Annotated in this window: 47 protein-coding genes (1 of these 47 only partly in view); 12 read left to right on the top strand and 35 right to left on the bottom strand. The window is 67.7% G+C overall.

The features are described from left to right. Positions 1-254 precede the first annotated feature (254 nt). From tyrS to GD627_RS14475, 3 genes are all read right to left on the bottom strand, one after another. Positions 255-1580, bottom strand: a complete 1326-nt coding sequence (gene tyrS, locus GD627_RS14485) for a tyrosine--tRNA ligase (RefSeq protein ID WP_246165521.1) — start codon at positions 1578-1580, stop codon at positions 255-257. Between the two features lie 13 nt (positions 1581-1593). Then, entirely contained in the window at positions 1594-3855 is a 2262-nt protein-coding gene (locus GD627_RS14480) for a HelD family protein (protein WP_152273055.1), read from the bottom strand. Between the two features lie 161 nt (positions 3856-4016). Beyond that, a complete protein-coding gene (locus GD627_RS14475) occupies positions 4017-4571 on the bottom strand; it encodes an adenine phosphoribosyltransferase (RefSeq protein ID WP_152273054.1) in 555 nt (184 codons plus the stop codon). A 171-nt stretch (positions 4572-4742) separates the two neighbouring features. On the opposite strand from GD627_RS14475, the gene GD627_RS14470 reads away from it, so the two are divergent. Next, positions 4743-5735: an aldo/keto reductase gene (locus tag GD627_RS14470; protein ID WP_146363184.1), complete on the top strand. Its 993-nt coding sequence runs from the start codon at positions 4743-4745 to the stop codon at positions 5733-5735. A 56-nt stretch (positions 5736-5791) separates the two neighbouring features. Here the strand turns inward: GD627_RS14470 and GD627_RS14465 are convergent, their stop codons facing one another. From GD627_RS14465 to argC, 11 genes are all read right to left on the bottom strand, one after another. Beyond that, on the bottom strand, positions 5792-6463 hold the full coding sequence (locus tag GD627_RS14465) for a DNA-3-methyladenine glycosylase (protein WP_152273053.1): 672 nt from the start codon (positions 6461-6463) through the stop codon (positions 5792-5794). Positions 6464-6508: 45 nt separating this feature from the next. After that, positions 6509-7360 carry an SRPBCC domain-containing protein gene (locus GD627_RS14460; RefSeq protein ID WP_152273052.1) on the bottom strand — a complete coding sequence of 284 codons (852 nt, stop codon included), beginning with the start codon at positions 7358-7360 and terminating at the stop codon, positions 6509-6511. A 129-nt stretch (positions 7361-7489) separates the two neighbouring features. Beyond that, the gene (locus GD627_RS14455; RefSeq protein WP_152273051.1) at positions 7490-8008 is read right to left on the bottom strand and encodes a pyridoxine/pyridoxamine 5'-phosphate oxidase; all 519 of its coding nucleotides are present in this window, start codon (positions 8006-8008) and stop codon (positions 7490-7492) included. A 147-nt stretch (positions 8009-8155) separates the two neighbouring features. Further along, a complete protein-coding gene (argH, locus tag GD627_RS14450; RefSeq protein WP_152273050.1) occupies positions 8156-9613 on the bottom strand; it encodes an argininosuccinate lyase in 1458 nt (485 codons plus the stop codon). Between the two features lie 4 nt (positions 9614-9617). After that, complete coding sequence (locus GD627_RS14445; RefSeq protein WP_146363194.1) at positions 9618-10826, bottom strand: argininosuccinate synthase; 1209 nt, start codon at positions 10824-10826, stop codon at positions 9618-9620. 85 nt (positions 10827-10911) lie between these two features. After that, positions 10912-11448, bottom strand: coding sequence for an arginine repressor (locus tag GD627_RS14440; protein ID WP_146363196.1), 537 nt, complete (start codon positions 11446-11448; stop codon positions 10912-10914). After that, positions 11445-12410: an ornithine carbamoyltransferase gene (gene argF / locus GD627_RS14435; protein ID WP_152273049.1), complete on the bottom strand. Its 966-nt coding sequence runs from the start codon at positions 12408-12410 to the stop codon at positions 11445-11447. The genes GD627_RS14440 and argF overlap by 4 nt, the downstream gene beginning before the upstream one ends. After that, entirely contained in the window at positions 12407-13699 is a 1293-nt protein-coding gene (locus GD627_RS14430; protein WP_152273048.1) for an acetylornithine transaminase, read from the bottom strand. Before GD627_RS14430 ends, argF begins: the two co-directional genes overlap by 4 nt. Then, the gene (gene argB / locus GD627_RS14425) at positions 13692-14618 is read right to left on the bottom strand and encodes an acetylglutamate kinase (RefSeq protein ID WP_152273047.1); all 927 of its coding nucleotides are present in this window, start codon (positions 14616-14618) and stop codon (positions 13692-13694) included. Before argB ends, GD627_RS14430 begins: the two co-directional genes overlap by 8 nt. Before the next feature lie 18 nt (positions 14619-14636). Continuing rightward, positions 14637-15815 carry a bifunctional glutamate N-acetyltransferase/amino-acid acetyltransferase ArgJ gene (argJ, locus tag GD627_RS14420; protein WP_152273046.1) on the bottom strand — a complete coding sequence of 393 codons (1179 nt, stop codon included), beginning with the start codon at positions 15813-15815 and terminating at the stop codon, positions 14637-14639. A 53-nt stretch (positions 15816-15868) separates the two neighbouring features. Continuing rightward, a complete protein-coding gene (gene argC / locus GD627_RS14415; protein ID WP_152273045.1) occupies positions 15869-16900 on the bottom strand; it encodes an N-acetyl-gamma-glutamyl-phosphate reductase in 1032 nt (343 codons plus the stop codon). 121 nt (positions 16901-17021) lie between these two features. Between argC and GD627_RS14410 the strand changes: the two genes are divergently transcribed. From GD627_RS14410 to GD627_RS14390, 5 genes are all read left to right on the top strand, one after another. Next, a complete protein-coding gene (locus GD627_RS14410; protein WP_152273044.1) occupies positions 17022-17984 on the top strand; it encodes a quinone oxidoreductase family protein in 963 nt (320 codons plus the stop codon). 229 nt (positions 17985-18213) lie between these two features. Next, the gene (gene pelF, locus GD627_RS14405) at positions 18214-19743 is read left to right on the top strand and encodes a GT4 family glycosyltransferase PelF (RefSeq protein ID WP_152273043.1); all 1530 of its coding nucleotides are present in this window, start codon (positions 18214-18216) and stop codon (positions 19741-19743) included. Continuing rightward, positions 19740-21071 (top strand): hypothetical protein, encoded by a 1332-nt coding sequence (locus GD627_RS14400; RefSeq protein ID WP_152273042.1) that lies wholly within the window; start codon positions 19740-19742, stop codon positions 21069-21071. Before pelF ends, GD627_RS14400 begins: the two co-directional genes overlap by 4 nt. Next, positions 21068-21751, top strand: coding sequence for a spherulation-specific family 4 protein (locus tag GD627_RS14395; protein WP_152273041.1), 684 nt, complete (start codon positions 21068-21070; stop codon positions 21749-21751). The genes GD627_RS14400 and GD627_RS14395 overlap by 4 nt, the downstream gene beginning before the upstream one ends. After that, complete coding sequence (locus GD627_RS14390; protein ID WP_152273040.1) at positions 21748-22620, top strand: endo alpha-1,4 polygalactosaminidase; 873 nt, start codon at positions 21748-21750, stop codon at positions 22618-22620. Before GD627_RS14395 ends, GD627_RS14390 begins: the two co-directional genes overlap by 4 nt. A gap of 62 nt (positions 22621-22682) precedes the next feature. On the opposite strand, the gene pheT is transcribed toward GD627_RS14390, so the two are convergent. Beyond that, positions 22683-25220 carry a phenylalanine--tRNA ligase subunit beta gene (gene pheT, locus GD627_RS14385; RefSeq protein ID WP_152273039.1) on the bottom strand — a complete coding sequence of 846 codons (2538 nt, stop codon included), beginning with the start codon at positions 25218-25220 and terminating at the stop codon, positions 22683-22685. Beyond that, complete coding sequence (pheS, locus tag GD627_RS14380) at positions 25221-26318, bottom strand: phenylalanine--tRNA ligase subunit alpha (RefSeq protein ID WP_152273038.1); 1098 nt, start codon at positions 26316-26318, stop codon at positions 25221-25223. A gap of 103 nt (positions 26319-26421) precedes the next feature. On the opposite strand from pheS, the gene GD627_RS14375 reads away from it, so the two are divergent. Next, a complete protein-coding gene (locus GD627_RS14375; protein ID WP_152273037.1) occupies positions 26422-26934 on the top strand; it encodes a hypothetical protein in 513 nt (170 codons plus the stop codon). 38 nt (positions 26935-26972) lie between these two features. Then, positions 26973-28157 carry an Rv2578c family radical SAM protein gene (locus tag GD627_RS14370; protein ID WP_152273036.1) on the top strand — a complete coding sequence of 395 codons (1185 nt, stop codon included), beginning with the start codon at positions 26973-26975 and terminating at the stop codon, positions 28155-28157. Here GD627_RS14370 and GD627_RS14365 read toward each other — a convergent pair. Together GD627_RS14365 and GD627_RS14360 are read right to left on the bottom strand one after the other, a co-directional pair. Beyond that, a complete protein-coding gene (locus GD627_RS14365; protein ID WP_152273035.1) occupies positions 28154-28630 on the bottom strand; it encodes a (deoxy)nucleoside triphosphate pyrophosphohydrolase in 477 nt (158 codons plus the stop codon). The genes GD627_RS14370 and GD627_RS14365 overlap by 4 nt on opposite strands. A gap of 18 nt (positions 28631-28648) precedes the next feature. Continuing rightward, the gene (locus GD627_RS14360) at positions 28649-29452 is read right to left on the bottom strand and encodes a putative protein N(5)-glutamine methyltransferase (protein ID WP_152273034.1); all 804 of its coding nucleotides are present in this window, start codon (positions 29450-29452) and stop codon (positions 28649-28651) included. 209 nt (positions 29453-29661) lie between these two features. Between GD627_RS14360 and GD627_RS14355 the strand changes: the two genes are divergently transcribed. Further along, positions 29662-30915 carry an MFS transporter gene (locus tag GD627_RS14355; protein ID WP_152273033.1) on the top strand — a complete coding sequence of 418 codons (1254 nt, stop codon included), beginning with the start codon at positions 29662-29664 and terminating at the stop codon, positions 30913-30915. Here the strand turns inward: GD627_RS14355 and GD627_RS14350 are convergent. From GD627_RS14350 to infC, 5 genes are all read right to left on the bottom strand, one after another. Then, positions 30848-31795: a cation diffusion facilitator family transporter gene (locus GD627_RS14350; protein WP_152273032.1), complete on the bottom strand. Its 948-nt coding sequence runs from the start codon at positions 31793-31795 to the stop codon at positions 30848-30850. The two genes, GD627_RS14355 and GD627_RS14350, sit on opposite strands and share 68 nt — an antisense overlap. 152 nt (positions 31796-31947) lie before the next feature. Further along, positions 31948-32859, bottom strand: coding sequence for a TrmH family RNA methyltransferase (locus GD627_RS14345; RefSeq protein ID WP_152273031.1), 912 nt, complete (start codon positions 32857-32859; stop codon positions 31948-31950). A gap of 15 nt (positions 32860-32874) precedes the next feature. Continuing rightward, a complete protein-coding gene (gene rplT, locus GD627_RS14340; protein WP_152273030.1) occupies positions 32875-33534 on the bottom strand; it encodes a 50S ribosomal protein L20, sunset domain variant in 660 nt (219 codons plus the stop codon). 119 nt (positions 33535-33653) lie between these two features. Next, positions 33654-33848, bottom strand: coding sequence for a 50S ribosomal protein L35 (rpmI, locus tag GD627_RS14335; protein ID WP_146363238.1), 195 nt, complete (start codon positions 33846-33848; stop codon positions 33654-33656). A gap of 110 nt (positions 33849-33958) precedes the next feature. Next, complete coding sequence (gene infC, locus GD627_RS14330) at positions 33959-34975, bottom strand: translation initiation factor IF-3 (RefSeq protein WP_246165520.1); 1017 nt, start codon at positions 34973-34975, stop codon at positions 33959-33961. A 392-nt stretch (positions 34976-35367) separates the two neighbouring features. Between infC and GD627_RS14325 the strand changes: the two genes are divergently transcribed. Then, positions 35368-35796, top strand: a complete 429-nt coding sequence (locus tag GD627_RS14325; protein ID WP_146363242.1) for a DUF1844 domain-containing protein — start codon at positions 35368-35370, stop codon at positions 35794-35796. 118 nt (positions 35797-35914) lie between these two features. Here GD627_RS14325 and GD627_RS14320 read toward each other — a convergent pair whose 3' ends face one another. The 8 genes from GD627_RS14320 to GD627_RS16910 form a co-directional block, all read right to left on the bottom strand. Beyond that, entirely contained in the window at positions 35915-37225 is a 1311-nt protein-coding gene (locus GD627_RS14320; RefSeq protein WP_146363244.1) for an MFS transporter, read from the bottom strand. A 34-nt stretch (positions 37226-37259) separates the two neighbouring features. Beyond that, positions 37260-38108, bottom strand: coding sequence for an SseB family protein (locus GD627_RS14315; protein WP_146363246.1), 849 nt, complete (start codon positions 38106-38108; stop codon positions 37260-37262). Between the two features lie 2 nt (positions 38109-38110). Then, a complete protein-coding gene (gene priA, locus GD627_RS14310; RefSeq protein WP_146363248.1) occupies positions 38111-38860 on the bottom strand; it encodes a bifunctional 1-(5-phosphoribosyl)-5-((5-phosphoribosylamino)methylideneamino)imidazole-4-carboxamide isomerase/phosphoribosylanthranilate isomerase PriA in 750 nt (249 codons plus the stop codon). 23 nt (positions 38861-38883) lie between these two features. After that, complete coding sequence (locus GD627_RS16605; RefSeq protein ID WP_186764318.1) at positions 38884-39042, bottom strand: hypothetical protein; 159 nt, start codon at positions 39040-39042, stop codon at positions 38884-38886. A 5-nt stretch (positions 39043-39047) separates the two neighbouring features. Beyond that, positions 39048-39686, bottom strand: coding sequence for an imidazole glycerol phosphate synthase subunit HisH (gene hisH / locus GD627_RS14305; RefSeq protein ID WP_152273028.1), 639 nt, complete (start codon positions 39684-39686; stop codon positions 39048-39050). Then, a complete protein-coding gene (gene hisB, locus GD627_RS14300; protein WP_152273027.1) occupies positions 39683-40300 on the bottom strand; it encodes an imidazoleglycerol-phosphate dehydratase HisB in 618 nt (205 codons plus the stop codon). The genes hisH and hisB overlap by 4 nt, the downstream gene beginning before the upstream one ends. A 162-nt stretch (positions 40301-40462) precedes the next feature. After that, positions 40463-41563, bottom strand: a complete 1101-nt coding sequence (locus GD627_RS14295; RefSeq protein ID WP_152273026.1) for a histidinol-phosphate transaminase — start codon at positions 41561-41563, stop codon at positions 40463-40465. Positions 41564-41602: 39 nt separating this feature from the next. Then, positions 41603-42085 carry a LysM peptidoglycan-binding domain-containing protein gene (locus GD627_RS16910; protein ID WP_246165519.1) on the bottom strand — a complete coding sequence of 161 codons (483 nt, stop codon included), beginning with the start codon at positions 42083-42085 and terminating at the stop codon, positions 41603-41605. Between the two features lie 501 nt (positions 42086-42586). Between GD627_RS16910 and lexA the strand changes: the two genes are divergently transcribed. Then, complete coding sequence (lexA, locus tag GD627_RS14285) at positions 42587-43297, top strand: transcriptional repressor LexA (protein ID WP_425481933.1); 711 nt, start codon at positions 42587-42589, stop codon at positions 43295-43297. A 126-nt stretch (positions 43298-43423) separates the two neighbouring features. Here the strand turns inward: lexA and GD627_RS14280 are convergent, their stop codons facing one another. Both GD627_RS14280 and hflX read right to left on the bottom strand, forming a co-directional pair. Next, a complete protein-coding gene (locus GD627_RS14280; protein ID WP_152273024.1) occupies positions 43424-45469 on the bottom strand; it encodes an ATP-dependent DNA helicase in 2046 nt (681 codons plus the stop codon). Continuing rightward, entirely contained in the window at positions 45462-47033 is a 1572-nt protein-coding gene (hflX, locus tag GD627_RS14275) for a GTPase HflX (protein WP_152273023.1), read from the bottom strand. The genes GD627_RS14280 and hflX overlap by 8 nt, the downstream gene beginning before the upstream one ends. 166 nt (positions 47034-47199) lie before the next feature. On the opposite strand from hflX, the gene GD627_RS14270 reads away from it, so the two are divergent. Next, positions 47200-47811 (top strand): class I SAM-dependent methyltransferase, encoded by a 612-nt coding sequence (locus GD627_RS14270; RefSeq protein ID WP_152273022.1) that lies wholly within the window; start codon positions 47200-47202, stop codon positions 47809-47811. Here the strand turns inward: GD627_RS14270 and dapF are convergent. After that, a complete protein-coding gene (gene dapF / locus GD627_RS14265) occupies positions 47808-48767 on the bottom strand; it encodes a diaminopimelate epimerase (RefSeq protein WP_152273021.1) in 960 nt (319 codons plus the stop codon). The genes GD627_RS14270 and dapF overlap by 4 nt on opposite strands. Then, positions 48764-49112, bottom strand: the end of a protein-coding gene (miaA, locus tag GD627_RS14260) for a tRNA (adenosine(37)-N6)-dimethylallyltransferase MiaA (RefSeq protein WP_246165542.1). 563 nt of this gene lie beyond the right edge of the window; only the last 349 of its 912 coding nucleotides appear in the window; the start codon falls outside the window, past its right edge; its stop codon occupies positions 48764-48766. The genes dapF and miaA overlap by 4 nt, the downstream gene beginning before the upstream one ends.

Genomic DNA, 49112 nt, shown 5'->3' with positions numbered 1-49112 from the left:
CGGCCCAGCAAAATCCGGGAGTCTTTCCGCCGGCCCCGCGAAGGGCGCGCACCGGTTGGACTCAGGTTTTTTGGTGGGTTTGGCCGCCATGCTCGGGCGCTTTTCCAGCGTCCCGGCCGCGGCGACTCCAATTACTTTACACATCGCTTCCGGTCCTTGCAAACCGGATCGAAGTGATCCGCCGCACAGGGACCGGAAGTCCTGCCGGGAGCCGCCGGAGCGGTTCCCTGCCTCCTTGGGAGAAGCTTTAAAAACTATACGGCGGAGACCTCGACGCTTGCAAGGGTCCGCTTTCCGCGGCGGAGGACCAGGTACCGGCCGTGCAGCAGGTCCTTGGGGTCCACCACGGCTTCGGCATCCGTGACCTTCACGTTGTTCACGTACGCACCGCCCTCGGCCACGGTCCGCCGGGCGGCGGAGTTGCTCGGGGACAGATTGGAGGCCACCAGCAGGTCGACGATGCCCAGGGCATCCGGAGACACCACGGCGGCGGGCAGTTGCTCGGTGGCCGCCTTCAGGGTGGCCTCGTCCAGTTCGGTCAGGTCACCCTGGCCGAACAGGGCCGCGGATGCGGCGATGGCCTTGTCGGTTGCATCGGTTCCGTGAATCAGGGACGTCACATCGTAGGCCAGGGCGCGCTGCGCCTCACGCTTGTGCGGCGCGTCCTTCACTGCCTGTGCCAGCTCCTCGATCCGGGCCCGGCTCATGAAGGTGAAGACCTTGAGCCGGTCCACCACGTCGGCGTCGGACGTGTTCACCCAGAACTGGTACATGGCGTACGGGCTGGTCATGGTGCCGTCGAGCCAGACGGCGTTGCCCTCGCTCTTGCCGAATTTGGTGCCGTCGCTGTTGGTGATCAGCGGGGTGCCCAGCGCGTGGACCGTTTTTCCCTCAACCTTGCGGACCAGTTCGGTGCCGCTGGTGAGGTTGCCCCACTGATCGGACCCGCCGGTCTCCAGCACGCAGTTGTACTGGCGGAAGAGTTCGAGGTAGTCCATGCCCTGCAGCACCTGGTAGCTGAACTCGGCGTAGCTGATGCCTTCATCGGAGTTCAGGCGCGAGGAGACGATTTCCTTCTTGATCATCGTTCCGACCCGGAAGTGCTTCCCTACGTCGCGCAGGAAATCGATGGCGCTCATCGGAGCGGTCCAGTCCAGGTTGTTCACCATGCGGGCGGCGTTGGTGCCCTCAAAACTGAGGAACCGCTGCACCTGTCCCTGCAGGTACCCGACCCATTCGGCGACGGTTTCCTTGGTGTTCATGGTGCGTTCCGCCGTCGGGCGCGGGTCCCCCACCAGGCCGGTGGAGCCGCCGACGAGCGCAAGGGGCCGGTGGCCGGCGAGCTGTAGCCGGCGCATGGTGAGCAGCTGCACCAAGTTGCCCAGGTGCAGGCTCGGCGCCGTCGGGTCGAAGCCGCAGTAATAGGTGATCGGTCCCCCGGCCAGAAGCTTTTCCAGCTCTGCCTCGTCGGTGGAGACCTGGACCAGGCCCCGCCACTTCAGTTCCTGCCAGATGTTGGCGAAGGAGGAATCATTCTGCTGGGCGCTGAGGCCCTCGGGGTTCACGATGTTGTCTGACACGCTTTCTAAATTATCAGTCTTCGGGAATGCCTGCGGGGATTCCGTTGGCGGCGATCAGCCGGAGCCGCTGGGTGGGACGGGTCATGGCGACGTACAGGTCCCCGACCTTGCCGGCTGCTGCGGTCAGCAGTTCGGACGGTTCCAGGATGACGACGCCGTCGAACTCCAGGCCCTTGGCCTCCCGCGGGGAGGTCACCACAATGTCCTGTTCCAGCCCGCCGGCGCCGGACCCGACACGGGGGCCGTACACCTCGGTCACCGCGCGGCGGACTGCGCCAAGGCGGTGGTCCTCGGCAATGATGGCCAGCAGACCGCCCTCGAGCGCCTCCAGATCCTCGGGCAGGGTCTCCAGCAGCCGCCGGATCAGCTGGTCTTCGGAGACCTCGTCGATGAACGGCGACCAGCGGCCCTCGCGGACAGCCTTCGGGGCGGAGACCACCAGGCCGGCTGCGTTGGCCATGCGCACCGCTGCCTCGGCAATCTGGGCCGGGGTGCGGTAGTTCACGGTCAGTTCCTCCAGCGTCCACCGCTCCCCCACAAACGGGCTCAGGGCGGCCTGCCAGGACGTGGCCCCGGCGGAGGAGCTGGTCTGGGCAATATCGCCCACCACGGTGAAGGACTTCAACGGGCAGCGGCGCATCAGCAGCCGCCACTGCATGGCGGAGAGCTCCTGCGCCTCGTCCACCACAATGTGCCCGAAGGCCCAGGTGCGGTCGACGGCGGCGCGGTCCGCAGCCGTGAGGCGCTGCTCCCCCACCGCGTTGTGGTCCGCCAGGTCCTCGGCGGACAGGATGCCGTGGGCACCGGAATCCTCCAGGAAGCCCTCGGTGTTGGCGATGGCGCTTTCAGCATTGGCGAGGTCACGCTTGCGCTGTTCCTCTCGCATGGCGTTCTCCCGGCCGGCCGAAGCATCCAGTTCGCCGAGCAGTTCCGCGGCTTCATCCAGCAGCGGTACGTCGGACTCGGTCCAGGGTGCGTCGGGGCTGCGGCGCAGCAGGTCCAGTTCCGCATCGGTGAGCTCCGGCGCGGCGGCTTCCAGGTGTCCGGGTTTGCTGAAGAGCTCGGTGATGAGCTTTTCCGGGGTCAGCGGCATCCAGCACAGGTTCAGGGCCACACGTACGTCGCGGGCGCTGCGCACATCCTCGGCGAGGTAGGCCCGGTCGGTGCTGTTGCCGGCTCCGGCGGATTCCTCGAGCTGCTCGGTCAGCTGCTCGGTCAGCTCCCGCAGCAGGATCTTGACGAAGGTCACACGGGCTTCGTTGTGCGGCTTGCCGGTGGCACGCGCCTTGTCGCGGGCGCGCTGCACCTGCCGGGGGGTGAGGGTCAGGATGGTTCCCTCGACATTCAGCTTCCGCGGCCCCTGCGGCAGGCGCTGCCGATTGGCAACGGCCCGGGCGACGACGTCGGCCATGTACAGCCGGCCCTTGACCTCGGCGGTGGCCGGGTCCTCTTCATGGGAGGCGGAGATGCCGGGCATCAGCTGGCCCAGGCTGGACATCACGACGCCGGTCTCACCCAGGGAGGGCAGCACGCGTTCGATGTAGCGGATGAAGGCGTTGGACGGCCCTACCAGCAGCACGCCGGCGGACTTCAGCCGTTCCCGGTGGGTGTAGAGCAGGTACGCGGCGCGGTGCAGGGCCACGGCGGTCTTGCCGGTGCCGGGACCGCCCTGGACCACCAGCGTGCCTGAAAGCGGAGCGCGGATGATGCGGTCCTGTTCGGCCTGGATGGTGCCGACAATGTCGGACATCTGGCCGGTCCGCTTGGAGTTGAGGGCTGCCAGCAGCGCGCCTTCGCCCTGCAGCGCCTCTTCGTCCTCGAGCATGGAGTAATCCAGCACGTCATCCTCGATGGCCTGCACGTCGCGGCCCTTGAGGATCAGGTGGCGGCGGCGTCGTACGCCCTGGCGTTCGAAGGCGGTGGCCTGATAGAACGTGCCGGCCTCGGGGGCGCGCCAGTCCACCATCAACCGCTGCAGCTCCGCCGTGGAGAGGCCGATGCGGCCGATGTAGCGTTCCTCGCCGTCGTCGAGGTCCAGGCGGCCGAACACCAGCCGGTCATCAACGGCGTTCAGCTGCGCCAGGCGGTCCTCGTACATGGTGGCAAAGGCGTCCCGCTCGGACCGGTTCTGGTGGGAACCGGAGGCATGGCTGCGCCGGATCGCGGCCAGCTGTTCCCGTTTCTCCTCACGCAGCTCATCGAGGCGTGAGTAAAGACCGGCGACGTACTGACGCTCGTGTTCCAGCTCGTTGGAAGCTGAAGGTGTTTCAGGCATGTTCGAGTTCCCTCTCGCAAAGGCAGAGCGTCAATCTTACAGTGCATTTGGACTTTTGCAGGTCACTAATGTATGCGGTTTCTCTCTCAGCTGCTGCCTGCCGGAGAAGCGTGTCGCACCTCTCCCGGGCCGCGCCCGGAAAGGCCCGGGAAAGGCAGGGCCTAGTAACGGATCAGTGCGGTGACCGGGGTGCCGCCCAGGCGGTCCCGGCCGCCGAGCTCGCCCAGTTCCAGCACGACGCCGAATCCTGCCACTTCGGCTCCCGTCTTGCGGATCAGGCGGGCGGCGGCGCCGAGGGTTCCGCCGGTGGCCAGGACGTCGTCGAGGATCAGGACGCGCGCGCCGGCGGGCATATCGTCACGGTGCAGTTCCAGGGTGCTCTCGCCGTATTCCATGGAATAGCTTTCGGAGAATACTTCGCGGGGCAGCTTGCCCGGCTTGCGGACAGTGATGACGCCGGTGCCGGAGGCGTAGGCGGCCGCTGCAGCCAGCAGGAATCCGCGGGCCTCCACTCCTGCCACGAAGTCGAACTGTCCCTCGAAGGGGGCGATCAGGGCATCCACTACCCGGCGCAGTGCGGGGCCGTCGGCGAAGACCGGTGTCAGGTCCCGGAAAACAATGCCCGGCTTGGGGTAATCCGGGATGACCGCGCCGAGGCGTTCGATGGTTTGTTCAATGGACTCGGTGGTATCCGGTTCTGCCGGGGCATCTTTCACCCGTCCACCTTACCCGTTCCCGCCCCTCTGGCCCGAGCCGTGCGGACAGCTGTGGGGCTTCTCTCGCCCCGGCCGTACCGGAATAAAGGGTGAGGAGCAGCGGTTGCCAACCGACGGGCTGCTTTGAAAGAGCCTGGAATTTACCGCACCAACAGTCAAGGATTTCAACACATGGCTAACCTGCACGAAGTGCTCAGGAATAAAATCGGATTCGGCACGGCCCCGCTGGGAAACATGTTCCGGGACATCCCCCAGGATGAGGCGCTGGCAACAGTGGAAGCCGCCTGGAACGAAGGCATCCGCTACTTTGACACCGCTCCCTTCTACGGAGCCGGCCTGGCGGAATCCCGCCTGGGCGAGGTGCTCTCCCGGCACAACCGCGACGAGTATGTGCTGAGCACCAAAGTGGGACGGCTGATCCTGGATGAGGAAGAGGAAAAGAGCCCCGGCCTCTTCACCCACGGACGTTCGAACAAGATCGCCACGGACTACACCACGGATGCGACCCTTCGGTCCATTGAGGAGAGCCTGAAGCGGCTAAAGACGGACCGCCTGGACTTTGTGTTCATCCATGACACGTCCCGGGACTTCCTCGGCGATGAGTGGGTAGCCAAGTTCAACGAGGCCAGGACCGGCGCGTTCCGGGTTCTTGCCCGGCTCCAGGACGAGGGCGTCATCAACGGCTGGGGCCTCGGCGTCAACACCACCGAGCCCATCGAACTGGCCATGGACATGGATGAGGCTGCTCCCACCATGAGCCTCTCCGCCACCCAGTACACGCTGCTGCAGCACGAGCGTGCCCTGCAGCGCATGATGCCCAAGGCGCAGGAACTGGGCGTCGGCATTGTCGTCGGCGGACCCTTCAACTCCGGTGCCCTGCTGGGCGGCGACAAGTTCGATTACGCCGAGATTCCCCCGGCGGTTCAGGCACGTATCGCCGAGCTGACCTCCGTCGCCGAGCGGCACGACGTAAGCCTGAAGGCTGCCGCCCTGCAGTTCTCCGCCGCCCACCCGGCTGTCGCTGCGGTCATCCCCGGTTCCAGCCGGCCGGGACGCGTCGCAGAGGACATCGCGGCCATGAAGGCCGAGATTCCGGGCGCGTTCTGGGACGAGCTCCTGGAAAAGAAGCTTATTTCGGCTCAGGCTCCGCTTCCGCGCTCCTAGCTTTTAGCTTCCAGGCGGCGTTCAGGGTGCAGGTTTCCCTGGACGCCGTTCTGCGTTTAACGGGCGTTTGCCCCTGCTGCCTTTGGCGGGGCCGTAGCTCCCGCCGCCGGCCGGCGCCGGGGCTGGGCGGGACGGTATTTGGACACGGTGGGATCCCCGGTGAGCCAGTACCGCCAGGGATAGTCCCCCGACCCTCCCGGGCCGCTGACGCCCACCCGCGGTCCGGTGGACACGAGGTCCGCACTCACGGGTTCGGCAGGCAACTCCAGGTGCAGGGGGTGCATGAACACATCCGCACCGTCCAGCGGCCGGGAAATTCCCAGTGCTTGGGCGAGCCGGGCCGGGCCCCGGGCCAGATCCAGCAGGTTGCGGGGGTTTCCCCGCCGTACGGCGGCGATGTCCGCCCCCTCGATCACCTCGCCCGCGCGCAGCAGCAGTCCCGTGGCATCCCCTTCAGTCCCGCAGACCACGTTGGCGCAGTAGTGCATGCCGTAGGTGAAGTACACGTACAGGTGCCCGGCCGGGCCGAACATGGTGGCGTTGCGCGCGGTCTGCCCGCGGAAGGCGTGGGACCCGGGATCCGCGTCGCCCATGTAGGCCTCCACCTCCGTGATCCGCACACTGACACGTTCGCCGCCGGCGTCGTGGGTCAGGACCGCACCCAGCAGCTGGGGTGCCGCGGAGGTGGCAGGGACGGCAAGACGTTCTCGTTCACTCGCAAAAGCCATGCTTCGACGGTAGCAAGCTTCCCGGGAGAGGTTTTCCGGGACGGCTCAGAGGTTCCCGGAGCCGTAGAACGTCTTCAGGGCCGCCAGCCGCCGGGAGCTGGGATGCCAGGGATTGCCCGCAAGGTGGTCGCCGGCCGCGTCCAGGGCCTGGTGCCAGACGGCGAGGAGCCCGGACACCTCCTCCGACCCGCCGTTTCCCCCGCCGGCCGGCTGCCGGACGAGGACGCGGGCACGGCCGGCGTCGTCCGTGATCTCGATGGAGGCTTCCCCTCCGAGACCGAGGTCCGACGCCGCACGGTCCACCGCGGTTCCCGCCTCCCCGGCGTCCGCGGCGTACCAGCGTTCGAAGACAATCCCCTCAGCATCCACGTGTCCCATCGTGGGCGAGACGCCGAATTCCTCCGCATAGGCGTCACGGAGGTCCTGCCACTGCTCCATGGAGGCGCCCACAGGATCCCGGCCCGCGGCGACGGCGTCGAATGCGTCCAGGATCCCCTGCCACCCGGCGGCGCCTTCGGCAAGGAAATCCGCGGTGTCCTCAAACGTGCGGAACTGTAGCAAGGACCCGCCGCGGGTTTCCAGCACCTGCCAGTCCAGGACCGATTCGTCCCCGAGCGGGTCCTCCCACGTGAATTGCAGGCTCAGCCCCGGAGTCATCTGCAGCACGGTTCCGGTGATCTTCGTGCTGCCCATATCCAGCCGGTATTCCTTGCCGAGGTGCCAGCCGGGCTCCACGGTGCCGAGCCACCGGGCCACCTTGTCCGGATCCGTCAGGACATCCCAGACGTGGGCAGGGGGAACATCGAACGGACGGTCAAAGACCAGGGCGTAGCCGTCGGCGCGGCGCTCGATGATTCCGGCGGTAACCGGGGCGTCAAGGAAGCTGGACTCGGTCATGGCGCGTCCTCCTGGGGTCCATTCAAGGGTAGCTTCGGCGGGTGCGTCCCTGGGAGGGGCCGGGAGGCAGATCAGCCGGCAAGGCGGGTTTCCGGGGCGCCCTTTGGCCCGGTCCCGGCACCGGATGGCCTAGAACGCGAGCCGGTGGCGGATATGGTGCCTGTCTGGGCTTGCCTGCCAGAACTCGATCTCGCTCGGTGCCAGCGCGTACAGCTGCCAGTTCGGATTGGCACTGCCGTCCGCGCCCGGCCGGGCCTCCCAGTCGGCGGCGGATTCCTCGGCGGAGAGCAGCGCCACCCGGCCGGCCACCCGGATCTGCCGGCCGAGCTCGGGCCAGTAGAAGTTCATGGCGGCCTGCGGGTTCCGGGCCAGCTCGGCTCCCTTGCGCGAAGTTCGTGCCGTGGCGAACTGCCAGCCGCCGCCGTCGAGGTCCTTGAGGATCAGCATGCGCGACGAGGGACGGCCCTGGGGGTCGGCGGTGGCCAGCGAAAAGGCATGGGGCTGGCGCACTCCGGCCGCCAGCGCTTCGGCAAACCACAGCCGGAACAGCTCTTCCGGATCCCGCGGCGCCGTCTCCGGATCGAAGGCGGGCATGGTGTCCGGGAAATCGGGCAGGGCACGCAGCTGGGCGCGGAAGGCACTGGTCATGCAGCCGACAGTACCGCGCCGGCGGGCACCCGGTACCGGCTCCCCCGGTAACCGCCGCGGAAAGGGCCAGGCGGGGACGGCAAAGCCACGGCCCCCGGGAACTCCCGGGGGCCGTGGCCAAAATGCGGTCAGCCGATACGGGCCGGATCAGCCGGCGTAGGCACGCACGGCGTCGACCTGCCGGATCAGCTCCGCGAGCTGCAGTTCCACGGCGGACCGGGCCGTGCCGCCCTGGGAACTGCGGCTGTCCAGGGACCCCTCGGTGCTCAGCACGGAGCGTACCTCCGGGGTCAGGTGCGGTGAAATGCCGGCATAGTCCTCGTCGGTCAGGTCCCACAGTTCGACGCCGCGCCCCTCCGCCAGCTGCACGGCGGCACCGGAAATTTCATGCGCCTCGCGGAAGGGAACACCCTGGCGGACCAGCCACTCGGCAATATCCGTGGCCAGGGCAAAGCCCTGCGGTGCCAGCGACTGCATCCGCCCGGTGTTGAACTTCAGGGTGGCAATCATGCCGGACACCGCCGGAAGCAGCAGCTCCAGGGTGTCGGCCGCGTCGAAGACCGGTTCCTTGTCTTCCTGCAGGTCCCGGTTGTAGGCCAGCGGCAGGCCCTTCAGTGTGGCGAGCAGGCCGGTGAGGTCGCCGATCAGCCGGCCGGCCTTTCCGCGGGCCAGCTCGGCAACGTCCGGGTTTTTCTTCTGCGGCATGATCGAGGATCCGGTGGAGTACGCATCGTCGAGCGTGACGAAGGAGAACTCCTTGGTGGCCCAGAGGATCACTTCTTCACTGATCCGGGACAGGTCCACGCCGATCATCGCGGCCACCCAGGAGAACTCTGCGTAGACGTCCCGGGAGGCGGTGCCGTCAATCGAGTTCCAGACGGCCGAGTCGAAGCCCAGCTCCGCGGCCACCGCGTTCGGGTCCAGCCCCAGCGAGGATCCGGCCAGGGCGCCGGAGCCGTACGGGGACACCGCCGCCCGCTTATCCCAGTCGGCCAGCCGCTGCACATCGCGCAGCAGCGCCCAGGCATGGGCCAGCAAGTGGTGGCTGAGCAGGATCGGCTGGGCGTGCTGCAGGTGGGTGCGTCCGGGCATGGCCACCCCGAGGTGTGCCTGCGCCTGGCCCACCAGGGCATCGACCACGGACAGCACGCCGGCACTGATGATCCGTGCGTGGTCGCGCAGGTACATCCGGCCCAGGGTGGCGATCTGGTCATTGCGGGACCGTCCGGCCCGGAGCTTGCCGCCCAGCCGGGCGCCGGCCCGCTCGATCAGCCCGCGTTCCAGGGACCCGTGCACGTCCTCATCGGACTCCGCCGGGACGTAGGCCCCCGACTTCACATCGGCGTCGAGCTGGTCCAGCGCGGCGAGCATGCCGTCCAGTTCGGCGTCGTCAAGGAGCCCGGCCGTGTGCAGCACCCGGGCGTGGGCCCGGGAGCCGGCAATGTCGTAGCCGGCAAGCCGCCAGTCGAAGTGGGTGGATTTGCTCAGCGCGGCGAGGGCATCCGCGGGACCGCCGGCGAACCGGCCGCCCCACAGGGCGCCCTGGACGGTTGATCCGGAGGTCCCGGTGCCCGCTGCTTCTGCCGGCGGCTTGCCGTTGTTCATGTCCTTACTTACCTTCTGCGAGACGCTGGTCGCGGCCGGAGGCCACCTTGGAGGACATGCCGAACAGCTCGATGAACCCGCGGGCCATGGACTGGTCGAAGCTGTCACCGGTGTCGTAGGTGGCCAGGTTGAAGTCATACAGCGAGGAGTCCGAACGGCGTCCGGTGACCACGGGGCGTCCCTTGTCCAGGGTCATGCGGATGTCGCCGGACACGTACTTCTGGGTGTCGCCGATGAACGCGTCCAGGGACTGCTTCAGCGGGGAGAACCACTGGCCGTCATAGACCAGTTCGGTCCAGCGCTGGCCGACCGTCTTCTTGAAGCGGGCCTGCTCGCGTTCCACCGTGACGTTTTCCAGCTCGCGGTGTGCCGCCATGAGGGCCATGGCGCCGGGGGCTTCGTAGATTTCGCGGCTCTTGATGCCCACGAGGCGGTCTTCCACAATGTCGATCCGGCCGATGCCCTGGGCGCCGGCGCGGCGGTTCATTTCCTCGATGGCCTGCAGCGGGGTGACGGCCTTGCCGTCGATGGCCACCGGCACGCCCTCCTTGAAGGTGATGATGACTTCATCGGGGGCCGGAGCGGATGCCGGATCCGAGGTGTACTCGTACACGTCCGGGGTGGGGCCGTTCCAGATGTCTTCCAGGAAGCCGGTTTCCACGGCGCGTCCCCAGACGTTGGCGTCAATGGAGAACGGGTTCTTCTTGGTGGTGACGATGGGCAGGTTCTTCTGCTCGGCGAAGGCAATGGCCTTGTCGCGGGTCAGGGCCAGGTCACGGACCGGTGCAATGCACTTCAGGTCCGGCCCCAGGGTCTGGATGCCGACTTCGAAGCGGACCTGGTCGTTGCCCTTGCCGGTGCAGCCGTGGGACACGGTGGTGGCACCGAACTGGCGGGCGGCAGCCACCAGGTGCTTGACGATGACCGGACGGGACAGCGCCGAAACCAGCGGGTAGGCGTCCATGTACAGGGCGTTGGCCTTCAAGGCAGGCATGCAGTACTCAGCGGCGAATTCCTCGCGGGCATCCGCTACGTACGCCTCCACGGCGCCGCAGTCCAGGGCCCGCTGGCGGATGGTCTCCAGGGACTCGCCGCCCTGTCCTACGTCTACGGCCACGGCGATGACTTCAGCACCGGTTGCCTCGGCAATCCAGCCGATGGCTACTGACGTATCCAGGCCACCGGAGTAGGCCAGAACAATACGTTCGCTCACGAATTTCGCTCCTCTTGCATTGGTCGCGGCCCGTACGGGCCGCTGGTTGGTTCAGGATGAAGTTTGGATGGTGGCCGTCAGGCCGTTACAGGATCCGGCTCTCAGACGCGGAGCCGTTGTTGCTGGCTTCGTCGGCGATCCGCAGGAACCGGGCGGCCAGGTCGGCGCCGCCCTCGGGGTCCCGCGTCACCATCATGACGGTGTCATCACCGGCAAGGGTGCCCAGCACGGACGGCAGCACGGAATGGTCGATGGCCAGGGCCAGGAAATTGGCGGCGCCGGGCGGCGTCCGCAGGACCACGATATTGGCCGAGGCCTCCGCAGTGACCAGCAGCTCGCCGCAGAGCCGGGCCAGCCGGGCATCGAGGACTTCCTGGGTGACGCCGGACTTCGGTGCCCGCTCGCCGCCCTCGGACGGTACGGCGTACACCAGTGCCCCGTCCTTGCCGCGCATGCGGACCGCTCCCAGTTCCACCAGATCGCGGGAGAGGGTCGCCTGCGTCACCTGCACGCCGTCGTCGGCCAGCAGTGCGGCAAGTTCGGCCTGGGAACGGATGGACAGGCCCGTGAGCAGGGTGCGGATACGCGCCTGGCGCGCCGTCTTTGTTGCCGGCATGGTCATGACCGTGCCTCCGGAACCCCGGTGAGGCCGGACCGCGCCATAAGCCAGACCATCAGCGCCTTCTGGGCGTGCAGCCGGTTCTCGGCCTCGTCCCAGACCACGGACTGCGGTCCGTCAAGCACGTCGGCGGAGATCTCGTAGCCGCGGTAGGCGGGGAGGCAGTGCAGGACCACGGCGTCGTCGGCGGCTGCGGCCATGGCCCCGGCGTCCACGGCGTAGCTGCGGAACAGTTCCTGGCGGGCGGCTTTTTCGGCTTCCTGGCCCATGGACACCCAGGTGTCGGTGGCAACGACGTCGGCTCCGGCCAGCGCTTCGGCGGCGTCGGTGGTGATGGTCACCGAACCGCCGGTCTCTTCGGCACGGGCGGCCGCGGCGTCGACAATCCGCGGATCCGGGAGGTAGCCCAGCGGGCCGGCCACCCGGACATGCATGCCGGCGGTGACGCCGGCGAGCAGGTAGGAGTTGGCCATGTTGTTGGCGCAGTCGCCCAGATAGGTCAGGGTGAGGCCGGCGAGGGTGCCCTTGTGCTCGCGGATGGTCATCAGGTCCGCCAGCAGCTGGCAGGGGTGGTAGTCGTCGGAGAGCGCGTTGATCACCGGCACGGAGGAATTGGCGGCCATCTCCTCCAGGCCGGACTGGGCGTAGGTCCGCCAGACGATGGTGGACACCATGCGTTCAAGCACCTTGGTGGTGTCCGCGACGCTTTCCTTGTGTCCCAGCTGGGATTCCCCCGCGCCGATGATCAGCGGCACGCCGCCCAGGTCGGAAATGCCTGCGGCGAAGGAGACCCGCGTGCGGGTGGACGTCTTGTCGAAAATGACGGCAACGGTCTTACGGCCGGTGGACTCGCCGGCAAACGGCTGGTATTTGTAACGGTCCTTTTTCAGCAGATCGGCCAGATCCAGGACTTCAGCCTGTTCCGCCTGGGTGAGGTCGGTGTCGACCAGGAAGTGACGGGTCATTGTTTTCCTTCGGTGATGGTGCCGGGGGCGGAGGATGGGGCGGCGCGGCCGGCATCAGCCGGCGCGGAGGCGGCTGCCCGGGCCGAGGCCAGGATGCCGGGCAGGGCCTGCAGGAAGCGTCCGGCCTGTTCTGCGGTGAGGATCAGCGGAGGGGCCAGCCGCAGAGTTGCCGGGCCGGTGCTGTTGATGATGAAGCCCGCGTCCAGTGCAGCGGCGACCGCTGCCGGGGCGACGTCGTCGGTCAGGTCGATGCCGATGAGCAGGCCCTCGCCGCGCACCTCGGCCACGGCGTCCATTGCCGCGATTTCCCGGCGCAGGTAGCTGCCGATGGCACGCACGCTGGCCAGCACCTCTCCGGAGTCCAGGACCGACAGGGTGGCCAGGGCGGCAGCGGCGGCCACGGGATTCCCGCCGAAGGTGGTTCCGTGCATTCCGGCGGCCAGCAGGCCCGACGTCGTTTCGCCGAACGTTATCAGCGCCCCCACCGGCAACCCGCCGCCGAGCCCCTTGGCCAGGGTCATGGCGTCGGGGAGCACGCCTTCGGACGCGAACCACTTGCCCGTGCGGCCGATCCCGGTCTGCACTTCGTCGATGACCAGCAGGGCTCCCGCTGCACGGGTCGCCTCGCGGGCAGCCCGCAGATACCCCTCGGGCAGCGGCCGCACTCCGGCCTCGCCCTGGATGGGTTCCAGGAAAACGGCGGCCACCGTTTCATCCACTGCGGCCAGCAGCGCGTCGACGTCGCCGAACGGCAGGTGTTCCACACCTGCGGGCAGCGGCTCGAAGGGCTCCCGGTAGGCGGGCTTCGCGGTCAGTGCCAGCGCTCCCATGGTCCGTCCGTGGAAGGCCCCTTCCAGCGCCAGGATACGGGTGCGCCCGGCCGCAGGGTCGGAATTCCGCCGGGCCAGCTTGAAGGCTGCCTCGTTGGCTTCCGCACCCGAGTTGGCGAAAAACACCTTTGATCCCTGCGGGGCGCCGGCCAGGGCAAGCAGGCGTTCGGCCAGCTGTACCTGGGCGGGGCTGGTGAAGAAGTTGGAGACGTGGCCGAGGGTGGCCAGCTGCTCCGACACCGCCGCCACGAGGGCGGGGTGCGCATGGCCCAGGGAGTTGACCGCAATGCCGCCCAGCAGATCGAGGTACTGCTTTCCGTCGGCGTCCTCCACGTAGCAGCCGTTGCCGCGGACGAGTGCCCGCTGGGGAGCACCGAAAACGCCCATGAGGGAGGAGTCATAGCGGTCCAGCCAGCCCTGCTGGGGTGTTGGTGCCGCGGCTGTCTGGGTGTCATTCATGGGTGTCCTCCGGTATTACCTGGGTGCCGATCCCGGCTTCGGTAAAGATTTCCAGCAGCATGGAGTGCGCCATCCGGCCGTCGACCACCGCGGCACGCTCCACGCCGCCTTCCACGGCCGCCAGGCACGCCTGCATCTTGGGAATCATGCCCGATTCCAGGCCGGGCAGCATGGCCCGGAGTTCGGCAGTGGTGAGCGAGGAGATCAGCGAGGATTTGTCCGGCCAGTCCGCGTAGAGTCCTTCCACGTCCGTGAGGACCACCAGCCGCGACGCACCAAGTGCCACGGCCAGGGCGGAAGCGGCTGTGTCCGCATTGACGTTGAGTACCTGGCCGGTGGTGCCGCCGTCGGCGTCCACCTCCGGTGCCACCGTACTGATCACCGGGATCCGTCCGGCCGCAATGATGTCCAGGATGGCACCGGGGTTGACCCCCGTCACTTCCCCGACCAGGCCCAGGTCCACTTCCACTCCGTCCACCACGACGCCTGTCCGCACGGCCTCCAGCAGGCCTCCGTCCTCACCGGACAGTCCCACGGCATAGGGGCCGTGCGCGTTGACCAGCCCTACGAGCTCGCGGCCCACCTGCCCGGTCAGGACCATGCGCACCGCGTCCATTGCCTCGGGAGTGGTGACCCGCAGCCCGCCGCGGAATTCGGAGGCGATGCCGAGCCGGTCCAGCATGGTGCTGATCTGCGGGCCGCCGCCGTGGACGACCACCGGGTGCACGCCGGCGTGGTGCAGGAACACGATGTCGTCGGCAAAGGCGCGCCGGAGGTCCTCATTGACCATGGCGTTGCCGCCGTACTTGATGACCATGGTGGTGCCGGCGAAACGCTGGATCCAGGGCAGCGCCTCGATCAGCGTCTGTGCCTTGTCCTGTGCCCGCACCCGTTCCCCGATTGCTGCTGGTGTACTCATGCCTGTCTTGTCCCCTGGTCAGCTGCTGTACGCAGAGTTCTCATGGACGTAGTCCGTGGTGAGGTCATTCGTCCAGATGGTGGCGCGCTCCGAACCGGCGTGCAGGTCGATTTCCACGGCCACGGCGCGCGGTGCCAGGTCCACGTCCTCCCGGGGATCGCCGATCCCGCCGTTGCGGCAGACCTGCACCCCGTTGATGCTCACGTCAATCCGGTCCGGCTCGAACGCCGCGTCGGTGGTGCCCACTGCAGACAGCACCCTGCCCCAGTTCGGGTCATTGCCGAAGATGGCGGTCTTAAACAGGTTGGAGCGGGCGACGGCGCGGGCGGCCGTTTCCGCGTCGGCAACCGAGGCGGCGTTGACGGTCGTGATCGCAATGTCGTGGCTGGCGCCTTCGGCGTCGGTGATGAGCTGCTGGGCCAGCGAGTGGCAGACCTCGGTGAGCCCGGCGGCGAAGGCCGCCGCGTCCGGCTCCGCACCCGAGGCGCCGGAGGCCATGAGGATCACCGTGTCATTGGTGGACATGCAGCCGTCCGAATCGGTGCGGTCGAAGGTTACCGCCGTCGCGGCCCGCAGCCCCGCGTCCAGGGCCGGCGCCGGGAGATCCGCATCGGTGGTCAGGACCACCAGCATCGTGGCCAGCCCGGGGGCCAGCATGCCGGCGCCCTTGGCCATTCCGCCGATCCGGTAGGTCCGGCCGGAAGGGTCCGTGCCGCTGAAGACCGCCTGTTTCGCCACAGTGTCCGTGGTCATGATGGCATGCGCGGCATCGGCACCGCCGTCGTTGGACAGTGTGCTGACGGCGGCCTCGACACCGGGCAGCAGCTTGTCCAGGGGCAGCTGGACACCGATCAGGCCGGTGGAGCAGACCAGGACGTCGGCGGCGCTGAGGCCCAGGAGATCCGCGGTCTTTTCGGCGGTGGTGTGCGTGTTCCGGAACCCCTCGGTGCCGGTGCAGGCGTTGGCGCCGCCGGAGTTCAGGATCACGGCGTCGGCCCGTCCGTCGGACACGGCCTGCTTCGACCACAGCACCGGAGCCGCTGCCACCCGGTTGCGGGTGAAGACGGCGGCGGCGGCCTTCCGCGGGCCGTCGTTGACCACCAGGGCGACGTCGCGTCCCCCGGAATCCTTCAGGCCCGCTTCCACGCCGGCGGCACGGAAGCCGGCCGGCGCGGTGATGCCGACGGTGCTTCCCATTGTGCTTTCCGCGGTGCTTCCCGTGGTTGGACCGGTTGTTGATTCGGCACTCATTACGGTGCCACCCCCTGCTGTGTCAGTCCCGCGGTTTCATCCAGGCCGAGGGCAATGTTCATGGACTGCACGGCACCGCCGGCAGTTCCCTTGTTGAGGTTGTCGATCACGCAGCTGACAATCACCCGGCCGGCATGGGGATCATAGGCCAGCTGCATCACGGCGTAGTTGGAGCCGACCACCATCTTGGTGCCGGGCCACTGGCCTTCGGGCAGCACACGGACAAAATGTTCCCCGGCATATGCCTGTTCCCAGGCTGCGCGCAGGGCCGCCGCGTCCACGCCGGGGCGGACCCTGGCGGTGGCGGTGGTCAGGATGCCGCGGGCCATCGGGGCCAGGGTGGGCGTGAAGGACACGGCCACGGTTTCTCCGGCGGCTGCCGACAGGCCCTGTTCGATTTCCGGCGTGTGCCGGTGGCCTCCGCCGACGCCGTAGGGGCTCATGCCGCCCAGGATTTCCGAGCCCAGCAGATGCGGCTTGGCGGCCTTGCCGGCGCCGGAGGTGCCGGAGGCGGAGACAATGACAACGTCCTCCGGTTCCAGCAGTCCGGCGGCAAACCCGGGAGTCAGCGCGAGCAGGGAGCTGGTGGGGTAGCAGCCGGGCACGGCAATCCGGCGGGCGCCCTTGAGGCGTTCGCGGTGGCCCGGCAGCTCGGGCAGTCCGTACGGCCAGGTGCCCGCGTGGGGGGAACCGTAGAACTTTTCCCAGGCAAGGGGATCCTCGAGCCGATGGTCTGCCCCGGCATCGATGACCAGGGTGCCCGGATCCAGCTGGGCAGCAATCCCTGCGCTGGCACCGTGCGGGAGGGCCAGGAAAACGACGTCGTGCCCCGCCAGGTTCTCCACGGTGGTGTCCACCAGAACCCGGTCAGCGAGGGAATGCAGATGCGGCTGCAGCTCCCCCAGCCGGGCTCCGGCATTGCTGTGGGCCGTGATGGCGCCGACGGAGACCTCCGGGTGGCCGGCCAGCAGGCGCAGGACTTCACCGCCGGCATAGCCGCTGGCGCCGGAGACTGCTACGGAAATTGTCATGCCCCCACCCTACAGCACACTTATGCACTGCTTCCAATATTTATGCAAACCGTATGATGGGAACCACATCGGGCGGCGAGAGAGGCCCGGCACGTAACAGCGATGCAGAAGAGGCCATGCCATGCACAAAGCCATTGTCGTCCCGCAGTCGGGCGGACCGGAAATCCTGCGTTATGAAGATGTTGCCCTTCCCCAGCCCGGACCCCGCCAGATCCTGGTCAAGGTGGCCGCAGCGGGCGTCAACTTTATTGACACGTATCAGCGCGGCGGCGTTTATCCGATGTCATATCCCTTCATCCCCGGCTCCGAGGCCGCCGGAACCGTGGTGTCCGCCGGAGCCGAATCGGGCTTCCGGGAAGGGGACCGCGTCGCCACGGCGGAAGGCGGCGGCGCCTATGCCCAGTACATGCTGATGGACGCCGACACGGCGCTGCCGGTGCCCGCCGGAATCCGGGATGACACCGCAGCGGCGCTGCTGCTGCAGGGCTTCACCGCACACTACCTCTGCAGCTCCACCTTCCCGGTGCAGGCGGGACAGACGGCGCTGGTACATGCAGGAGCCGGCGGTGTGGGGCTGCTGCTGATCCAGTTGCTCAAGGCCCGGGGTGTGACGGTGATCACCACGGTGTCCACCGAGGAGAAGGAACTGCTGGCCCGGGGCGCCGGAGCCGACCATGTCCTGCGCTATGCGGGTTTCGAGGGCCAGGTCCGGGCGCTCACTGACGGCACCGGCGTGGACGTGGTGTACGACGGCGTCGGCGCGGCAACCTTCGACGGCTCACTGGCCAGCCTGCGCACCCGGGGCATGATGGTGCTCTTCGGCGGCGCGTCGGGGCAGGTTCCACCCTTCGACATCCAGCGGCTGAACTCCGCCGGCTCGCTGTTCCTGACCCGCCCCACGCTGGCGCACTACCTGCTCACGCCCGAGGAACGGCAGTGGCGGGCCCGTGAATTGTTTGACGCGGTGCTGGCCGGGAAACTCGAGGTGCGGATCGGGCAGTCCTATCCGCTGGCCGAAGCCTCCCGGGCCCATGCGGACCTTGAGGGACGCAGGACCACGGGAAAGGTGCTGCTGGTTCCCTGATCCGTCCGGCCCCCTGCCCTCTTCGGGCTCCGGCGCGTACTAAACACGTAACGGATACCCGTGCCCGGCCGGCCGCGACCGGGTCTACTGGAAGTCCGCTTCGCCGGTTGGGTGCGAATCAAGCTAGAAGGTCGGGCAGTGCTGATGTTATTTGCCGAACGTATTTGTGCCGTTGCAGCAGGAGCCGTGGCGCCGCCTGCACTATCCCGTGGAACGGACGCTTAGGGGGATGAGGATCGCTCTTCTCACCGAGGGAACCTATCCGGTGGTGACCGGCGGCGTCAGCACCTGGGGCGACCAGTTGATTTCCGGACTTCCCGAGCATGCCTTTGATGTCGTTGCCCTGGCCGGAGGCAGCGCCAGAATTGTCTGGAAACTGCCGCCCAACGTGCGCCGTGCCCGCGTCATTGAGGTTTGGGGGCCTGCCGTGCCTGCGCTGCGCGGGCACCGTCACAGCAGTTCCATCGACACCACGCAGCGCGCCCTGGCCCACTTGTGGGATGCGGCACTGGGACCCGAAGGCCGTGAGGGCATTGTGCGGACCACAAACGCACTGCGCCAGCTTGTCGAGGTCAGTGACCGCGTAGGGCTCTCCCGTGCGCTGGCCGCCCGCGGTTCCGTGGCAGCGATCATCCGCGCCTGGTCCCGCCACGCCGTGAGTGCGGGAGAACCGCCGATTTCCGTCGCGGACGCCGTCCTGGCTGCGGGCATCGTGGACCGGGCGCTGGCTCTCGTGGACAACCGCCTGGCGGAGGTGGACGTCATCCATGCTTCCAGCAACGGCCCGTCATCCCTGCTGGCCCTGGCCACCTCCTGGCGGCAGGAGGTTCCGCTCCTGCTGACCGAACACGGCGTCTATCTCCGCGAGCGCTACCTGGCGCTCTACGCCGCAGAAATGACCTGGCCGGTGCGCCGCGCAGTGACCGCCTTCCTCCGGCGGCTGTGCCAGGTTGTCCACGTTCACGCGCACATGGTCCTCCCCGTCAACCACTTCAATGCCCGCTGGGAGCGACGGCTCGGCGCAGACCCGGAACGGATCCATACCATTACCAACGGCGTCGACCCCTCGACGTTTCGGCAGGTGACCACGGAACCGGACGTCCCGACGATAAGTTTCGTCGGCCGCATCGATCCCCTGAAGGATCTGGAGACGCTTATCTCGGCGTTTGCGCTGGTCCGGACGCGGGTACCAAATGCACAGCTGCGGATTTTTGGTCCCACACCCCCGGAAAACAAGGCCTACAAAGCCGGGCTGGTGGCCCTGGCCCTCAGCCTCGGGGTAACTGACGCGGTCCATTGGGAAGGGCCCAGCCAGGGCAGCCGCCCTGCTATTGAGGCCGGCCACATTGTGGCATTGTCCAGCATTTCGGAAGGGCTGCCGTTCACCCTGCTGGAGGCGATGATGTGCGGACGCGCGACGGTCAACACCGACGTCGGCGGTGTTGCCGAATGCCTGGATGAGCAGCAGACAACCGGCATGCTGGTGGCCGCCCGCGACCATGCCGCCTTCGCGGATGCCTGCATCGCCCTGCTGTCCGACAGCGGGCTGCGATCGGCAATGGGCGCCGCTGCGAGACGGCGGGCGCTTGCCGAGTTCACCCTGGAACGCTGCCTGAACCGTTACCGTGAAGCGTATTCGGCTGCCCGCGACGGGAGGCAGTTGACGGAGCCCCTCCCCACCCCGGCGGAGCACGTGGGCGGCGGCGCCGGAGTGCCGGAACCCGCCGCCGGCGAATCCGAGTTCGGATTGCTCGCATGAGCGCCGACAGCGTCATCATGCCGTCCGCGGGTAAGCGCCTGCCCGACGCAGGCGGCACACCCCCGGCCTTCGATGCGGTGGACACGTTCGACATCGCCGCCCGGCTGGAAGCCTCCGGCCTGAGCGACCGCACAGTTGCCACACGCCACGGCGCGGCGGACGTTTTCGCCTACGCCCAGACGCTCGTCCAGGTCCGGAGCTCCGTGGACCTTCCGCAGGAGCCGGAGGGCTGGGTGGGCAGGGATGCCCTGCTTGAGGCCGTCCGGCGCGCGGTCGTGCTGATCCTGGGCGCGGTCCTGGGCGGCCTGACCGCCACAGTCATCACGGAGAACACCTGGGAAGTCCTCACGGCCGGTATCAGCGCGTGGGTCATTGGCCAGTCCGTGTCCGGCATTGTGTGGTCGCATGCGAATACCGGGCACCTGAACCGGGGCATCGCCCGGGGAGCCGGCGCCACCCTCCTGGTGACGGCGGCTTTGGCCTGCTTCATGGTTGTCCTCTTACTGCTCCCGGGCCACGACGCTTCCCAGGCCATCCTGATGATGGCCTGGTGCTGGTACTCCTGCGTTGTATCGATGCTCGTCATCCTTGGACGGTCCTGGTACCTCATGACTGCTCTGCTGGTTGCCGTCGCAGCAGTATCGCTCACGCTCGTGCTGGGACACAGGTCCGCTACCGCCACCGTCCTGACCGTCGCTGCCGTGATCCTTGCAGCAACCACCCTCTCCCTGGCTGTGCACGTGCGCGGGCTTGGCGAACGCATCAGCCTGGGCGGGGCAGACTGGCGCTCCGCCGCCGCGCCGGCGCTTCAGGCCGCAGGCCTTGCTGCTGCGCTCTCCCTCGGGCTGACCCGCCTCACGGACTGGGAAGGAACAGCCCTCATCGTGGCCACGGTCGTCGCCGCGGCAGCTACGGATCCCGCACTGGTGCTGATGCGCCAACGGCTGATTTGGTCCTCCCGGCGAACACCGCTGCTGCGCCATGCGGCCCGGAGCGCCCGGATCGCCACGATGGGCATGTCTGCGGCCATCGTGCTGGTATCAGCGTCCGTTTCCACGCTGGTGGTCTTCTTCCTGGTCGGGGCTGCGGGGATGGTGGTGACCGTGGTCGCGGCGGCTGCCTTCAGCTCCCTGGCTACGACGTCCACAACGCTCATTGCCTTCGGCACACCGGGCGGGGGCGTGGTCTTCGCGGGCGCCGCTACGCTGTCCGCAGCGGTCTGGATCATGGTGGGCAACCTTCCGGGCGTCCTGGTGGCCGTGGCGTTCCTCGTCGCGGGGATAGCTGTCCTGCTGAACCGGGTTTCGGATCCGCGGGCCTACGCATGAGCAGACCCAGGCTTGCCCTGCCCTGGTACGTTCATCCGGCGGAAGCGCCCCGGGAATGGAACTGGCTGGCAGCCCGGCGCGACGTCGCGTTCGCCGTCGTCAATGTCCACAACGGGCCGGGCACGGAGAACGACGCGTATTATCCCGACGCGCTTGCCCTGCTGCGCGGCATCAGGACCCTGGGCTACGTTCCCGTTCATTACGGCGAGCGGTCCGTGACGGACGTGGCGGCTGAGATTGACCATTGGCAGCGGCGCTACCGCGTCGACGGAATCATGCTCGACGAACTTCCGGCTACGGACGCCGGACTGGCCTCCTGCACCCGGTACGCCGGCGCCGCCCGGGCTGCGGGAGTTCCCTTCCTGGCAGCCAACCCCGGCACTTTTCCGCCGCGGGCGGTTTTGGATCTGTTCGACGTCACCGGGGTCTTCGAAGGGACCGCCGAGTCCTATGCCGGCTTCCGGCACCCTGCCTGGGCGTGGAACGTGCCGCCGCACCGGCTGTGGCACCTGGTCTACGGATGTGCCCCGCAGCGGATTGCGGCCGTAGCCGACCGCGCCGGCAGGCACGGGGCCGGATACGTTTTCGCAACCGACCGTTCCCTGCCCAATCCCTGGCTGGGACCTCCGACGGCCGTCTCGGACCGTCTCGGCGCCGGGCATCCGGTGGCGGGCACATGAACCGTGGGAGGGGAGGCAACCGGCGCCGGGCAGGCCGCGGCGGAAGGCAGGCGCGCCTGCTGCCCGGCCTGGTCCTGTTGCTGCTTTCCGCCCTGACGCTCCAGGGGTGTGCGGCTGCAGCCTCTCCCCCGGCTCCCCCCGCCACGGGCGGGCAGGCCGCGTCCGCTGCGCCGGTGTGGCGTCCTTCGCCGGCTGACAGCTGGCAGTGGCAGCTGTCAGGCGCCATTGATGTCACGGTGCAGGCGGACATTTTCGATGTGGACTTCGAAACCACCACCACGGAGGAGATCGATGCCCTGAAGCAGCAGGGACGCCGGCTGGTCTGTTACTTCTCCGCCGGGTCATGGGAAGACTACCGCGGCGATGCCGGACAGTTCCCCCTCGCCGTCCGGGGAGAGCCGATGGACGGCTGGCCGGATGAACAATGGCTCGACATCCGGCAGCAGGATGTTCTCCTGCCGATTGTCGCAGCACGGATGGATGCCTGTGCGGCAAAGGGGTTTGACGCCGTTGAACCCGACAACCTGGACGGCTACGTCAATGAGACGGGGTTCCCGCTGACTGCACAGGACCAGCTCGCCTACAACCGGGCGGTGGCCCGGCTGGCGCATGACCGCGGCCTGTCCGTAGCACTCAAGAACGACGTCGACCAGATCCCCGAGCTGGTGGAGGACTTTGACTTTGCCATTAACGAGGAATGCGTCCGCTATGACGAGTGCGGCCTGTACGCGCCGTTTACCGGCGCCGGCAAAGCCGTTCTGCACGTCGAATACCAGGGCGGCCTGGGCTTTTGCCCCGACGCCAGGCGGCAGGGATTCTCCTCAATGCTGAAGCCCCTGGATCTCGGCGCGGCCAGGTCCCCCTGCTGAAACGGCAAGGGCCCCGCCGGAGGTTCTCCGGCAGGGCCCTTCAGGGTCTAAGCGCATGAGGCTTAGCGCTGCACCGCACCGAACCGTTCGGCCGCCAGTGCGACGGCGGCGGCACGGGCCTCCGAGGCTTCGTCGGCAGTCAGGGTCCGGTCCGGGGCGCGGAACCGCAGCGCGAACGCCAGCGACTTGTGCCCGGGCTCGATGCCGGAGCCGGCGTAGACGTCGAACAGCGCCACGTCTTCGAGCAGTTCACCGGCGCCTTCGCGCAGGGCCTCGCGGACCTGCTCGGCGGGCACGTCCTCTGCCACCACCAGCGCCACATCCTGCGTGGAGATGGGGAAGCTGGAGATGGGACGGGCCACGATGACGTCGGGGGCGGCGTCGAAGAGCGCATCCACATCCAGTTCCACCGCGGCGGTGCGAGCCGGCATGTCGCGTGCAGCCAGCAGCTTGGGATGCAGCTCGCCGGCGTAGCCCACGGTCTCGCCGCTGCGCAGCGCAATGCGTGCCGTGCGTCCGGGGTGGAAGGCCTGGTGTGCCCCCTGTTCCACCACCAGTTCCACGCCCAACACGTCCCCCATCAGGCGGGCGAAGTCCACGGCGTCGGCCCAGTCCCACGTGCGCGGCGTGTTGCCGGCCCCGGGAGCGGACTCGTGGCCGGCCAGCAGGACGCCCACGTGCAGCGGCTGGTCCGGGATGCCTGCGTACAGCTCATCCAGCACCTCCTCGGACGGCTTCGCACCCAGCGGCGGGATGCTTTCGGTGCCCAAGTGACCGCCGGGCAGGAAGACGGTGCCGGATTCGAACAGCGCCAGGTCGCGGAAACCGCGGGACATGTTGCGCTTGGCCACCTCGAACAGGCCCGGCAGCACCGAGGTGCGCAGGTAGCCGTATTCGGCGCTAAGCGGGTTGGCCAGTTTCAGGGCCGTGCGGGTGCCCTCCGGTGCGCCGAAGGTGTTGTTGTCCGCTTCCGTCACGAACGGATAGGACAGCACCTCGGTGAGGCCGGCGGCCGCGAGGGACTGCATCAGCCGGCGGCGCTGCTGCTGGACGCGGGTCAGGCCGCGGCCGGGAGGGGCCACGGGAAGGGTGGACGGAATCTTGTCGTAGCCCACCAGGCGGATGATTTCCTCGGTGAGGTCCTCGCGCGTCTCCAGGTCCGGGCGCCAGCTCGGCGGCGTGACCAGGTAGCCGGCGTCGGTCTTCTCCACGGAAGCGCCCAGGTCCTCCAGGCTCCCGGTGATCTGGGAGTCGGTGAAGTCCAGGCCGATCAACTGCGACGGGAACTGCGCCGCCAGTTCGATGCGGCGCGGTTCGGGGGCGGTGCCGACATCGGTGACGGACTCATCGGCGGTGCCGCCGGCGAGTTCCACCAGCAGGTCCACGGCGCGCTGCGCGGCGATGTCCGCCACGTTCCAGTCCACGCCGCGTTCGAAGCGCTTGGACGCTTCGGAGGGCAGCTTGTGCCGGCGGCGGGACCGGGCAATGCTGACCTCTTCGAAGTGGGCGGCCTCAATCAGGACGTTCTGCGTACCGCCGGACACCTCGGTGGCGGCTCCGCCCATCACGCCGGCAATGCCGATGGCACCGGAACCGTCCGTGATCAGCAGGTCCTCCGGCGAGAGCCGGCGGTCCTTCTCATCCAGGGTTTTCAGGGTTTCGCCCTCGGCGGCCCGGCGGACCACGATTTCGCCGGTGAGCTTATCCAGGTCGTAGAAGTGCAGCGGCTGGCCGAGCTCGAGCATCACGTAGTTGGAAATGTCCACCACCAGCGAGATGGAGCGCATGCCGGCCAGGCGCAGCCGAGAGGACATCCACGGCGGGGTGGGGCGGGAGGGATCCACGCCGCGCACGGTGCGGGCCACGAACCGGTCGCAGCCGGGCTTGCCATAGATGGGCGCGGCGTCGTCGAGCTTGACGGGGTAGCCCTTGCCGTCCGCCTGCGGAACGGCGACGGCGGCAGCCGGGTCGGTGAACTTGGTGCCCGTGGCGTGGGCGTACTCGCGGGCGGCGCCGCGGATGGAGAAGACATAGCCGCGGTCCGGAGTGACGTTGATTTCCGCTGCCTGGTCATACAGGCCCAGCAGCTCCATGGCGTCGGTGCCCACCTCGGGGTCCAGCCCCAGGGTGGAGAGCACCAGGATGCCGTCATGGTCCTCGCCGATGCCCAGTTCACGCACGGAGGCGATCATGCCGGCGGACACGTGGCCGTAGGTCTTGCGCGGGCTGATCCGGAAGTCGCCGGGCAGCACGGCGCCGGGGAGGGTGACAACCACTTTGTCCCCCACGGCGAAGTTGTGTGCGCCGCAGACAATGCCCTGGATGCCGGAGGGTTCGGTGCCCTTGCCGGTCAGGGTCTGCTCGGCACCTTCGGGCACCACGCGGACCGAGCACCAGTTGATGGTCTTGCCGTTGCTCTGCGGCTCGGGCTCCATGCTGAGCACCTGGCCCACCACAATAGGTCCCTGCAGCTCGTCGGAGGGACGGTGGACGTCCTCTTCCTCCAGGCCGACCTTCACCAGGTCTTCCATCACGTCTTCGGCGGTTGCGTCCGCCGGAACCTGGGCATACTCGCGCAGCCAGGAAAGTGGGATTCTCACTTAGATCTCCATCCCGAAGTGTTCGCTGAAACGTACGTCGCCTTCGATCATTTCGTGCATGTCCGAAACCTCGTTGCGGAACATGAGGGCACGGTCAATGCCCATGCCGAAGGCAAATCCTGAATAGACCTCGGGATCGATCCCGGCGGCGCGGAGCACGTTGGGGTTGACCATGCCGCAGCCGCCCCACTCGATCCAGCGCGGGCCGCCCTTGGCACCGGGGTGCCAGATGTCCAGCTCGGCGCTGGGCTCGGTGAACGGGAAGTAGTTCGGGCGCAGCCGGACCTTGGCCTCGTCGCCGAACAGCACCCGGGTGAAGTGCTCCAGGGTGCCGACCAGGTCCGCCATGGTCAGTCCCTTGTCGATGGCCAGGCCCTCGAACTGGTGGAAGACCGGGGTGTGCGTGGCATCAAGTTCGTCGGTGCGGAAGACCTTGCCGGGGCACAGCACGTAGATCGGCAGGTCGCGCTCGAGCATGGAACGGACCTGGACCGGGGAGGTGTGCGTGCGCATCACCAGGTGTGCTTCCGGCGGCTCCACGAAGAAGGTGTCCTGCATTTCGCGGGCGGGGTGGTCCGGCTTGAAGTTCAGGGCGTCGAAGTTGAACCATTCGGATTCCACCTCGGGGCCTTCGGCGATTTCCCAGCCCATGCCCACGAAGACATCGGCCACGCGGTCCTGCAGGGTGGAGATGGGGTGGCGTCCGCCGATGTGCCGGCGGCGCGGCGCGGCAGTGACGTCCACGGCCTCTTCGACCAGGATCCGGGCGTCGCGCTCGGCCTCGAGCTCAACGGTGCGGGCGGCGAGCGCGGAGTTGATCCGGCCGCGGGCGGGGCCTACGAGCTTGCCGGCGGCCGCCTTCTGGTCCTTGGGGAGCTTGCCGATGGCCCGGTTGGCTCCGCTCAGCGGCGATTTCTCGCCGGTGACGGCAATCCGGACCTCCTTGAGCGCGTTGAGGTCCGCGGCGCCGGCAATGGCGGCGAGCGCCTGCTCGACGGCGGCGGCTACGGCGGCTTCATCGAGCGGATTCGGCGGCTCGGGCTGAACGCCCTCAGGGGAAGTATCTGGGGAACCAGTCCCCGGTGTGGAGTTAGACATGTACTGTGCTTACCTGTTTCCGGCCCTAGTTGGGTTCTGGCTTATCATTGCAAGTCTAGTAGAGAACCCCGGCAGGGCCGTCATACTGCCGCAGGGAGGTGCCATGCCGTCCGTACCCGTTGTGCTGCGCCGCTGGATCAATCTGCTGAACCTCAGTACCCCGGCGGGCCTGCTTCTGGCACGTGCCACCGGGTGCAGCATCACGCCGGGTCCGCAGAAGATCATCCTTGCCGAGGGGTATCCCCTGTCCCTCCCCCGGGCGGCCGCCTTCACCGTCGGCAACGTGGTCCTCTACCGTTCCGCCTCCGCCGGCCGCATCCATGCACCGGACAGCCCGCTGCTGCGCCATGAAACCCGCCACAGCTCGCAGTACGCGTTCCTGGGCCCGCTGTTCCTGCCCGCCTATTTCACCGCCTCGGCGCTCTCCCGCCTGGTGGCAGGTGATCCGGCGTCGGCCAACCCGTTTGAGCGGCTGGCAGGGCTGCGCGACGGCGGCTACCGCCCCGGACGGCCGCGGAGCCCCCGGACGGGGCGGACGGGCCGGACGGGCCGGCTCCGCCGTCCGTTCCCGCGCAGGTTCCGGGCGCTGTCCCGCCGTCCGTCCCGCACCGTTTAGGGCTATCCCCCGGTTCGAACATATGTTCTAATAAGGGGATGAGGTGGCAAGGTCAGGAACTCAATGCAAGGTCCGCCGAGGGTGGCCATCCCGGCAGCGGAAAAACTTCAGGCTCCGCTGCAGGCTCCGCATCTGCAGGCAGTGAGGTCCCGGGTGCTGCGGCCCCGGGCGCTGCGGCCGAGGCCGTCCTGCCCCTGCCGGCGGTGCCCGGCACCACGGATCCGCTGATTCCGCTGCAGGGCCTGGTCCGCTCCGTGCGCACTCCCGACTTTGCCGGAGTGACGTTCCACGAGGTCGTTGCCAAGTCGGTGCTGAATAAGGTGGGCGGCGGCTCGAACATGCCCTTTGAATGGACCGTCAATCCGTACCGCGGCTGCAGCCATGCCTGCGTTTACTGCTTTGCCCGCAAAACCCACACCTACCTGGACCTGGACAGCGGAGCAGATTTCGACAGCCAGCTGGTGGTCAAGGTCAACGCTGCCGAAGTGCTGCGGCGCGAACTCGCCCGGCCCTCCTGGCAGCACCACCATGTGGCCATGGGCACCAACACTGATCCCTACCAGCGCGCAGAGGGCCGTTACCGGCTGATGCCCGGCATCATCCGTGCGCTCGCAGACAGCAGCACACCCTTCTCCATCCTCACCAAGGGCACTCTGCTGGCGCGGGACATCCCGCTGCTGAAGGAGGCGTCCGCGCAGACCGAGATCGGGATGGGAATATCACTGGCACTGGTGGATCCGGAACTGGCCAAGGTGGCGGAACCGGGAACCCCCACACCCCGTGCACGGCTCGAGCTGATCAGCCGCCTGCGGGACGCCGGCCTTCCGTGTTCGGTGATGGCCATGCCCATCCTGCCGTGGCTTACCGACGGGGACGAATCCCTGGATGCCCTCTTCTCGGCGCTCGCAGCCGCCGGGGCCACGGGAGTCACGGCGGGCGCCCTGCACCTGCGCCCGGGAGCCCGCGAGTGGTACCTGCAGTTCCTGGCCCGGCACTACCCGGAGCTCTCCGGCAAGTACGCCGACCTGTACGGCAAAGGCACGTACGCGTCCAAGGAGTACCGGGACTGGCTGGCCGGGCGGATCCGGTTCTTCAAGGCCAAATACGGTTTTTCCGGCGGTGCCCGCTTCCTCCGGCCGGCTGCACCCAAGGATGAGGGTGCAGCTCCTGCCGGCGGGGCACGGAAACTGGTACCGGCAGCGGGCCAGGATGCCCTGTTCTAGGCCCGGCCGGCATCCACGGCGTTCAACAGCGCCGTAACGATCGGCAGATCCGCGGGGATCCAGGGAAGCTCCATCAGCGCCGTCTCGGTGAGGTCCACCCAGCGAAGTTCGTTGTGGTCCTCCAGCGGCTCGGGTGTCCCGCCGGTGACTTCCGCCAGCCACACCCGCATGGCCGCGGAGTCGTTGAGCGGCCAGCCCTGAGCCAGGGGCCCCGTCACTTCAACACCCAGCGCGGTCCGGATGCCGAGTTCCTCAGCCAGTTCACGGTGCAGTGCCTGCGTGCATTCTTCCCCGGGTTCCACCTTCCCGCCCGGGAACTCCCACAATCCGGCCAGCGCAACGGGTGCGCTGCGGCGTGCCGCCAGCAGCTTCGAGGGCCGGTCCAGGGAATCCAGGATCGCGGCGCCCACCACCTGCACGAAGGAGCGGGGGGATGCGGCGTCGGCCTGGCCGGTGTTCTCTTGGAAATGCATCCACCGAGCTTAACCGGTTTACCCGATGCCCTTCGACTTCCCCGCGGGTGCACTGCCGACGGCAACCGTGGCATCGGTTTCCTCGTTCCGCAGAATCTGCGGGGACAGCCCGGCGGAAACAAGGAGTCCGCCCACGGCAGCTGCCTGCCCCTCGCTGCACTCGAGCAGGAGCTTCCCGCCGGGAGCGAGCCACTGCGGGGCGTGACTGATGATCCGTTTCAGCAGGTCGAGTCCGTTGCGGCCGCCGTCCAGGGTGACGGCGGGCTCGTAATTCCGCGCTTCACGGGGCAGCGTTGCCAGCGCCGGGGTGGGCACATAGGGGGCGTTGGCCAGCACGACGTCGATCCTCCCGGCCAGCTCGCCGGGCAGTGCCGGAAAGAGGTCCCCCTGCAGGACGGTGGCCTGCGGCAGATTGGCCCGGGCACAGGCGACTGCCTCCGGATGAACGTCAACGGCGTAGATCCGGCAGCCCGGCACACCCGCCGAGACCGCCATCGCAACGGCACCGGACCCGCAGCACAGCTCCACCACCAGCGCCGTGCTGCGTCCTGCCAGCAGGCGGACCGCCTGCGCAGCCAGGAACTCCGTACGCTGCCGGGGCACAAAGACTCCGGGCCGGAGCCCCACCCGAAGCCCCCCGAAGGCCGCCCAGCCGAGAACCTGCTCCAGGGGCTGCCCGGCCAGCCGCCGGGCCACCATCTCTTCCAGCGCCGCTTCGCCGCCGGCACCGGAGATCAACAGGAAGGCCTCTTGTTCGGCAAACACACATCCTGCGTCCCGCAGCCGGGATACCAGTTCGGCCGGATTGTCGAAGCTCTGCACGCGTTTATGGTGACAGGGCACCGCAGCGGGCACCAGTGTTCCCGGGCCGACGGTTGCCGGAGAGGCGGCGGAACCTCCGGGAGCCGCGGCGGTGCACTAGGCTGGAGGGGACGAAGCCGTCCAGGCGTCCGGCAGGAGCACTTCCTGCTCGTTGACCCGGAACGCCGTCCCCAGCGGCCCAGCCGCATCCCCACCTTGTGAAAGCGAACATGCCCCGGAGCACCACCGCGCCCCTTTTCCTGTCCAGCCAGCGCACCCCCGGCGCCCGAAAGACCAGCGCCGCCAAGGCCATAGTTGCCCTGGCGGTGGGTGGCTTTGCCATCGGCACCACCGAGTTCAGCATCATGGGCCTGCTGCAGGAAATGGTCGAAGACCTCAACATCTCGGTTCCTGCGGGCGGGCACGTTATTTCCGCCTATGCCCTGGGTGTGGTGGTGGGCGCGCCCGTGCTGGCCGCCCTGGGGGCCCGGATGCCGCGGAAAATACTGGTTCTGGGCCTGATGCTGTTCTTCGCCCTGGGCAACCTGTCCTCCTTCTTTGCCGCCGACTATTCCTGGCTGCTCTTCACCCGGTTCCTGTCCGGGCTGCCGCACGGCGCGTTCTTCGGCGTGGCAGCCGTCATCGCCGCGTCGCTGGTGGCTCCCACCCGCCGCGCCTGGGCAATCTCCATGGTGATGCTGGGCCTGAGCATCGCGAACGTGGTGGGAGTGCCCTTCGCAACCTGGCTGGGTCAGCAGGCCGGGTGGCGGTGGATGTTCGTTCTGGTGGCGGCCATCGGATTCCTGACCGTGGCCATGGTGGCCCGGTTCGTGCCGCACCAGGCCGTCCTGCCCGGGGCCAGCATCAAGTCCGAACTCAGCGCCCTGGGGCGGAGCCAGGTCTGGCTGGCCCTGTTGGTGGGAACCGTCGGCTTCGGCGGATTCTTCGCCGTGTATTCCTACATTGCGCCCACCATGACCGAGGTGGCCGGCCTCTCCGAGAATGTCCTGCCCGTCGTCGTCGGGCTTTACGGGGTGGGGCAGGTGATCGGCAACGTGGCCGGCGGACGGCTGGCCGATATCAACGTTATGGGCAGTATCTACGCCATTCTCGGCGGCACCGTCGTCATTCTCCTTGCCTACGCCTGGGCGGTGCAGTACGCGGCAACGGCCATGGTGCTCGTGTTCCTGGTCGGGCTGATCGGTTCGATGCTCACTCCGCCGCTGCAGACCCGCCTGCTGGATGTCTCCCCCGGGGCCCCGACGCTGGCGTCGTCCCTGAACCACGCAGCCCTGAACCTTGCCAATGCGCTGGGCGCCCTGCTGGGCGGCGTCGTGATCGCCTGGGGATGGGGATACCGCTCCCCCGCCGTGGTGGGAGCGGTACTCGCCCTGCTTGGTTTGGCTATTGCCCTGATCAGCGGTTCCCTTGACCGGCGTCCCGCGTCTTCGGCGAAACAAACACATCAGGCTCCAGGTAAATAGACCCGGCAATCGGTACGGCGGCGCGGATCCGGGCTTCGGCCGCGTTGATGCCGTCGGCAATTTCCCGGCCGGTATCGCACTTGGCGATGCTGATCTTCGCGGCCACCAGCAGTTCCTCCGGACCCAGATGCAGGGTCTTGAGGTGGATGATGCGGGTGTCCGGGTCCTCCTGGATGGCGGCTTCGATCCGGCGGACATCGGCCTGCGTGGCGGATTCGCCGAGCAGCAGGGATTTGGTCTCCACTGCCAGCACTGCAGCGATCGCCACCAGCAGCAGGCCGATCATGGCTGTGCCGAAGGCGTCCCAGACGCCGTTGCCGGTTATCAGGGTCATGCCCACGCCGAACAGGGCGAAGAGCAGGCCCAGCAGGGCGCCGAAGTCCTCCAACAGGACTACGGGCAGTTCCGGGGCCTTGGCGGTCCGGACAAACTGCACCCAGCTCTGCGTGCCGCGGGTGCGGTTGGACTCACGGATGGCCGTGCGGAAGGAATAACCCTCCGCAAGGATCGCGCCGACAAGGACAGCCAGCGGAACCCACCACCACCGGCCCTCAATCGGGTGCGGATCCTGGTACTTGTGGTAGGCCTCGTACAGCGCAAACAGACCGCCGACGCTGAACAGCACAATGGAGACAATAAAGGCGTAGATGTACCGCTCACGGCCGTAGCCGAAGGGGTGTTCCGGGCTGGCCTGGCGCTTGGAACGCTTGCCGCCCACAAGCAGGAGCACCTGGTTGCCGGAGTCAGCCACCGAGTGGATGGCCTCGGCAAGCATGGAGGATGAACGCGTTAAGGCAAAGGCAATGAACTTCAAGACCGCAATGGCCAAGTTGGCACTCAGTGCCGCGACAACCGCCTTGTTACCGCCGCTGGCAGACATGGAAGACCCGTTTCTCTTTGGTGTTGTAAATCGGCGCGCCGAGCGCAGCCGTCACCAATACGCTACATCGGAGTCCGCGCTGCCGGTTGTCCGGGACGGCGCGGGAACGGGGGCCGCGGGCAGGCAACGCGCCCGGGTGCGTTCGGTGCCTGCTATCCGTTCTGGGCACGCGCCGAAGCGTAGAGGCAAACCGTGGCGGCCGTGCCCACGTTGAGGCTCTCGGCGCTGCCGTACAGCGGCACTGCTACACGGTGGTCGGCTGCTGCCAGCTCGGCATCGGACAGGCCCTGGGCTTCATTGCCGAAGAGCCAGGCGGTGGGCTGTTCAAGCTGCGGAAGAGCGGCGTCGCCGTCATTACCGTCCGCACCGGCAGGAGTGAGCCGCCGCACGGCGCTGAGGTCCTGCAGCCGGTCCAGATTGACGTTGCCGTAGCCGTCAGCTGCCAGGATGGTCAGGCCGGCAGCGTGGAGGGCGTCCATAACTTCGCCGAATTCGGCACCGGTGACCACGGGAAGATGAAACAGGGATCCTGCGGTGGAACGCACCGCTTTGGGATTATAGATATCGACGCTGGAGGCTGTGAGCACCACGGCGTCCGCTCCGGCGGAGTCGGCGGCCCGCAGCACGGTGCCGGCGTTGCCCGGGTCCCGCACTTCGCACAGCACGGCGATGAGCCTGGCGCCGGAGGCCAGAACGTCCTGCAGCGTCGCGGTGGACACGTTGCACACCGCCACGATGCCCTGCGGCGAGACGGTGTCCGCCATCGCGGCCAGGACCTCGTTGGTTGCCAGGCGGAGGGAAACACCGCGGGCAAGGTCGGCCAGCTCGGGCAGCCGGTCCAGGCACCCCTGCGTGGCGTAGACCTCGTGCACGACGGCGGGACCGCCCTCGGCCGCAGCCGCACGGTGCGCGGAGAGCGCCTCCCGTACTGCCTGCGGCCCTTCGGCCAGGTAGCGGCCGGTTTTTAAGCGCGAAGGGCGCCCGGCAAGCTTCGCTACATCTCGGACCCGATCAGCTCGGGGGTTGGACATCAGCGGTGCCTGCGGGCGCCCTTCAGGGTTCATCGGCTGGAGACCGACTTAGCCCTGGAACTTCTGGCGGGATTCTCCGCCGGCGGGCTCCAGACCTGCAGCCTTGGCAGCTTCAACAGAGTTGAACCAGTATTCGGCAACGGTCTGCTCGTACCAGGTGGAACCCGGGACGTGGTACTTGCCCGAACCCAGGTTGCCCTTGATGACGAAGCCTTCCGGAGCGTCGCCCTCGGAAGCCTTGAAGCCGCCCTGAGCGGAGGCAACAGCGGCAGCCGGCTTTTCAGCGGCAGGCTTGGCAGCGGGAGCAGCCTTGGCTGCCGGGGCAGCCTCAACGGCGGGAGCGGAGGTGTCGGACGGCAGTGCGTCCTTGGCCAGCTGGACCAATGCGGCGAAGGCAGCGGCGTCGTTGACGGCCAGCTCGGCCAGCATGCGGCGGTCAACCTGGATCTCGGCCAGCTTCAGGCCCTGGATCAGGCGGTTGTAGGTCAGGCCGTTGGCGCGGGAAGCAGCGTTGATGCGCTGGATCCACAGGCGGCGGAAGTCGCCCTTACGCTTGCGGCGGTCGCCGTAGCTGTACACAAACGAGTGCAGCAGCTGCTCTTTGGCCTTACGGACCAGGCGCGAACGCTGTCCGCGGTAACCCTTGGCGCGCTCGAGAATAACCCGACGCTTCTTGTGGGCGTTAAGCGCCCGCTTCACACGTGCCACGTGCGTACTCCTTTTGGTAAATCTCCCCGACTTGGTAAGTCACTGCGCCTGGAAGGCCCAGGAGCGGGGAAAGCTTTGATGGTGAAGCCGGCCCGGACGGGACAGCGATCAGGGATTAGTTAGATGCCGAGCATCTTCTTGATGACCTTGGCGTCCGCCGGTGCCACGAGCTTGTCGTTGGCGAGGCGGCGGGTCAGCGTGGAAGGCTTGTGCTCCAGGTAGTGGCGGCGGTTAGCCTGCTGGCGCTTGAGCTTGCCGGTACCGGTCAGCTTGAAGCGCTTCTTGGCGCCGCTGTGGGTCTTCATCTTCGGCATGTCTACCGATCTCCTTTAGGTTTCCGCGGGCAGGCCCGCGGGGCTTCGGACACCTTTGCAGGTGCCAGGGCTTATTACTGGACGCCGGAACGAGGCGCAGGGCAGTGAAACTACTCTGCAGTTCCGGGCTTGTTCTGGCCGGTGGTCCCCCGCGGGGAGGACGGCTTGCCGGCAGGCTTCGGTGCTGCGGCGGGCTTGGGCCGGGCAGCCGGCTTCGGCGCAGCAGGCTTTACCGCGGTCGGCTTCGGAACGGCTGCAGGCTTCGGCGCGGCGGCAGGCCTCGCTGCTTCCACCGGCTTGGCTGCTTCCGCAGGCTTGGCGGGAGCGGCAGTTTCAGCGGCAGGCGCTGCGGCCGGCCTGCTGGCTGCAGCCACACGGCGTGCCTCGGTTGCAGCCTTTTCGGCAGCTGCAGCCCGTGCCCGCTTAGCGGCCTGTTCCTTTTCAGCCTGTTCCTGCTCGGCACGGGCCTTGTCGGCCTCGGCAGCGGAGGAACCCAGACGAAGTCCGTCCGGCAGCAGATCCGCGAGGCTCTGCGTCAGGGGCGCCTTTGCCGACGAGGTATCCACACGCGGCGGAGCCTCTCCGTTCCGGACTGCCTCGTTCGCTGCCTTGGCATCGGCCCGCTGCGTGGCGCGGCGGGCTTCGGCCTTGGCCTCGGCCTTGTTCTTCACCGGACCGATAACCATCACCATGTTGCGGCCGTCGATCCGCGGGGTGGACTCAACCACACCCACCTCGGCGACATCCGCAGCGAACTTGTTCAGCAGCTTCATACCCATTTCCGGGCGCTGCTGTTCACGGCCGCGGAACTGGATCATGGCCTTGACCTTGTCACCGGCGGCCAGGAAGCGCATGGCGTGTCCGCGCTTGGTCTCGTAGTCGTGCGTGTCGATCTTCAGGCGGAACCGGATTTCCTTCAGAACGGTGTTCGTCTGGTTCTTCCGGGCTTCGCGTGCCTTGACGGCGGCTTCGTACTTGTACTTGCCGAAGTCCATTAGTTTGCACACCGGAGGCTTCGCCTGCGGTGCTACCTCAACAAGATCCAGGTCAGACTCGGCAGCCAGACGAAGCGCGTCCTCAATCCGGACCACCCCTACCTGCTCGCCTGCCGGACCTACCAGCCGCACCTCGGGGACGCGGATCCGATCATTGATTCTTGGCTCGCTAATGTTGCAGCTCCTGTGTAGTTCAAAACGGCTACCGCCTGCAACTGAAGAAGGCCTCCAATTGCACGCGCAATCGAAGGCCCTTGAGGGGGTCGGCAGTAGCCGCCGTCGAACTCGGTTCGAAGGCAGTTAGCTCCCGGAACAAACAGCGGCAGTGCCGCAGCCCGTCCGGGGCCGACCTGAACCCGGCAACTCCGCCGCCAACAAGGGCGGTCAGGCTGACGCGGGTGGGAGGGGTCTCCGCTTGCATACCGGTGACGTAAGGCTTCCAAGAAGAAAGTGTGATTTTCATCCCGCCCGTGAAGGGCATTGAAAGTAACGACAACCAGTCGGTCTGTGACAAGCTTACCAGTATGAGTACCCCACAGAGCAATCCGGCAGGGGAAGCAACCCGCCATTCCTTCCCGGGAACGTCAGCAGAGTCCGAATCTGCCGCTGCAGCAGAGCAGGAAGTAGTCGAGCAGATGCGCGACATCGCCGAGGTGCCGGCCATCGAGGTCATTACGACGGCGGCCGTCCACCTGATGAGCGCGGCGGCCGTGAAGTGCGGCCTGGCCGAAGGCGACGACGCCGAAGAGCTCAAGGACCTGGACGAGGCCCGCAAGCTGATCACTGCCCTCGCCGGTTTTGTCACCGCCGCCGCCCCGGAGATCGGCAGCCAGCATGCCGGACCCTTGCGCGACGGCCTTCGTTCCCTGCAGCTCGCATTCCGTGAAGCATCGGTAATCCAGGACGCTCCGGGCAAGGGCCCGGGCGAGAAGTTCACCGGCCCGGTCAGCTAGCGGCCCCTTCCCCGCTTTTACCCGTTACCGCCCGAAGAGCCTGGGCCCGGCGGATGCGCCGCACCGCGGACATCCGCAGACAGGCTCTTCGGGCCTTTCTTTTGCCCCGGGCCCGTTCCTAGGCGGCGGGCACGGGGCGCCGCACGAAGTGCCGGACTGTCAGCGTCACCAGCACCAGCAGCGAGGCAGCACCGCCGGCCATGAGGAACCCGGACCACGGACCGATCACGTCGATGGCCAGTCCAGCCACCGGGGCGCCCAGGGCGGTTCCTGCGGTCATCGACGAACCGTACCAGCCCATGGCTTCGCCCCGGCGCTCCTCGGAGACAAGGTCGGCCACCCGCTCGGAGGCCGAAGACAACACGGGCGCGCAGAGCAGGCCCGGCGGGATGGAAAGCAGCGCAAGGCTGAGCGTTCCGGTGGCGAAGGCCATCGGCATGGTCAGCACCCCCATGGCGAGCAGGAGAAGCATCGGCGAAATCCGCCGGTTCATGGCCCCGTAGAGAATCCCGCCGACGGCGGAGGCGGCGCACCAGGCGACGAAGACAATGCCTACCTCGGACGCGTTTCCCCCGGCCTCCACCAGCGCCACGATGCCGACGTCGGTGCTGGACAGCAGCAGGCCGGCGCCCACGGAAACCGCAAAGACCACTGCCACACTTGTGGTGACCCAGCCGAAGTTTCCCGCCAGGCCGTTCCGCAGCCTGCCGAACAGGTTCTGCGGCCCGTCCGGCAGCCCCGCACCGGTAAGTTCCATCGGTGCTTCCTGCACGTTGGCGGGGGCCACGGCGACGGCGGCGGCAGCCGCGGCCGCCTGCTCGTCCGCAGCGGTCACGGAGTTCGCGGCCTCGGGGGTCCGGGTGGGCGGGTTGAACCAGATCAGCAGCAGTCCTGCCAGAGCGGAGGACAACCCGACTGCGGTGAGTCCGATGACCGATGACCGGGTGGCAATGACCGCTCCAAGGGCCGGGCCCATCATAAAGATGAGCTCTGTGGCAATGGAATCCAAGGCGAAGGCGGTGCGCCGCTGTTCACCCGTGGCCAGGACGCCCAGGGACTGCCGCACCACGCTGAAGACCGGAAGGGTGAACACCCCGCCGACCAGCGCCAGGACCAGCAGCCATTCAAAGCTGGCATGCGGAGCCAGGCTCCAGATGACGGCTTCGGCTATGACCGAAGGAATCAGGGCGCGCCGCAGTCCCACGGTGTCCACGCGGCGGCCGCGCCAGGGGGCGCCCACGGCAATACCGATGGTGACGACGGCGGCGACGGCACCTGCCGCCGCATAGCCGCGGTCCATGGTGTTGACCACGTGCAGGGTCAGCAGCACGCCGGCGGCCGAATGGGGGAAACGTGCGATCATCCCGATTAACAGGACGCGGCGGATGGGGGCTATCCGCAGCATCTCGCGGTACAGGCCAAAATTCACGGCAGTTCTCTTCTGGCGGGGTACGCCGGACGGGTCAGCGCGTAATTTTCAGGTCCAGTGAATCCACGCGCTCAACAAACTCGGGGTTGGCAGTCAGGCGCTGCTGCAGGCCGGCCGCCAGGGCGGAGATGTCCTGCGGATCCAGTCCGGGCGCAAGCTGAAGCACCATTCTAAGCTCAGGTCCGGCCCCGCCCCCTGCCACCGGTGCGCCGCCGGCGGTCCGGGACGCGGTCCCGGGGCCCTGCTGCAGGATCACCGCACGGATCCGGGGGTCCGGCGCCGCGGCGGCTTCGGCCACGGCGGCCAGCGCCGCATCCGTATAGGAAGGCGTCCACTCCTGCTGTTGGGCGAGCGCCCACATGGCCGGACGCCGCACCACGAAGGTGAACTCCGCGCCGGGGTCAATGACCAGCAGCTGGGCGTCTTCGGCCACGGCGGACAGTGCGGCACGGTTCGCGTAGACCGCCACCGGCCGGGCTTCGGAATGCCAGTGTTCCAGGGCCGCCACCGAGGTGAACACCGGCAGCGCCTTGCGGCCGTCCGGGGCGGTCAGCGACACCAGGGCCATGTCTGCCTGCTTGTCCGCCGCCAGGCCGTGGTCCGATTCGGCTTCCTCGCCGAGCACGGCCACAATCGGGACAAACACCCGGGCGGTGGCGAGCGAGGCCACCACCTCGGCCTCGCTGCCGGTTCCGGCGATCAGCTTCTGCAGAGCGGAGACGTATCCGGCGTCGGCTTCGCCCGTGTCCGAGTCGAAGTTGTGCAGCGGGTTTCCCTCGCCGGCCAGATCGCGTCCGGCCCAGGCCCGGCCGGCGGAATCCGCGGGCCCTCCTGCCCCGGCAAGGGCTGCGGCGATGTGGCCGGGCAGTTCACGTGCGGCCATGCTCAGCGTTCCGGGTGCCCGGCGACGTCGAAGGCCTGCGGCAGCGTGAACGCTCCGGCGTAGAGTGCCTTGCCCACAATCGTGCCTTCCAGGCCGAGCGGCACCAGCTCGCGCAGGGCGGCGAGGTCATCGAGGCTGGAGATGCCGCCGGAGGCAACCACGGGGCGGTCGGTGCGCTTGAGTACTTCGCGCAGCAGCTCCACGTTGGGTCCGCGCAGCGTCCCGTCCTTGGTGACGTCGGTGACTACGTAGCGGGGGCAGCCGGCTTCTTCGAGACGGGCCAGCACCTCCCAGAGGTCTCCGCCTTCCTTGGTCCAGCCGCGTGCCGCCAGCGTGGTGCCGCGGACATCCAGTCCGACGGCGATGGCCTGGCCGTAGCGGGCAATGGCGCTGGCGGTCCATCCGGGGTTCTCCAGGGCGGCGGTGCCCAGATTGACCCGGGTGGCCCCCAGTTCCAGGGCCTTCTCCAGGGACTCGTCGTCGCGGATGCCGCCGGAGAGCTCAACCTTGATGTCCAGGGACTTCACGACGCGGCTGAGCAGGTCCAGGTTCGAACCCCGGCCGAACGCCGCATCCAGATCCACCAGATGGACCCACTCGGCGCCGTCGTTCTGCCAGGCCAGGGCAGCGTCCAGCGGGTCGCCGTAGCTGGTTTCGCTGCCTGCCTCGCCCTGGACGAGCCGCACGGCCTGGCCGTCGGCCACATCCACGGCGGGCAGGAGTTCAAGGACAGGGGTTTCGCTGAAGGGCATCTCTAGTGCTTTCGATGGTGGGGTCAGGAGAGGTCAAGGGTCAGCAGGTACGCGCCCAGCAGGGCCAACCCCGCCAGCACCCAGAAGCTGATAATGATGATTTTGGACATGCCCTGGCTGCGGAAGGACACCGCACCGCCGATCAGCAGTCCGGCCAGGCCCATGAGGACTACGCTCCACATAGCCGCTAGCCCAGTGTCTTCAGCCAGTTGTTCAACAGTGCAGCCCCGGCGTCGCCGGACTTTTCCGGATGGAACTGCGTGGCTGAAAGCGCACCGTTCTCCACCGCCGCAATGAAGGGTCCGCCGTGCTCGGCCCAGGTGACCTGGGGCGGGCGCATGGCCGGCTGGGTGACGTCGAAGTCCCACTTCTGCACACCGTAGCTGTGGACAAAGTAGAACCGCTGGTCTTCGATGCCTGCAAACAGCGCCGAGCCTTCCGGCGGGGCCACGGTGTTCCACCCCATGTGGGGGACGACGTCGGCGGCGAGCCGCTCGACGACGCCGGGCCATTCGGCCATGCCCGGAGTGCGGACACCGTGTTCCACGCCTTCATCAAACAGGACCTGCAGGCCCACGCAGATGCCAAGGACCGGCCTGCCGCCGGCCACGCGGCGCCCGATCATCCGGATCGCATCCACGTCCTTCAGTCCCTGCATCACGGCGGCAAAGGCTCCGACCCCGGGCACCACCAGCCCGTCGGCGTTCAGCACGTCGTCGGGTTTGGCGCTGAGTGTCACGTTGGCACCGGCATGTTCCAGGGCGCGGACAGCCGAGCGGATGTTGCCGGAACCGTAATCCAGGACGGTGACGTTGCGGGGACTCACAGTGTTCCCTTGGTGGACGGGATGCCCTCCACGCGCGGATCCGATTCGACGGCGGAACGGAGCGCGCGGGCAAAGGCCTTGAACTGTGCTTCGACGATGTGGTGCGGATCCCGGCCGCCCAGGACCCGCATGTGCAGGCAGATCTGCGCGTGCAGGGTGATGGCCTCAAACACGTGGCGGGTCAGCGATCCGGTGAAGTGTCCGCCGATCAGGTGGTATTCCTGTCCGGCAGGCTCCCCGGAGTGCACCAGGTACGGACGTCCGGAAATATCGACTACGGCGTTGGCCAGCGCCTCATCCAGCGGCACGGTGGCTTCGCCGAATCGCCGGATGCCGGCCTTCGTGCCCAGGGCGGTCTTCAGCGCCTCGCCGATGCTGATCGCGACGTCCTCCACGGTGTGGTGGACGTCGATATGGGTGTCGCCTGTGGCACGCACCGTGAGGTCCATCAGGGAGTGCTTGGCCAGGGCCGTCAGCATGTGGTCATAGAACGGTACCGAAGTGCTGATATCGGCGCGGCCGGTGCCGTCCAGGTCCAGCTCGACGACGACGGACGATTCGCTGGTAATCCGCTCGAGGCGGGCGGTGCGTCCGGTGGCGGTCTCCACAGTCATGGGGTTCCTTCACGAAGATCGGGGTCGGGGCAATAGTCAAAGCCCCGGCAGGTTCCCAGTTTAGTCCCGAAGGTACCGACTCCCCGAAACGGAGGACGTCGCAGGACACGGAGTCTTCCGCCGGCAGGCCCCTGCCGGCGGAAGACTCTGCCGCGGAGCTGCTCAGGCCGTCAGGAGTTCCCGCAGCCGGTCCAGGAATGCGGTGGTTTCGGCTTCCGTACCGGCGGTGACGCGCAGGTGGCCGTCAATGCCGACATCCCGGACCAGGACACCTGCTTCGAGCAGCCCTTCCCACACGGCACGGGGGTTTTCCAGTCCGCCGAACAGCACAAAGTTGGAATCCGACGGCGCCGGTTTCAGGCCGAGTCCGGTCAGCTCCGCTACGATCCTGTCCCGCTGGCTCTTGATGTCCTCCACGTTGGACAGCAGGGAGTCGGCGTGGGTGAGTGCGGCAACCGCAGTGGCCTGGGTGATTGCCGAGAGGTGGTAGGGCAGCCGGACCAGACGCAGGGCATCGGAAACCTGGGGCGCGGCCGCGAAGTAGCCGATGCGGGCTCCGGCCAGGGCAAACGCCTTGGACATGGTCCGGGAGACGATCAGCCGTTCCCGCCCGGGGAGCAGCTGCAGGGCGCTGGGGTTGTCTGCATGGGAGAACTCCGCATAGGCCTCGTCCACCACAACGACGGCGTTGGAGGCCTCGCCGGCCTCGTACGCGGCTTCGATGACGTCCAGTTCCATGCCGGTTCCGGTGGGGTTGTTGGGTGTGCAGAGGAACACGAGGTTGGGTGCCTGTGCCCGGATCTGTTCCGCAGCCGAATCCGCGCTGAGTGAAAAATCGGCTGCCCTGGTACCGGTGACGTAGGTGGTGCCGGTGCCGCTGGCGAGCAGCGGGTACATGGAGTAGGTAGGCGGGAAGCTCATGACCGTCCGTCCGGGACCGCCAAAGGCCTGCAGGATCTGCTGCAGGACCTCATTGGATCCGTTGCCGGCCCAGATGTTGTCCGCCGTCAGGCCGTGCCCAAGGTAGGTGGCCAGGCTCTGACGCAGCCGCGTGAATTCGCGGTCCGGGTACCGGTTGAGGCCGCCGACCACTGATTCAATCTCGGCCATGATCGCCCGGCGCACATGCTCGGGAAGTCCATGGGTGTTTTCGTTGACGTTCAGCAGGATCGGCACATCCAGCTGCGGGGCGCCGTAGGGGGTCAGGCCGCGCAGATCATCGCGCAGGGGAAGTCGGTTCAGGTTTTCCAGCTGTTCGTTCACCACTACAGCTTAGGACCTTCAGCCACGGCGTGCTTGAGGTTACCTCGGGGCCGGAACGTACAGCTGGAGGCCGGCGGGGACTGCCGTATCGGTCAGGTTGTTGAGTTCCACGATGTCCGCGACCACGGTGCGGGGATCCTGGTCCGGCGCGAATTCGGTGGCGAGTGACCACAGGGAATCCCCGGCCGAAACACTGACCTGGATGGCGCGGGTCTCTTCAGGGGCGCTCCCTGAGGCCATGGCGGGAGCGGTAAAGAACCCGAGGAAGGCCAGCAGGACGGCGGCCGCCAGCATCAGGGGCACCCCCACCAGGACGAGCCTGCCGCGCCGGGTGAGGTGCAGCCGTGCGGACTCGGGGCGAACGGGCTCGGGCGGAACGCTCCGCGCCGGCGTACGGTTCTGGGAAGTGCGGTCCTGGGACGTCTGGCTCTGGGCGGTCTGGGCCTGGGAAGTCTGGCCCTGGGCGGTCTGGGCCTGGGCGGTCTGGCTGCGGGAAGTCTGGGGAAGTACGTGTACTGACATGTCAATACCTTTCCGATCCGAAGTGCCGCCGTGCCGGTCCCGGTGCGTCCCGCACAAACACCGGGAAACGCCATGGATCGAAGCTGCATTCGAAAATCTGGTTGGTCAGCCGAGGTGTCGGCCGACCGCATTCGAACGTATGTTCTAAGTTGTACTCGAACATTTCTAGCACTTATCTACGAACATTGTCGAGACTCGCTCGAATATATGTTTGAAAATTCCTTTGCGCTCCCCTAGCGTTGAACCTGTTGGAAGCGGCTGGAACCAACTAACCATCCACCACTGACAAAACGGCTCAGTCGTTGCCGCTAAAGCCGCACATAGAATCACCGAATCACCGCACAACACACCTGATATACCGCTAGAACCATCCGGCCCGCGTCCACGGGCCGACTGTGAAGGGAAGCCGACGTGGCCCGTGTTACCAATGGCAGCACCCCCTCCCCCGCCGCGCCATCGCCGGCCGGCCGCTCCAAGGGGCTTACCGCGCGGCAGACCAAAATCCTGGAGACCATCCAGCGTTCGGTCAGCACCAACGGGTATCCGCCGTCCATGCGGGAAATCGGTGACACGGTTGGCCTCGCCAGCCTCTCCAGCGTTACCCACCAGCTAAGCCAGCTGGAAAAGCTGGGCTATATCCGCCGGGATCCCAAGCGTCCCCGGGCCATGGAAATCCTCGTTCCGCTCCTGCTCCGTGACGCGCCTGCGCGCGGCAGCAGCACTGCTGCGGCCCAGGAGGGCACCGCCGGGGAGGCTGCCAACGCCGCAGCGAACGGCGGCGCGCCCGGAAGCAGTGCTGCCGGTTCCAAGAGCGTTTCCGACCTCACCACGGCAATCGACACGGCGATGGTGCCGCTGGTGGGACGCATTGCCGCCGGCGGCCCCATCCTTGCCGACCAGCAGGTTGAGGAAATGGTTCCCCTGCCCCGTCAGCTCGTCGGGCACGGCGACCTCTTTATGCTTCGCGTCGCGGGCGATTCCATGGTGGACGCCGCCATCTGTGACGGCGACTGGGTAGTGGTGCGGCGTCAGCCCACTGCTGAAAACGGTGACATTGTTGCCGCCCTGCTCGAAGACGAAGCCACAGTGAAGACGTTCCGGCAGCGCAACGGACACACCTGGCTGCTGCCCCAGAACACACGCTATGAGCCGATCCTCGGTGACGAAGCCACGATCATGGGCAAGGTCGTCTCGGTAATGCGCTCCCTCTAGGGAGAACCGCCCTCAGGAACACCGAACAAAGCACAAAAAAGCAGCGCTGCCGGCAGTTTCCCGCCGGCTGCGCTGCTTTTTTTGCACCCTATTTATGCGCTGCTTTTCCCCTGTCCCGGGTGGCGGTTACTTTCCTGAGCCGGCCGGTTCCGCGGAGAGCCGCTTCAGTGCCTGGAGCACCACGGTACGGTCCGTGGTGGACCAGAAGGGCGGCAGGGCGGCGCGCAGGAAACTGCCGTAGCGGGCGGTGGCCAGGCGTGAGTCCAGGACGGCCACCACGCCCTTGTCTCCGGAGGCGCGGATCAGGCGCCCGGCGCCCTGCGCCAGCCGGACGGCGGCGTGGGTGGCGGAAACACTCATGAAGCCGTTTCCACCGGCCTTGGCGACCGCCCGGGTCCGGGCCGTCATGAGGGGATCGTCGGGGCGCGGGAACGGAATCCGGTCGATGATCACCAGCCGGCAGGATGCTCCCGGAACGTCCACGCCCTGCCACAGCGACATGGTGCCGAACAGGCATGTCTCGTCCTCGTCGGCGAACTGCTGCACCAGGGCGGACATGGTGGATTCACCCTGGCAGAGGATGGGATAGTCCACGCGCGAACGCAGGGCATCGGCCGCTTCCTCCGCGGCCCGCCGGGAGGAGAACAGTCCCAGCGCTCCGCCGCCGGAGGCGTTGATCAGCGCCTCCAGCTCATCCAGCTGCTCCGGGGACGTCCCGCGTCCGGGTTTCGGCAGGTCCTTCGCCACATAGAGGACGCCCTGCCGGGGATAGTCGAAGGGACTCCCGACGTCGGTGCCGGTCCATTTCGGCGCGCCGGTGCCCAGCAGCCCCAGGGCGCCGGCCACGGGACCGAATTCCGCCCCGATGGCCAGGGTGGCGGAGGTCAGCACCACGGTGTGACCGTCAAAGAGGCCTTCCCGCAGGCGGCCCGCTACGGACAGCGGCGCCACGTTCAGGGTGGGCGGGGCATCGTCTTCGGGCGCCGCGTATCCGGTGCCCGGTGAGAAGGTGCTGGCACGCGAGGCCCACAGCACCTCCCCCGAATTCACCGCGTCCAGGATCCGTTCGCACAGTTCCAGCACGGCCATCAGCCGGGAGCGCGCCATCTGGCGTCCACCGTCCACGGCGTCGGAGCCTTCGGGCTTGGAATCGGACAACGCAGTACGGCAGGCGTCCCGCACGGAGCCGAGGACGAGTTCCTGCTCCCCGGTCAGTCCTGCTGCCAGCAGGCCGGAGGGAACCGGGGCGAATACCGAGTCGAAGGCCCGGCCTGCCGCCGCGAGGGGTTCCATGGTGGCGGAGGTGTGTTTGCGTGCCGCGGACACCGCCGCGGAAATGATGGTCCCCGACAGCTGTCCGGTGACCGCTCCGGTGACGCGGTCCTGCAGTTCGTGGGCCTCGTCGATCACCACCACGTCATAGTCGGGCAGTACGGCCAGGCCTTCGAAGGCGCTGATGGCCAGCATGGCGTGGTTGGTGATCACCAGATCCGCTTCAGCGGCCTTGGCGCGGGCACGTTCACTGAAGCAGAGTTCGGCAACCGGGCACTTCTGCGCTCCCAGGCATTCCATGGAGGTCACGGAGACCTGGCGCCAGGCGCGGTCGCTCACCCCGGGCAGGAGCTCGTCCCGGTCACCGGTCTCTGTCTCCTGCGCCCATTCCTGCAGGCGGACGACGTCGCGTCCCAGGGCCGAGGTCGGGCCGCCCGACGGTGCCGGATGTGACACTGCCTGCTGGTCTCCCAGCATAAACAGGGTCCCGGCTTCATCCTCCTCCGGGAAGCCGCCGCCGGTCTTGTGCAGGCAGACGTAGTTGGCGCGGCCCTTGAGCAGCGCCACATCAACCTCCCGCGGAAGTTTCGGCTCGAGGGTCTTCAACAGGCGCGGAAGGTCACGCCCCACAATCTGCGACTGCAGGGCGAGAGTGGCCGTGGAGACGAGTGCGGGCTTGTCGCTCTCCAGGGCATGGGCAATCAGCGGAACCAGATAGGCGAGGGACTTCCCCGTGCCGGTCCCCGCCTGGACCAGCAGATGATCGCCGGACTCGATGGCTTCCGCAACCTGCCGGGCCATCTCATGCTGGCCCGGACGGTTTTGCCCGCCCATGGCAGACACCGCGGTATCCAGCAGTTCCAGGACCTGCTCCGGCCCCCGTACATCCTTACTACCCATGGGTCACGAACGGCTCCAGCTCCGCAGCCAGCCCCTCACGGACCTTGACGTGCATCCGGGTGCCGTCCTCGACATGCTCCACGGACAGGATTTCCGCATCCTGCTGGTGCAGCCGGGAGACAACCTCGCCCCGCTCGTAGGGCACCAGCAGTTCCAGGTCCACGCCGGGGCGCGGAATGCCCTCGGAAATGGCCTGCAGCAGCTCCGGGATGCCTTCGCCGGTGCGGGCGGAAACCACCACGTGCCGGGACTCGCGCTGGCGGAGCCGTTCAAGAACGAACGGATCCGCGGCATCGGCCTTGTTCAGCACGATGATTTCCGGCACCTTGCGGGCGTCGACCTCGGCCAGGACGGTGCGGACGGCAGCGATCTGGCCCTCCGGGTCCGGGTGCGAGGCATCCACCACGTGCAGGATCAGATCTGCGTCGGCCACTTCCTCCAGCGTTGAGCGGAACGCTTCCACCAGCTGGGTGGGCAGCGAGCGGACAAAGCCGACGGTGTCTGCCAGCGTGTAGCCGATGCCGTCTTCGGTCTGTGCCTTGCGGATGGTGGGGTCCAGGGTGGCGAACAGGGCGTTCTCCACCAGCACCCCGGCGTCTGTGAGCCGGTTCAGCAGCGAGGACTTGCCGGCGTTGGTGTAGCCGGCAATGGCCACCGAGGGCACCGAGTTGCGGTGCCGGTTGGCCCGCTTGGTTTCGCGTGCGGGCTTCATACCGGCGATTTCGCGGCGCAGCTTCGCCATCCGGGTGCGGATCTTCCGGCGGTCCAGCTCGATCTTGGTTTCACCGGGACCGCGCGAACCCATGCCGGCGCTGGCACTGCCCACCTGGCCGCCGGCCTGGCGGGACATGGACTCACCCCAGCCGCGCAGGCGCGGCAGCAGGTATTCCAGCTGCGCCAGTTCCACCTGGGCCTTGCCCTCCCGGGACTTGGCATGCTGGGCGAAGATGTCCAGGATCAGGGCGGTGCGGTCGATGACCTTGACCTTGACGATGTCCTCGAGCCCGCGCCGCTGGGAAGGTGCCAGCTCACTGTCCACAATCACCGTGTCCGCGCCGGTGGCCATAACGATCTCTTTGAGTTCCTGTGCCTTGCCGGAGCCGAGGAACGTGCCGGGATCGGGCTTCAGCCGGCGCTGGATGATTCCGTCGAGGACTTCCGATCCGGCGGTTTCGGCCAGGGCTGCCAGTTCCTTCAACGAGTTTTCAGCGTCCGCGGCGGTGCCTTCGCTCCACAGTCCGGCGAGGACCACCCGCTCGAGCCGCAGCTGGCGGTATTCGACTTCGGTGACGTCCTCGAGTTCCGTGGAGAGGCCGGCGACGCGGCGCAGTGCGCGGCGTTCGGCCAGGTCCTGCTGCTCGCCGTCGTGGACGGAATGCTCCGTCCCGGCGTCCGATAGTGCCAAGGCACGCCCGCGGGTGGAATCTCGGGCAGCGGCGGACGCGGTTTCAACCGCGCTGTCTTTGGCGAGGATCCTGTCGATGACCCCTTGAATGTCCGAGGGGCTCAGCTCCGGCGTGGAACTGTCCGCAGAATCCATGGCGCGGGAGTTGTTGATGGTCATAATCTCCTTAGTGGGGCGTACTTCTATGGTAGGCCAGTGCACTGACAAACTATGGGGAATACTGGTTCTCCGCAACGGTTGCCTGCTCTGCCCGCCGACTTCTACAACCCCCTCGGCCCGCCGGAAATTCCTTCCCGGGACCCCCGAGCGACTAATCTGGACTGTTATGGGTTCAGACCACTACTTCTCCTCCACACCGTCCGGACCCGAGGTCCGCCGGCCCCTGCATGTGACCCTGAACGGGGCACCGCGCACGCTTCAGACCGCGGGCGGGATCTTCAGCCCGGACGGGCTCGACAAGGGTACGGCCGTCCTCCTGGACGAGGTCCCCTCCCCTCCTGCGACGGGCAACCTGCTGGACATCGGCTGCGGCTGGGGTCCCATCGCGCTGACCCTGGCCCTGAAGTCCCCGGCCGCGCGGGTCTACGCCGTCGACGTCAATGAACGCAGTCTGGGTCTGACCCGGGACAACGCGGCGGCGCTCGGATGCGGGAATGTCACGGCCGTCCTGCCCGGGGACCTGGATCCGGATGTCCGGTTCGACACCATCTGGTCCAATCCGCCCATCCGGATCGGGAAGGACGAGCTGCATGACCTGCTGCTGCTTTGGCTGCCCCGCCTGGCACCGGGCGGCACGGCCTGGCTGGTGGTGCAGAAGAACCTGGGTTCGGACTCGCTGCAGCGCTGGCTGGCCGAGAACCTGCCGTCCGGCTTCGCCGTCTCCCGCCACAGCACGGCCAAGTCCTTCCGGATCCTGAAAGTGGAACGCAGCGCCTAGAGCAGGGTTCCGCGGGCCACGAGAACGGCCGGGCCGCTCAGCTCCACGTGCTCGCGGCCGTCCGGTCCGGTAAGGAAACGGACGCCGACGACGCCGCCCGGGACGGTCACGGCCCAGTTATCCGGCGCTTCGGCTCCGGCCCAGAACCGGGTGGCGGCGGCTGCGGCGCAGGCGCCCGTGCCGCAGGAGAGGGTTTCGCCCACTCCGCGCTCGTGGACGCGCATGCTCACCAGCCCCACTCCGTCCTCCACGAGCGGCTCGGCCGGAACCACGAATTCCACGTTGGTTCCGTTCTCCGGGTCGGGCTGCACGGACGGGGGCTGGGTCAGGTTGGTTGCGGCCAGCTCGGACAGTTCGGCGAGGGCAACGACGGTGTGCGGGTTGCCCATATTAATGGACAGTCCCGGGCGGGGAACTTCCAGGCCGTCCGCGTTCACCACGGTATCCATGGATTTGGCGGCTGCATGGTCGGGGTAAATGAACTCCCAGGGACCCATATCCACCGCGTAGCCGCCGGCCGTGCGGGTCACGGTCTTGAGCCCGGCCCGGGTCCCGATCACCAGGCTGCCGCCCTCCGCCAGGTCCGCCAGGCCCTCCTCCAGCAGGAAGTGCACAAAAACGCGCACTCCGTTTCCACACATTTCCGAGACGCTGCCGTCCGAGTTCCGGTAGTCCATAAACCACTGCGCTTCAGGGGCGCCCTCAAGCAGCACCCGTCCTTCGGGAACGTGTTCGGAGCGGACGGCGCGGATGAGGCCGTCCGCGCCCACCCCACGGTGCCGGTCACAGATTGCCGCCACGTCCGCGGCGGCCAGGTTCCGCGTGCCGGCGGGATCAGCCACCAGCACAAAGTCGTTGCCGGTGCCGTGCCCCTTCGCGAAGGGAAGCCCGGCAAGGGCAGCGGGCAGGCCGGAGGCGGACAGGGTGGCGGCGGAAGCGGCAGGAGTGGAAGTCACCCCTCAAGGATACCGGCCGGACCGGCCCGGCGGACGGCCTCCGCTGCCCGGGCGGGCAGATCCGGATCGTTGTGCTCGAGCCAGGTGATCCGGGGATCTGCGCGGAACCAGGTCAGCTGGCGGCGGGCAAACTGGCGGGTGGCCACCACGGTCGCCTCAGCTGCCTCCGCCACGGAGGATTTCCCGTCCAGAACGGCCAGGAACTGGGCGTAACCGAGGGCGCGGGACGCGGTCCGGCCGGTCCGCAGTCCGGCGGCCTCCAGACGCCGGACTTCCTCCAGCAGCCCCTGTGCCACCATGGCATCCACGCGGCGGGCCAGCCTGTCATGCAGGACGGGCCGCTCC

Origin of the sequence: Arthrobacter yangruifuii, assembly GCF_009192775.1 — a bacterium.
GTDB lineage: Bacteria > Actinomycetota > Actinomycetes > Actinomycetales > Micrococcaceae > Arthrobacter_B > Arthrobacter_B yangruifuii.
This window is presented reverse-complemented; position numbering and strand designations above follow the sequence as displayed.

Bases quoted from the DNA above. Each gene is read 5' to 3' on its own strand.
- GD627_RS14480 (WP_152273055.1), bottom strand. From the start codon at position 3,855: ATGCCTGAAACACCTTCAGCTTCCAACGAGCTGGAACACGAGCGTCAG.
- GD627_RS14470 (WP_146363184.1), top strand. From the start codon at position 4,743: ATGGCTAACCTGCACGAAGTGCTCAGGAATAAAATCGGATTCGGCACG.
- GD627_RS14465 (WP_152273053.1), bottom strand. From the start codon at position 6,463: ATGGCTTTTGCGAGTGAACGAGAACGTCTTGCCGTCCCTGCCACCTCC.
- GD627_RS14460 (WP_152273052.1), bottom strand. From the start codon at position 7,360: ATGACCGAGTCCAGCTTCCTTGACGCCCCGGTTACCGCCGGAATCATC.
- GD627_RS14455 (WP_152273051.1), bottom strand. From the start codon at position 8,008: ATGACCAGTGCCTTCCGCGCCCAGCTGCGTGCCCTGCCCGATTTCCCG.
- argH (WP_152273050.1), bottom strand. From the start codon at position 9,613: ATGAACAACGGCAAGCCGCCGGCAGAAGCAGCGGGCACCGGGACCTCC.
- GD627_RS14440 (WP_146363196.1), bottom strand. From the start codon at position 11,448: ATGACCATGCCGGCAACAAAGACGGCGCGCCAGGCGCGTATCCGCACC.
- argF (WP_152273049.1), bottom strand. From the start codon at position 12,410: ATGACCCGTCACTTCCTGGTCGACACCGACCTCACCCAGGCGGAACAG.
- GD627_RS14430 (WP_152273048.1), bottom strand. From the start codon at position 13,699: ATGAATGACACCCAGACAGCCGCGGCACCAACACCCCAGCAGGGCTGG.
- argB (WP_152273047.1), bottom strand. From the start codon at position 14,618: ATGAGTACACCAGCAGCAATCGGGGAACGGGTGCGGGCACAGGACAAG.
- argJ (WP_152273046.1), bottom strand. From the start codon at position 15,815: ATGGGAAGCACCGTCGGCATCACCGCGCCGGCCGGCTTCCGTGCCGCC.
- argC (WP_152273045.1), bottom strand. From the start codon at position 16,900: ATGACAATTTCCGTAGCAGTCTCCGGCGCCAGCGGCTATGCCGGCGGT.
- GD627_RS14410 (WP_152273044.1), top strand. From the start codon at position 17,022: ATGCACAAAGCCATTGTCGTCCCGCAGTCGGGCGGACCGGAAATCCTG.
- pelF (WP_152273043.1), top strand. From the start codon at position 18,214: ATGAGGATCGCTCTTCTCACCGAGGGAACCTATCCGGTGGTGACCGGC.
- GD627_RS14400 (WP_152273042.1), top strand. From the start codon at position 19,740: ATGAGCGCCGACAGCGTCATCATGCCGTCCGCGGGTAAGCGCCTGCCC.
- GD627_RS14395 (WP_152273041.1), top strand. From the start codon at position 21,068: ATGAGCAGACCCAGGCTTGCCCTGCCCTGGTACGTTCATCCGGCGGAA.
- GD627_RS14390 (WP_152273040.1), top strand. From the start codon at position 21,748: ATGAACCGTGGGAGGGGAGGCAACCGGCGCCGGGCAGGCCGCGGCGGA.
- pheS (WP_152273038.1), bottom strand. From the start codon at position 26,318: ATGTCTAACTCCACACCGGGGACTGGTTCCCCAGATACTTCCCCTGAG.
- GD627_RS14375 (WP_152273037.1), top strand. From the start codon at position 26,422: ATGCCGTCCGTACCCGTTGTGCTGCGCCGCTGGATCAATCTGCTGAAC.
- GD627_RS14370 (WP_152273036.1), top strand. From the start codon at position 26,973: ATGAGGTGGCAAGGTCAGGAACTCAATGCAAGGTCCGCCGAGGGTGGC.
- GD627_RS14365 (WP_152273035.1), bottom strand. From the start codon at position 28,630: ATGCATTTCCAAGAGAACACCGGCCAGGCCGACGCCGCATCCCCCCGC.
- GD627_RS14355 (WP_152273033.1), top strand. From the start codon at position 29,662: ATGCCCCGGAGCACCACCGCGCCCCTTTTCCTGTCCAGCCAGCGCACC.
- GD627_RS14350 (WP_152273032.1), bottom strand. From the start codon at position 31,795: ATGTCTGCCAGCGGCGGTAACAAGGCGGTTGTCGCGGCACTGAGTGCC.
- GD627_RS14345 (WP_152273031.1), bottom strand. From the start codon at position 32,859: ATGAACCCTGAAGGGCGCCCGCAGGCACCGCTGATGTCCAACCCCCGA.
- rpmI (WP_146363238.1), bottom strand. From the start codon at position 33,848: ATGCCGAAGATGAAGACCCACAGCGGCGCCAAGAAGCGCTTCAAGCTG.
- GD627_RS14325 (WP_146363242.1), top strand. From the start codon at position 35,368: ATGAGTACCCCACAGAGCAATCCGGCAGGGGAAGCAACCCGCCATTCC.
- GD627_RS14315 (WP_146363246.1), bottom strand. From the start codon at position 38,108: ATGGCCGCACGTGAACTGCCCGGCCACATCGCCGCAGCCCTTGCCGGG.
- priA (WP_146363248.1), bottom strand. From the start codon at position 38,860: ATGCCCTTCAGCGAAACCCCTGTCCTTGAACTCCTGCCCGCCGTGGAT.
- GD627_RS16605 (WP_186764318.1), bottom strand. From the start codon at position 39,042: ATGTGGAGCGTAGTCCTCATGGGCCTGGCCGGACTGCTGATCGGCGGT.
- hisB (WP_152273027.1), bottom strand. From the start codon at position 40,300: ATGACTGTGGAGACCGCCACCGGACGCACCGCCCGCCTCGAGCGGATT.
- GD627_RS16910 (WP_246165519.1), bottom strand. From the start codon at position 42,085: ATGTCAGTACACGTACTTCCCCAGACTTCCCGCAGCCAGACCGCCCAG.
- GD627_RS14280 (WP_152273024.1), bottom strand. From the start codon at position 45,469: ATGGGTAGTAAGGATGTACGGGGGCCGGAGCAGGTCCTGGAACTGCTG.
- hflX (WP_152273023.1), bottom strand. From the start codon at position 47,033: ATGACCATCAACAACTCCCGCGCCATGGATTCTGCGGACAGTTCCACG.
- GD627_RS14270 (WP_152273022.1), top strand. From the start codon at position 47,200: ATGGGTTCAGACCACTACTTCTCCTCCACACCGTCCGGACCCGAGGTC.